Origin of the sequence: Enterobacter sp. 03-F-07-AD-ECC, from assembly GCF_047530935.1 — a bacterium.
In the GTDB taxonomy this organism is placed as follows: Bacteria; Pseudomonadota; Gammaproteobacteria; order Enterobacterales; family Enterobacteriaceae; genus Enterobacter; species Enterobacter cloacae.
In genome coordinates this window covers 1-57,671 of the sequence record NZ_JBLKBZ010000023.1, presented here as the reverse complement: position 1 = coordinate 57,671, position 57,671 = coordinate 1, and the positions used below count along the sequence as shown (strand labels likewise).

Annotated in this window: 56 protein-coding genes and 1 pseudogene (1 of these 57 running past the window's edge); 30 read left to right on the top strand and 27 right to left on the bottom strand. The window is 44.6% G+C overall.

Translation table 11 applies throughout. The features are described 5' to 3' along the window. The 5 genes in view from ACMWKA_RS21950 to mobI are tightly spaced (at most 9 nt apart) and all read right to left on the bottom strand, a layout consistent with a single transcriptional unit that may run on beyond the window. Positions 1-992, bottom strand: partial view of a hypothetical protein gene (locus ACMWKA_RS21950; RefSeq protein WP_000343600.1) — the 5' portion only. It extends 118 nt beyond the left edge of the window; the window shows 992 of its 1,110 coding nt (coding positions 1-992); the start codon lies at positions 990-992; its stop codon lies off the left edge, out of view. Next, the gene (gene traD / locus ACMWKA_RS21945) at positions 992-3,076 is read right to left on the bottom strand and encodes a conjugative transfer system coupling protein TraD (protein ID WP_001284073.1); all 2,085 of its coding nucleotides are present in this window, start codon (positions 3,074-3,076) and stop codon (positions 992-994) included. Before traD ends, ACMWKA_RS21950 begins: the two co-directional genes overlap by 1 nt. Beyond that, a complete protein-coding gene (mobH, locus tag ACMWKA_RS21940; protein WP_001011152.1) occupies positions 3,076-6,222 on the bottom strand; it encodes a MobH family relaxase in 3,147 nt (1,048 codons plus the stop codon). Before mobH ends, traD begins: the two co-directional genes overlap by 1 nt. A gap of 9 nt (positions 6,223-6,231) precedes the next feature. Next, complete coding sequence (locus ACMWKA_RS21935) at positions 6,232-6,969, bottom strand: hypothetical protein (RefSeq protein ID WP_000995978.1); 738 nt, start codon at positions 6,967-6,969, stop codon at positions 6,232-6,234. Then, positions 6,966-7,451 (bottom strand): conjugative transfer protein MobI(A/C), encoded by a 486-nt coding sequence (gene mobI / locus ACMWKA_RS21930; RefSeq protein ID WP_000071885.1) that lies wholly within the window; start codon positions 7,449-7,451, stop codon positions 6,966-6,968. The genes ACMWKA_RS21935 and mobI overlap by 4 nt, the downstream gene beginning before the upstream one ends. Positions 7,452-8,210: 759 nt before the next feature. On the opposite strand from mobI, the gene ACMWKA_RS21925 reads away from it, so the two are divergent. The 5 genes from ACMWKA_RS21925 to ACMWKA_RS21905 all read left to right on the top strand — a co-directional run bounded on the left by ACMWKA_RS21925 (position 8,211) and on the right by ACMWKA_RS21905 (position 16,527). After that, positions 8,211-9,011: a hypothetical protein gene (locus ACMWKA_RS21925; RefSeq protein ID WP_000004208.1), complete on the top strand. Its 801-nt coding sequence runs from the start codon at positions 8,211-8,213 to the stop codon at positions 9,009-9,011. A gap of 1 nt (position 9,012) precedes the next feature. Next, a complete protein-coding gene (locus ACMWKA_RS21920) occupies positions 9,013-9,525 on the top strand; it encodes a hypothetical protein (RefSeq protein ID WP_001140952.1) in 513 nt (170 codons plus the stop codon). Between the two features lie 591 nt (positions 9,526-10,116). Next, a complete protein-coding gene (locus ACMWKA_RS21915) occupies positions 10,117-11,163 on the top strand; it encodes a thioredoxin family protein (protein WP_000196727.1) in 1,047 nt (348 codons plus the stop codon). Further along, positions 11,153-12,568, top strand: coding sequence for an IncHI-type conjugal transfer protein TrhH (gene trhH, locus ACMWKA_RS21910; protein ID WP_001257292.1), 1,416 nt, complete (start codon positions 11,153-11,155; stop codon positions 12,566-12,568). The genes ACMWKA_RS21915 and trhH overlap by 11 nt, the downstream gene beginning before the upstream one ends. 8 nt (positions 12,569-12,576) lie before the next feature. Continuing rightward, entirely contained in the window at positions 12,577-16,527 is a 3,951-nt protein-coding gene (locus ACMWKA_RS21905) for a conjugal transfer protein TraG N-terminal domain-containing protein (RefSeq protein WP_094166804.1), read from the top strand. 122 nt (positions 16,528-16,649) lie between these two features. Here the strand turns inward: ACMWKA_RS21905 and ACMWKA_RS21900 are convergent, their stop codons facing one another. From ACMWKA_RS21900 to ACMWKA_RS21885, 4 genes are all read right to left on the bottom strand, one after another. Beyond that, positions 16,650-17,156, bottom strand: a complete 507-nt coding sequence (locus tag ACMWKA_RS21900) for a YrhA family protein (protein ID WP_000654195.1) — start codon at positions 17,154-17,156, stop codon at positions 16,650-16,652. A gap of 9 nt (positions 17,157-17,165) precedes the next feature. Beyond that, positions 17,166-18,227, bottom strand: coding sequence for an HNH endonuclease signature motif containing protein (locus ACMWKA_RS21895; protein ID WP_000902297.1), 1,062 nt, complete (start codon positions 18,225-18,227; stop codon positions 17,166-17,168). Between the two features lie 123 nt (positions 18,228-18,350). Continuing rightward, a complete protein-coding gene (locus tag ACMWKA_RS21890) occupies positions 18,351-18,908 on the bottom strand; it encodes an HAD domain-containing protein (RefSeq protein WP_001371950.1) in 558 nt (185 codons plus the stop codon). An 82-nt stretch (positions 18,909-18,990) separates the two neighbouring features. Then, positions 18,991-19,530, bottom strand: a complete 540-nt coding sequence (locus ACMWKA_RS21885) for a lytic transglycosylase domain-containing protein (protein WP_000494968.1) — start codon at positions 19,528-19,530, stop codon at positions 18,991-18,993. 147 nt (positions 19,531-19,677) lie between these two features. Here ACMWKA_RS21885 and ACMWKA_RS21880 point away from each other — a divergent pair, with 147 nt between their 5' ends. The 3 genes from ACMWKA_RS21880 (at position 19,678) to ACMWKA_RS21870 (ending at position 21,300) form a co-directional block, all read left to right on the top strand. Next, complete coding sequence (locus ACMWKA_RS21880; protein ID WP_000720274.1) at positions 19,678-20,427, top strand: thioredoxin fold domain-containing protein; 750 nt, start codon at positions 19,678-19,680, stop codon at positions 20,425-20,427. A gap of 24 nt (positions 20,428-20,451) precedes the next feature. Next, a complete protein-coding gene (locus ACMWKA_RS21875; RefSeq protein WP_000843243.1) occupies positions 20,452-20,844 on the top strand; it encodes a hypothetical protein in 393 nt (130 codons plus the stop codon). A 195-nt stretch (positions 20,845-21,039) separates the two neighbouring features. Beyond that, the gene (locus ACMWKA_RS21870) at positions 21,040-21,300 is read left to right on the top strand and encodes a hypothetical protein (RefSeq protein ID WP_001439466.1); all 261 of its coding nucleotides are present in this window, start codon (positions 21,040-21,042) and stop codon (positions 21,298-21,300) included. Positions 21,301-21,359: 59 nt separating this feature from the next. Here ACMWKA_RS21870 and ACMWKA_RS21865 read toward each other — a convergent pair whose 3' ends face one another. Further along, a complete protein-coding gene (locus ACMWKA_RS21865; protein WP_121343843.1) occupies positions 21,360-21,707 on the bottom strand; it encodes a hypothetical protein in 348 nt (115 codons plus the stop codon). A 370-nt stretch (positions 21,708-22,077) separates the two neighbouring features. Between ACMWKA_RS21865 and ACMWKA_RS21860 the strand changes: the two genes are divergently transcribed. Beyond that, on the top strand, positions 22,078-22,887 hold the full coding sequence (locus ACMWKA_RS21860; protein WP_000031378.1) for a DsbA family protein: 810 nt from the start codon (positions 22,078-22,080) through the stop codon (positions 22,885-22,887). Between the two features lie 45 nt (positions 22,888-22,932). Here the strand turns inward: ACMWKA_RS21860 and umuC are convergent, their stop codons facing one another. Both umuC and umuD read right to left on the bottom strand, forming a co-directional pair. Beyond that, positions 22,933-24,186 (bottom strand): translesion error-prone DNA polymerase V subunit UmuC, encoded by a 1,254-nt coding sequence (umuC, locus tag ACMWKA_RS21855; RefSeq protein ID WP_001371894.1) that lies wholly within the window; start codon positions 24,184-24,186, stop codon positions 22,933-22,935. Beyond that, on the bottom strand, positions 24,176-24,610 hold the full coding sequence (gene umuD, locus ACMWKA_RS21850) for a translesion error-prone DNA polymerase V autoproteolytic subunit (protein WP_000111290.1): 435 nt from the start codon (positions 24,608-24,610) through the stop codon (positions 24,176-24,178). Before umuD ends, umuC begins: the two co-directional genes overlap by 11 nt. A 193-nt stretch (positions 24,611-24,803) precedes the next feature. On the opposite strand from umuD, the gene ACMWKA_RS21845 reads away from it, so the two are divergent. The 8 genes from ACMWKA_RS21845 (at position 24,804) to ACMWKA_RS21810 (ending at position 33,027) form a co-directional block, all read left to right on the top strand. Continuing rightward, complete coding sequence (locus ACMWKA_RS21845) at positions 24,804-25,412, top strand: hypothetical protein (RefSeq protein WP_000926374.1); 609 nt, start codon at positions 24,804-24,806, stop codon at positions 25,410-25,412. 153 nt (positions 25,413-25,565) lie between these two features. Then, positions 25,566-25,919, top strand: coding sequence for a hypothetical protein (locus ACMWKA_RS21840; RefSeq protein ID WP_000769182.1), 354 nt, complete (start codon positions 25,566-25,568; stop codon positions 25,917-25,919). A 222-nt stretch (positions 25,920-26,141) separates the two neighbouring features. Beyond that, complete coding sequence (locus ACMWKA_RS21835) at positions 26,142-29,477, top strand: hypothetical protein (RefSeq protein WP_000502666.1); 3,336 nt, start codon at positions 26,142-26,144, stop codon at positions 29,475-29,477. Between the two features lie 564 nt (positions 29,478-30,041). After that, positions 30,042-30,557 carry a hypothetical protein gene (locus ACMWKA_RS21830; RefSeq protein ID WP_000228894.1) on the top strand — a complete coding sequence of 172 codons (516 nt, stop codon included), beginning with the start codon at positions 30,042-30,044 and terminating at the stop codon, positions 30,555-30,557. 84 nt (positions 30,558-30,641) lie between these two features. Continuing rightward, positions 30,642-31,133, top strand: coding sequence for a hypothetical protein (locus ACMWKA_RS21825; RefSeq protein ID WP_000636790.1), 492 nt, complete (start codon positions 30,642-30,644; stop codon positions 31,131-31,133). A gap of 496 nt (positions 31,134-31,629) precedes the next feature. After that, entirely contained in the window at positions 31,630-32,544 is a 915-nt protein-coding gene (locus ACMWKA_RS21820) for an IS5 family transposase (RefSeq protein ID WP_100185530.1), read from the top strand. Next, positions 32,526-32,741, top strand: a complete 216-nt coding sequence (locus ACMWKA_RS21815; RefSeq protein ID WP_122966916.1) for a hypothetical protein — start codon at positions 32,526-32,528, stop codon at positions 32,739-32,741. The genes ACMWKA_RS21820 and ACMWKA_RS21815 overlap by 19 nt, the downstream gene beginning before the upstream one ends. After that, positions 32,638-33,027, top strand: coding sequence for a hypothetical protein (locus tag ACMWKA_RS21810; protein ID WP_236689843.1), 390 nt, complete (start codon positions 32,638-32,640; stop codon positions 33,025-33,027). Before ACMWKA_RS21815 ends, ACMWKA_RS21810 begins: the two co-directional genes overlap by 104 nt. A gap of 50 nt (positions 33,028-33,077) precedes the next feature. On the opposite strand, the gene ACMWKA_RS21805 is transcribed toward ACMWKA_RS21810, so the two are convergent. The 4 genes from ACMWKA_RS21805 to ACMWKA_RS21790 all read right to left on the bottom strand — a co-directional run bounded on the left by ACMWKA_RS21805 (position 33,078) and on the right by ACMWKA_RS21790 (position 35,304). After that, positions 33,078-33,485 (bottom strand): hypothetical protein, encoded by a 408-nt coding sequence (locus ACMWKA_RS21805; RefSeq protein ID WP_001371904.1) that lies wholly within the window; start codon positions 33,483-33,485, stop codon positions 33,078-33,080. 457 nt (positions 33,486-33,942) lie between these two features. Further along, on the bottom strand, positions 33,943-34,614 hold the full coding sequence (locus ACMWKA_RS21800) for a S1 family peptidase (protein ID WP_000285959.1): 672 nt from the start codon (positions 34,612-34,614) through the stop codon (positions 33,943-33,945). A 44-nt stretch (positions 34,615-34,658) separates the two neighbouring features. Continuing rightward, positions 34,659-34,964: a hypothetical protein gene (locus tag ACMWKA_RS21795; RefSeq protein ID WP_001100610.1), complete on the bottom strand. Its 306-nt coding sequence runs from the start codon at positions 34,962-34,964 to the stop codon at positions 34,659-34,661. Between the two features lie 22 nt (positions 34,965-34,986). Further along, complete coding sequence (locus ACMWKA_RS21790; RefSeq protein ID WP_000785965.1) at positions 34,987-35,304, bottom strand: hypothetical protein; 318 nt, start codon at positions 35,302-35,304, stop codon at positions 34,987-34,989. A 221-nt stretch (positions 35,305-35,525) separates the two neighbouring features. On the opposite strand from ACMWKA_RS21790, the gene ACMWKA_RS21785 reads away from it, so the two are divergent. The 6 genes from ACMWKA_RS21785 to ACMWKA_RS21760 all read left to right on the top strand — a co-directional run bounded on the left by ACMWKA_RS21785 (position 35,526) and on the right by ACMWKA_RS21760 (position 42,224). Next, positions 35,526-36,872 carry an ISNCY-like element ISLad2 family transposase gene (locus tag ACMWKA_RS21785; RefSeq protein WP_076611902.1) on the top strand — a complete coding sequence of 449 codons (1,347 nt, stop codon included), beginning with the start codon at positions 35,526-35,528 and terminating at the stop codon, positions 36,870-36,872. 58 nt (positions 36,873-36,930) lie between these two features. After that, complete coding sequence (locus tag ACMWKA_RS21780; RefSeq protein WP_000589340.1) at positions 36,931-37,734, top strand: hypothetical protein; 804 nt, start codon at positions 36,931-36,933, stop codon at positions 37,732-37,734. A gap of 13 nt (positions 37,735-37,747) precedes the next feature. Then, on the top strand, positions 37,748-39,109 hold the full coding sequence (locus ACMWKA_RS21775; RefSeq protein ID WP_000482601.1) for an FRG domain-containing protein: 1,362 nt from the start codon (positions 37,748-37,750) through the stop codon (positions 39,107-39,109). Positions 39,110-39,261: 152 nt separating this feature from the next. After that, positions 39,262-39,702 carry a hypothetical protein gene (locus ACMWKA_RS21770; protein ID WP_016239970.1) on the top strand — a complete coding sequence of 147 codons (441 nt, stop codon included), beginning with the start codon at positions 39,262-39,264 and terminating at the stop codon, positions 39,700-39,702. Positions 39,703-39,719: 17 nt separating this feature from the next. After that, positions 39,720-40,526: a hypothetical protein gene (locus ACMWKA_RS21765; RefSeq protein WP_016239971.1), complete on the top strand. Its 807-nt coding sequence runs from the start codon at positions 39,720-39,722 to the stop codon at positions 40,524-40,526. A gap of 294 nt (positions 40,527-40,820) precedes the next feature. After that, on the top strand, positions 40,821-42,224 hold the full coding sequence (locus tag ACMWKA_RS21760; protein WP_000125668.1) for an ISNCY family transposase: 1,404 nt from the start codon (positions 40,821-40,823) through the stop codon (positions 42,222-42,224). Positions 42,225-42,256: 32 nt separating this feature from the next. Here the strand turns inward: ACMWKA_RS21760 and arsH are convergent, their stop codons facing one another. Beyond that, entirely contained in the window at positions 42,257-42,961 is a 705-nt protein-coding gene (arsH, locus tag ACMWKA_RS21755) for an arsenical resistance protein ArsH (RefSeq protein ID WP_000130816.1), read from the bottom strand. Between the two features lie 86 nt (positions 42,962-43,047). On the opposite strand from arsH, the gene ACMWKA_RS21750 reads away from it, so the two are divergent. Genes ACMWKA_RS21750 through arsC form a run of 3 tightly spaced genes read left to right on the top strand, consistent with a single transcriptional unit; the run spans position 43,048 to position 45,141 of the window. Then, entirely contained in the window at positions 43,048-43,368 is a 321-nt protein-coding gene (locus ACMWKA_RS21750; protein WP_000941305.1) for a transcriptional regulator, read from the top strand. Between the two features lie 45 nt (positions 43,369-43,413). Continuing rightward, entirely contained in the window at positions 43,414-44,703 is a 1,290-nt protein-coding gene (locus ACMWKA_RS21745; RefSeq protein WP_000922628.1) for an arsenic transporter, read from the top strand. 12 nt (positions 44,704-44,715) lie between these two features. Further along, entirely contained in the window at positions 44,716-45,141 is a 426-nt protein-coding gene (gene arsC, locus ACMWKA_RS21740) for a glutaredoxin-dependent arsenate reductase (RefSeq protein ID WP_000065802.1), read from the top strand. 59 nt (positions 45,142-45,200) lie between these two features. Here arsC and ACMWKA_RS21735 read toward each other — a convergent pair whose 3' ends face one another. From ACMWKA_RS21735 to ACMWKA_RS21700, 8 genes are all read right to left on the bottom strand, one after another. Then, positions 45,201-46,028 carry a universal stress protein gene (locus ACMWKA_RS21735; protein ID WP_001066652.1) on the bottom strand — a complete coding sequence of 276 codons (828 nt, stop codon included), beginning with the start codon at positions 46,026-46,028 and terminating at the stop codon, positions 45,201-45,203. 18 nt (positions 46,029-46,046) lie between these two features. Beyond that, positions 46,047-47,525: a SulP family inorganic anion transporter gene (locus tag ACMWKA_RS21730; RefSeq protein WP_000927306.1), complete on the bottom strand. Its 1,479-nt coding sequence runs from the start codon at positions 47,523-47,525 to the stop codon at positions 46,047-46,049. A 491-nt stretch (positions 47,526-48,016) separates the two neighbouring features. Then, positions 48,017-48,292: a hypothetical protein gene (locus tag ACMWKA_RS21725; RefSeq protein WP_000864986.1), complete on the bottom strand. Its 276-nt coding sequence runs from the start codon at positions 48,290-48,292 to the stop codon at positions 48,017-48,019. Between the two features lie 140 nt (positions 48,293-48,432). Further along, complete coding sequence (locus tag ACMWKA_RS21720) at positions 48,433-48,630, bottom strand: hypothetical protein (protein WP_001371914.1); 198 nt, start codon at positions 48,628-48,630, stop codon at positions 48,433-48,435. Between the two features lie 986 nt (positions 48,631-49,616). Continuing rightward, on the bottom strand, positions 49,617-49,874 hold the full coding sequence (locus ACMWKA_RS21715) for a hypothetical protein (RefSeq protein ID WP_000637193.1): 258 nt from the start codon (positions 49,872-49,874) through the stop codon (positions 49,617-49,619). Positions 49,875-49,947: 73 nt separating this feature from the next. Continuing rightward, a complete protein-coding gene (locus ACMWKA_RS21710; RefSeq protein ID WP_001005009.1) occupies positions 49,948-50,262 on the bottom strand; it encodes a hypothetical protein in 315 nt (104 codons plus the stop codon). A 47-nt stretch (positions 50,263-50,309) separates the two neighbouring features. Next, on the bottom strand, positions 50,310-51,206 hold the full coding sequence (locus tag ACMWKA_RS21705; RefSeq protein WP_000975181.1) for a hypothetical protein: 897 nt from the start codon (positions 51,204-51,206) through the stop codon (positions 50,310-50,312). Positions 51,207-51,208: 2 nt separating this feature from the next. After that, positions 51,209-51,724, bottom strand: coding sequence for a thermonuclease family protein (locus ACMWKA_RS21700; RefSeq protein ID WP_031942328.1), 516 nt, complete (start codon positions 51,722-51,724; stop codon positions 51,209-51,211). A 214-nt stretch (positions 51,725-51,938) separates the two neighbouring features. Here ACMWKA_RS21700 and ACMWKA_RS21695 point away from each other — a divergent pair, with 214 nt between their 5' ends. The 3 genes from ACMWKA_RS21695 to ACMWKA_RS21685 are packed head-to-tail and all read left to right on the top strand — an operon-like array spanning position 51,939 to position 54,936. Continuing rightward, a complete protein-coding gene (locus ACMWKA_RS21695; protein WP_000833382.1) occupies positions 51,939-53,366 on the top strand; it encodes a DNA cytosine methyltransferase in 1,428 nt (475 codons plus the stop codon). A 60-nt stretch (positions 53,367-53,426) separates the two neighbouring features. Further along, a complete protein-coding gene (locus ACMWKA_RS21690) occupies positions 53,427-53,594 on the top strand; it encodes a hypothetical protein (RefSeq protein WP_000220758.1) in 168 nt (55 codons plus the stop codon). A 22-nt stretch (positions 53,595-53,616) separates the two neighbouring features. Then, positions 53,617-54,936: a DUF1173 family protein gene (locus tag ACMWKA_RS21685; protein WP_000078514.1), complete on the top strand. Its 1,320-nt coding sequence runs from the start codon at positions 53,617-53,619 to the stop codon at positions 54,934-54,936. Positions 54,937-55,215: 279 nt separating this feature from the next. On the opposite strand, the gene ACMWKA_RS21680 is transcribed toward ACMWKA_RS21685, so the two are convergent. Both ACMWKA_RS21680 and ACMWKA_RS21675 read right to left on the bottom strand, forming a co-directional pair. Beyond that, positions 55,216-56,421 (bottom strand): hypothetical protein, encoded by a 1,206-nt coding sequence (locus tag ACMWKA_RS21680; protein WP_001572381.1) that lies wholly within the window; start codon positions 56,419-56,421, stop codon positions 55,216-55,218. Beyond that, positions 56,418-57,236 (bottom strand): DUF4942 domain-containing protein, encoded by an 819-nt coding sequence (locus ACMWKA_RS21675; protein ID WP_000193209.1) that lies wholly within the window; start codon positions 57,234-57,236, stop codon positions 56,418-56,420. Before ACMWKA_RS21675 ends, ACMWKA_RS21680 begins: the two co-directional genes overlap by 4 nt. A 338-nt stretch (positions 57,237-57,574) precedes the next feature. Between ACMWKA_RS21675 and ACMWKA_RS21670 the strand changes: the two are divergent. Next, positions 57,575-57,671: pseudogene (locus tag ACMWKA_RS21670) on the top strand (IS6 family transposase); the annotation flags it as partial.

The following is a 57,671-nucleotide window of genomic DNA, read 5'->3' as shown; positions in this document are numbered from 1 at the left end:
ATGATTTGGTCGATGAGGCTTAACTCCGCCAGTTCTTTATGCTCTGCGCTTTTCCACTCGATCTGTCCCACATCAGGAACAAATACAGCGGTCCTTGCTTTTGCGGCCTGGCGGGAAAATTCTATAAAGTTGATGCCCCACGGCGTCCAGTATCTGTACTGCTCGTTTAGGCCGATGTTAAACACCGGCAGAGAAAGAGTTGAGTCGGCAAAAGCCGAAATCACATTTTTGCAGACTCTTGGACTATCTATTTTTTCCTGTTCGGTTTTGAGATGAGTCAGCAGTGCACGGTCAATAATGCTGTTAAAGGTGTTTGTATAAAGGCCATTAGGGTCAGGAAGCTGATCTATGGCAGTAATGATTTTAAATTTTAACCGAGAAAGAAAGGGAGAGTCCTCAATAGTAACTATATGACTATGTGTTGTTTCTGGATGAATCTGGGGTTTGATGCGCTGTACTTGTTTAAAAGAGACACTACCTGGCAAATTAATGAATGCGCCCACCGTGCGTGTTAAATCGACGAAATAAGGCAAAAGATAACAACCAAGCATACGGGCATTCTTTTTTACAAGATCACACCGTACGTCATTGTTATCGAAAGAAATACGGAAACTAACGAATTTACGTTCAGGACCTTCGCTGGTGGTCAGTGATTGAATCCATTCATGGCATGATCCTTGTGGTACCGACCAGTAGCTGGTTTCACGGTCCCCAAAGGGATCAGTCGTGATCAACTCTCCCTTTAAAAGGAAAAGCTCAGACAGGGTATTTGCCATGGAGAATAGGGAATCGATATCGTTGCTCTGACAAAATTTTCCCAAATGATGAAACGCGTTTTTTTCTATCATAGTTAGCCGATCTCGAACTTCCTGAGAATCTGCGTACTTTAAACCCAAAGACTGAAAGCGCCTTTTTACGAGCGAGCGACATTTGCTGACTTTTAGTGCAGAGCTTAAAATTTGCTGGCGCGTCAGGACAATTTTTTCATCCATCAATGCAACTTCCTTAGAAATTTATTAAGATTTTTGATATCGAGATTTTGACGCAAAGTAACTTTTCCGGCCTTCTTGAAAAGCATTTCCGACAGAGTTGTGTTTGGCTTCATTTGTTTCTCAGCAACAGCAATAGGGATTTGGCCTACAACCTTCCTGCCATCTTGAAGCCTGGCAACTATGTGAAACATAGGGACCTGACCCAAGAGATCCTTTGGAATACTCTCTTCTAAAGTTGTCTGCTTTCTTTCTGAGATTGAACCTGAGAAGTTATTATGCGGCAAAGATGTTTCTGAACCGGTCGTATAAGTGACCATATTTGTGCTTATCGCACTCTTACCAAAGTTCTCTACAACAAGCGTCTGAGTAGGAGTATCGTTGACTCGCAAGCTTATATAATTGTTGCAGAGCCCCGTAATTCGATTGGCAGTTTCAACACTTGCCGCAGCAATAAAGTCGGAGATGGTTTGGGTGCAAATAAACAGTGCAATTTTCGCTGCACGACCCTGCGCCAGAAGGTTAATCATAGGGTTGTTAATGGCTGAGTGTGCCTCATCAACAAAAATACTTATCCTGGAATTAGCTGACATATCACCATCTTGAGCGTTGTAGCGACTACCGGCACAGGAGGTCAGATCTGACATTATTAATTGAGAAATAGCAGCTGCTGTATCGGGGTTTGAAAGGCCATCAAGCGAAATGTATAGCACCCCGCCAGTGCTGAACATCCCTTCGCTTGTTACAATTTCTCTTGATGATACTGAGTTCGGGTTAGGAGATAAAAGCTCATTTAAAGGTTTTTCAATGAGCATATCGAAAACAGGCATAATACCTGCGGTCATTTTAGCCATATGCTCTGGGTCGGACATTGAGTAATCAATAAGCTGGGAAACAGTATCTAACCAGTCTATTTGTTCGGACCCCTCGTAATTCATGAAATGAGCCGTAAACCATTCAGCGAGACGCTTGAAACGTACCGGCAAGGTATCGTTAGCGACGTACTTAACTTTTTCGGTCCAGACATCGTAACCATAATATCTCGCGTAACATGACTCCATTACCTTGACTGTAAGATTCACAATAGACATGTGGCTTTTCATGTTCTTGTGAATCAGATAAATAGAAGGCTTTTTCTCTATGTAAGAAAGCCCGGAAATCACATTGGAAACGAGAGCCTTGGCATACTGAACGAATGGGTTAACCTCACCGGGAACTGTCACCAAGCTCAAAAGACGAGATGTTAGGTCAGAAACATTAGTATAGGTGTTGCAGACATCAATACAGACCGAAGATGCTGGCTGGCCAGGATGAAATTTATAGAAAGGAAGACCGAGGGTCTTAGCCTCTTCCATTAGAGATTCTCGCCACTCTGCATCGTTCTTTGGATCTATGACAACAACAACATGACCAAGATGAAGCATGCTAATGCTTAGTAAACGCTGTAGCACCGTTTTCCCGGTACCCACGTTTCCGGTTATCAGAGTATGACCAAACCAATTGTCTTCAGTTACAAATATGGGTTCCCTACGTTCCACAGCAAAAATTGCATTGCTGCCGCCCATCTTACGAGCCATTGCGTCAAAATGTCTCTTAATTGGGTTGAAGACGAATGGCAACTCGATCTCACGTTTATCACTGGAGAGGTTAGCTATTTGATATGCCCGATCCGCATGTTCCGGACCCCACTCAAACCCATCACAAAAATAGGACTTTCGCTCGGGTATATCCTTATTTTTATTTTGATAATCCTGAACCAGTTGACGATACTTTCGCTCATTGGAGAAAAAGTTACTTTTGTTAATTACACGCAGTGAATCAAGACTAACGAACATGAAATGTCGCTTGAATACACGCCAATGAGCCATCAAAAATGGCGCTGCTGTTTTGCAACGATAAAGGCACAGCAAAAAAAGCAATATTGAGGTGAACAGAACTATTGGGGCGATGTCCAGTCCGTCTGAAGAAAGTCCCATATAAAGCATAGAAACCGAACAAATCAAAAGTATTGAGGCACTACGATACTCAAGAATAGGCCGATAAAAATTCTCTTGTGCATGGAGGTTAGTCCTCTTCGAATCTGACATTATAGGTTCCCAGCCTCTTTCAGGTTATTGATAATTCGTTCAATGTCCACTTTCGCCCGGTCTGATGCGGCCAGCAAAGTAGGCATGTTAAATGCATGGCATTTTGTATTGATCACAGCACCAGAATTAACGAGGTACTGAGGAAGCTTATTGAAAAGATCTTGAGCCTCTAACTGCGACCCAAATTTTTCCACGCAAGATTGGGTCAGATAGAGAGTATTAGGAGTACTTACCATAAATCTGTTTTTGCGCTTTCTTTTAAACGCCACCTCCATTTTGGACAGAATTTGATGCAGTACTAACGCAATTTCTACAAATTCAAGCTCTGTAACGTCACCTTCGCTTATAAGCGAGAATTCACCATTTTGGTCTGATTCAGTAGATGCAAAGACTTTACTGTTCAGATTGTGACCAGAAACAGGTGATGCTGGTTTTTGTACTTCTGCTTTGTCCGATGATTTATTCCGGTTGCGCTTGGGATTTTGTTTTTCTACCGGTGCTGTTGGGGCGAACAGTCTGGCCAGTGCTGGCGAAAGATGATGCCCCTTAGCGTCTGTGGGCGCATGCTCTCCATTTGATTCTTCAAGTACAGGAGGTAAGGCGGGCTCTTCACTTGCCATCACACTGGTTGCGGCTGCTTCGGTCTGGGAATACACAACTTCAGCTGGTGGTGGGCAGTTACCCTCAGTATCTGGTTCTGAGTTTTCTTGTCCTACAGAAACATCCATAGAGCGTTCATTCGTACCCTGGGGATCAGCGTTCTGTTCTCGGTTAAGTTCTGGTAATTCTGACGGCTCGGAGAGAAGCTTTTCATTATGGACCGAAGAGCTTGTTGCACAACTACCGACTTCTGGCCGAGAAACACTAAGCTGTGAGAAATCGGTATAATCAATGATCTCATGCTCTTCATCTTCTTTCTCAAAAAGATGTTGATAATGTTCATATTCCACAGCCTCAGTTTTCAGCGGACCAGTCGCGGATGCACTATCGGTTCCATGATATTCCACGTCGCCAGAATGTTCTTCGACTGCATTTACACGTGGGGGAGGCAGCTCAAGCGTTTGCTTTGGACGTGGGGCAGAGTTTTCAACAGAAGACTCATCATTAATCACTAATGCCTGATACATAGAAGTATTGAAAAGTGACTTTAAAGTTGTTGGCCTTCTTGGCTCATGATAGGTGAGCTGGAACCCGGCGCAGTTATCGCCGAGCTGGACTAAACGCAGATCGTCAATGTCCCTTACTATCCACATTCCATCGAGAGAGCCTTCTCTGAATGTCAGTTGGAAATAGGGCTCTTCACTGAATGCTTTTTCATCTAATCCCGGCAGCAATGCCATAGTGGTATCTATGTTGAGGTAGGGGACAGCATCAACACACACTATATAGTCATTGGAAAGTGGAGCGCTTAAAAGGAGTTCATGAAGTTGGTTGACCAGGACATGGGATTCCGTGTCCTTTGCCGATTCATCTTCACTTTCTTCTATATCAGGAATGACAGGATCAGCTGCTTCCTCACCCTCAGATTTAACTATCTGCGTGTCATTATCAATTTCATTATCACTTTCGGCTTTCTTCTCAAAATCGTCGGATGAGCCTTCATTTTTCTTAGAATGTATATCAACATCAATAGAGGCAGAGGAGCGGCCTAAATCATTAACCTTAAGAACAGCCGTCTCAACAGTATCAGTAATTTTAGTTATAACGTCCCGACCGGGCACTGGTCTTCTGTATTCAGTAACTGTTTTTTGCTCGTCAATGTAAATAAAGTCTTTATTGGCATTAACGCTAAAAAGACCCGGCACTGAGTCAGGGATTTTATAGGAATCAAAGATTAAACCAATCCACCTTAGCTTAAGAAGGTTATAGAATTCTAGTTTCCCTATCCCATTTCTAAAGATGTTTGATATTTCGTTTTCCGAATAGATACCCGGAATGAAGTAGTGAACGACACGCTCATCATCATAGGGCTCGACGTAACCACGTTGAACTAGGGATTCTACCAATACGGTCTTACCAGCCTCTCCCTGAGGGAAGTTATATTTATGTAATTCGAAATCATTGAGAACAAAATCAAGGAATGCGTTCTCGTTAAGGTATACCTCACCATTTACGATAATGATGTGCATAGGCTTAGCATTGTAATTGTTGATATTGATACTGGTAAAGTTGTGCTTGATGGTACTAATGGCCCTTGCTGCTGCATCATTAGAACGCAGACCCATGATAGGGTCACGTAAAACATTAAGGTCTGTACCAGTAGAATAGAAATCAGCGGTCCTCACGCATTTAGACAAAAAGTCATTCCCATCAGTATAAACGTTTAGGGCGGTGATCATTTTTGAATAAACACGTTCTTTATTTACCCGATCCAAAAATGCAAGACATACCGGGTTTAGGATTCGCTCAAGGAAAACGCTGGACCAGATATTATGTTGATTATGAATACGCTTTCGCCAGTGGATTTCGTATTCAACCACGTCATTTTCACGTGCCCAGTCAAGAAGACTTTGTGAGCTTGGCGTCCAAATGATCGGACTAGCTAAATTCAGGCTTACAATGTCGAGATCGTAAACCTTTCCGGCATCATGGACTAAACCACAGATAAACGCAGCATAGAGATATACTTTTCTACGGACTACTTCTTCATCTTGATATCCGATTGGTCTCAGTTCTGAGTGATGCGCATTTTTTAAAGAGAGTATGGCCACTTCCAGGCTGTGAGAAAGTAACCCACCAATACCATTATGATGATGATTTTCGGAAGCTGGCAAAAGATGTATCCAGCGAACATATTCAACCAAGGGCTTTAAAACTAAATTAGTAAATGTATATGCATCGTCCCTGATGTCGCTATCGCTGATAGCTAACATCATTGAAATTGAGTGCAGCTTTTCCCGATACAGAGACAGGATTGACTGTTCATTAAATGTCTGTATGCCCGTCGGACGAGTTGGATACTCGATGAATTTCAGGACTTCTGGATTTGGATGATCAGGAACAGTGTACTTCTGATCTCCTAGAATCTGCGCAAAAGGAGAGAGGCTTGATATATCCTCAATCATTACAGAGGTTGCATCATTCTCCTGAGATGAGAATATCCCCAAAATCCGTTTAATACATAAATACAGCGCCCTGAAATTCATCATCATACCTTATCGACGTTTGCCTGACAGTTCGGCTGCAATGTATGCCTGCACACTTTTATATTGCATTACTTTGGTGATGAACTCTGCTGGACTGTATGGCCCATCCTTACGGCGAGAAACATTCAGAGTCTTTTTCACATTCTCAACATATAAATTAATACTCTTTATAATGTTGTGAGACATAACCGGATAGTCGCTTACAGCCAGTAAACCCAATGAGTTGTACTCATACATTGTGTTCATGAGCTGGTTCATCTCGAAGATGTACTTGTAAAACCTCATGGTGTTGTGGTTATTGAAGTTGAGTTGTACTGGTTCAAAACTGAAAGGTACAAACTGAGTTGATGACATGAATGAGTCATTCTTGTCGAACTCAATTGACTTAATATAAGCAACAAGATTTTCTTTCATCTTATTGTTTTCTTCATGCAGCTCGTTGAACCAATCCTGAATAGCCTGAACAAGGTCAGGATGTTTAACTGCATCAACCGTTTTAAAGAGAGAGGAAATAGCGATACTCACATCATCAAAACCTCTGATGACTGCTCCATTTCTGGCAGTTAAAAACCGGTTAAAGTCTGGGGTGCCGGGGTTAATAATAACTTTGGCCATACCCTGGTGCTCTGGTCTACGTTGAGTAGAAGTTTGAGCGTTTACGCCTTGCTTTTTATTTGAACCTTTTACCATTACATCTTTTGGTTCAATGTTAATACGCTCATTGTCCGTGATAATTGCGTCGTTCATTGTGCCACCTTAGTTTTTGAGTATTGACGGATTTTTCGTCCAAGTTCGATATATGCTGAATGATAGAGCTCAAGCATTTCTCTGTAAGGCTCCAGCAATGCTTCCGTTTCAGAAATCATTTCGTATTCCCAGCTGGCATGGTTTACAAAACAGTTCTTAGAATATTTTCCACTTTTCATTGGTTGCACCCGTTTTGACATGTGGCTAGGCGCTCTTGTTTTATAAGGGCTGAACTGATGCCAAGTGATCGTTACTTTTCTGGCATTACCAATTAGCTCAACTTTTGGTGCGTAAGAACCCAGGTACTCCCTCTTTGGAACTTTGCTATGTCGGGTAAGGTTAATCTCTTGGTGGTTTCGTTCCTTCCACTTGATCCAGTATTTTGTAATGAGATCTTCAGCCTCAACACGCAAACCTTCAATCTGAGCACGTAAATTTTTACGTGTTAGCTCTATAGAACTTATAAGATTTGAATTACTCATGACGCCTCCTGATGTGAAATTACTATACCGGAGGAAATTTCCGTTTTTTTTCACGAACAGAAGATTTTTGAATGCTCTTTGATGAGGGAATTGAACAGATGTAATGCACTCGCTGTTTCCCCCATTCGGGAGGGGCCTTCAGAAACAGTAACAGCGAGTTTAGCCTCACTTCCATCGCTACCCCCTAAAGTTACTTTTGACAGAATGACCATTGTGGATTATTGCTTTTGATAATGTGCATTGCTCTATTAAAGTTATACATATATCTAGTGCCACTTTTCCAAAAAAAATGACCCTATGGAACTTTGTCCATAGTGACACTTTTATAAAAAGTGACCCTATGACGACATTACATAGGGTCACTTTTCAAACATAAGTGACCCTATGTGAGGCATTCATAGGGTCACTTTTCTTTGTTTAGTGATCCTATGTAAGCATGAGGTTGATGAAAAGTAAAAATGTCAGTTTATGACGGTCAGTGAAAGACGTCGTTATTCTAATCCAACGTTGGGAGGGGCTGGATTTAGGTTTTTTTTTAATCGCTTCACATTTCGTTAGCATGCGCAGGAATTTTTGATAAAATTCTGGTTAGTTTGGTTAAAAAGTGTTACAAGTAAGCGGTGTGGTTGAAGGGATAGATTTAAGGCTTATTCAAGCCTTAAGAAAATACTAAAAGTTACTTTTCACCCTACCGAACACCTAACAAAAAATCCATGTTGAAGATTTGAACAATTGTAATGGCGCAAGGACAATCAGCACATGTCAGAATCTGATAATTTAACTCGTAGCTTACTCGGTAAACTTTTCCGCACTGAGATTTCGCTTATTCGTAGTTACCGTGCATTTTTAATGTTATTGCCTGTGCATGGATCTTCTGCATATCAAACTGGGACTCCTCTTCTCCAGCGTCGCCTATTTGGGAAAGGATTTAGTACAGCCGCTGATTTAGCTTTTGAAGTGGAAACACGTCCAGGTAGTTTTTTGGTTCCGCGTACACTCGGAAAGGAAATTACATGGGAGAGGTTTTTTTCTGCGGTCTTGGACGGTGATTCCAATGTAATTCGTGAATATGATACAAATGATATTGACTATGGTATTTACGATGCCGGTGAAAAAGTGACTTTTCTGAATGGTACAGTGGATATCTATAATCCCAAGAAGATTCATGAGTTGCGTTCTAAATGTGTTGATATACAGAATGACTACTTTATGCAGGTGTTCTTTATCTCAATGCTCGCACCAGAGTTTGTAAGTATTTTCTTTGGTTTAAAACCAACTACAGCTGATGCTATTAAAGACATTGGTTATTCATCGTTAAAAACAATTAACGATGTCGTTCTTTTCCCACGTACAATTGCTTTCTCACAAGGGCATATTGAAGAGAGTGTTTCACTTAAAACGAAAGTTTTTGCCTGGGCTTATGAATTGTCTGCTGACATCCGGTTAGGAAAAGTTAGTGATGATTTGATGGAACTATTACGTTATGACACTATGTTCACCAGTCACCGTCAGGATGTGTTCAACACTTTAACAAATAAAGTTATGTTAAAGGATTATTGATATGGCAAAGGTCGATCAAACAAAAGCTAATGCTCTATTGCGAGCAGCAAGAACTATGTCGCTTGGGGCAAATAAAAATACAATACGAATTTTGTACGGTAATCATGTTGCTGAAAATATCGATTTTGAGCCTGGTGCAAAAACAAAACTCAAAAAAGGTATCCGGGGCTGGAGCAAACGCACAGATAACCGCCGAGCCTTTTCTGCTGTTATTGATGTCGCAGTTAACTATTTTGGTTTTGATCCAATAAATCCGGAAGCGAGTTTTCGGCAAATTGACTTCAACCGAATAATGAGTGTCCTTCATAATCTGGGATACTTTGTATGCGCACCGGAAGTTAATAAAATAATAGAAATCCTTACTTCTATGAAAGAAATTGAAGAACTAGGTGCCTGCGAAAAATGTAAACGCCCATACATTGTGCCAGTGACAAATGATGCTCATTGTCCACGTTGCAGATTATCTTCAACTGCTTCAGCCATAGAGAGGTATTCTCAAGAAGAATTAGATTAAATTTAAAAAAGATATCGCGAAACTTGCCTTGTCTGAATCTAAATATTGACTTAAGTCAAATTCTGTTGTTTGCTTTACAATCAAATATTAGTTACAACTTAAATATCAACTCTTGACAAGTAAAGATATAATTTGATTTTTCTTTATTCAGTTTTTCTTCGTTCCAAAAATGTGCACCTTTTTTTCTGTTGAAAACGTAAAACTACTTAGGTTCTCAAAACCTTCTATGCATGACGACTTCTTAATCGCTTTCAATTAATATATTTTATATTCTTGTCTAAGTTCGCTTCTTTGATCCTTAGCTATTCCTTTTTTGAAATATAGAAACAGCATTACTTGTGATGATTTTTTTCAGCTCTAAATACACCTGTTTTCAAAGCAATATTTGCTTTTAGATATTCGATAAAACCATGTTTTTGTTACACCGGATTTTTGACAACGTGCAAGATGGATGATCTTTCCATCACCGAGACTATCTTCTTAGTCAGCACTCCTTTTCCGTCCTTTTCAACATAAAAACGACCATGCTATACGAGCTCTAACCTTTTTTTTGTATGCCATCATAACCGCATCAGAAAAGGAGAACGGTCTATGACTCGTATTGCATTAGCGCCTTCAAAGATGGTTTTGCTTATGTCTTTGGTAATTACTGGTGCCCACGCCAGCCCTGAGCAACCCCTAATAAAAGATACGCCCTTTGTATCTGGCCAGGCTTATAAGAAGGGTTTCTTCTGGTATGACGATCCTGCTAAAAAAAGCGAAGCTGAAGAAGAAGAGGTTTTGCCACCAACCGGTGCTGCTAGCTCGCCTTCAAAAGAGGAAATGGTAGATTTAAATTCAAAATGGCTAAAAGAGAATATGCCTCGACTGTTAACGCAGGCAATGGATAACCCTACCGCAGAAAATCTATCACGTTATTACACGGCGCAAAGGTTAATGCTGGATATCAGTACGCGTTTTTCTGACAAATCAAAAGATTATTTTCTTAAAAACCCGATGATGTCTGAAAAACGCAGGCAACCAGTGGAAAAGGTGGCACTGGATGCTCACCGCACTGTTGTTGAAAAAAATCAGCAAACGGTAATGAAAGATATCTTTACTAAGTCAGGTTTATTTTTCTTTTTCCAGAGTACTTGCCAGTTTTGCCACGAAGAAAGCCAAATACTTCAATTTATGCAGAACTATTATTCGGTAGATATTCTTCCAATCAGTATGGATGGAAGGCCATTGCATAATGGCCTTTTTCAGGATTTTAACATCCCCAACGCACAAATTATTGATCAATTTAAAATTCGAGAGGTACCTACAATTTTCCTGGTTTCAAAGGATGGGACATCAGCTCAGCGCATTAGTGAAGGCATGATCTCCGCTGATGAATTAAAGAACACTATTATACTTGCCGCGAAGGGCATGAATCTGATCGATGACGCTTCGTTCCAGTCAACTCTAGATATTAAAAGGCAATATACCATCGGCGATGATGGCGTTATTACCGTTAATAAATCCGAAATGGAATCAGACCCATTCCTACTTCAAAAAATAATGGACCAAAAACTCGAAGGCTATGACATGCCTACGGCCGATCCGGTCAATTATCTCAATGCTGGCGGCAGTTTTGGAGGCACTTATGCGCAGTAATGCCGTTTTCAACTTCAAAAAGTTACTTTTGTCTCTTTCTGTTTGTGCTGCAATTTTAGCCCCGACTGCAAATGCAGACAACGCAATGCGTAACATTTTCAATGGCATGATGACGTCTACCAGCCCGGCCACCTTTTCCACAGCAACCCGTACAGGCATAGTTGGCGGGTCAATGTCTTACCGAACAACAAACGTTAATACCAACCTTGTTTCCATGTCGTTTCCAAAAGCTTCTGTCGGTTGTAACGGTATTGACGTTTTTCTTGGGTCCTTCAGCATGATCAACGGGGACCAGCTTGTGCAGGTGGCCCGTGGTATTGCCCAGGGTGCGGCTATCTATGCTTTTAACGTTGCTGTTTCAGCTATTTGTGCTGACTGTGCTGCAACGATTAATGACATCCAAAACAAACTGCAAGCGCTAAATAAATTTGCGAAAGATTCATGCAATGCAACTTACTCTTTCCTTTCTGAAAACGTGGGTACGCCAAGCCAGTTCGCTAACTCAGTTAGCTCTGGACCAGCCTCAATTCTGGGATCGATTAATGGTCTTATTCCTGATTTTGGCTCATCGATGACAAAGTCACCTGAAGCTGTCACTTCTCAGGTTAAAGCAAAGGATCCCGAAGAGTTCGCTGAAAAATTCAGTGGTAACCTCTTCTATATGTCGTTCATGGATATTGATAAGGGAACGATGAACATCGGAGGGGTAACGGAGTTATCCGGTTATAAACTGGCAGAACAACTTATGTCTCTCGTAGGTACTGTCATTATCAACTGGGATAGCAAAGGCGAAAAAGCGGGAATGGAAGTCCGCCCGTCTACCATGACTGTCACGGATTACATCATGGGGCCACCAGCTGGCGGATCAATTAAAATGCTCAAGTGTTCTCCGGCACCAGATCCATCATCCCCACGAAAGGCTCAGTGCCTTGTCATGTCAGAAGTTAATGACGGTGGTTTTAAGGGATTGAAGGATACCATTTCTGATCTTCTTTTAAACGTACAGAAAAAAATCATCAACGACGTTCGTGTTTCAGATGATGAATTACGCATTATCTCCTATATCGGCATCCCGACCATTATCGACTCTTTGCAAACATTCGAAGCACCGGAAGGGTACGCATACATTCAGGACATCAGCACTATTGCTGCGACGAGCCTCGTAATCAACATGTTGCGCCAGGTTGAGGCCAAAATTTCAACCATGAGCATACCGAGTGAGTCGCTGTCGGGTAAAAGGGATGATCTCAACCGATTAACAGACAATCTCTCAAAACAGGTTAAAGCCGCCTATGAGCTATCGCACAGCCAGGTCGGTACCAGCTCGGACGTCATTTCAACCTGGGATAACCGTCGCCTGCAACGGAAGGCTTTCACTGAAAGTATTCGTGGCACACGTAACTGAGGTCTGACATGGATTACAACATATATACCCTGGGTGATATTGATTTTGTCTGGTCGGCTTTTACCGGTATTGCCCTGATCTTTTCTCAATATACTGGTGTAAAAGAGTTCCTGACCACGGCCGCCGTTGTAGCAGGTGTGAGCCTATTCTATAAAACGTGGCTATGGCTTCAGGCTCCGACCAAAAATGAATTACCGTTTTTCTCCTGGTTTTTGGGGTTGATCCTTTTCATGATGGCAATGGTTCGAGTGGATGTAACTATTGAATCTGTAAAGTCGGGAGAGGTCAGAAACGTCGACGGAATTCCAATTTTTATTGCTGCGATGGCAACCGTCACCACTAACTTAAGCCAGGGTTTGCTGAAGGATTATAAAACAGCGTTTGATCCGCTTTCTCCGGTGGACCTGTCTGCAACAACTCTGGACGATGACATCACCCTCGGTCCGATGATCCGATTCGTGAAGTTTTTGCAATGGGGCGGCGATAGCCTGGGCTACTGTTCCGCATTTCCTGAACCGGCCAGCGGGCTAGGGCCAATGAACGTATGTGCTACCGTTCAGTCTCTTGCATACAACTGCCTGAAGGCTACCCAAAACTCAAGCGCAAATATTGCCGGTAAAGAAACTATTTTTAACGATATTTTCTCAGCTAATCTGGCAGATAGCATGGACCGGATTAATCAGGCGATGAAAGGCGCACTGAAGAATGCCTCTGCCAGTATTGTTGGCGCTAACGGTTCAAAATCTGGTACGTGTGATGAGGTCTGGTCAACTGTGAAACAGGTTACCAGTACAGCTGAAGCTCGCCAGACTATTTCCCTTATAGGACAGACAAACGGCATCCTTACTCCAGACGAAGCAAATGGTGCACCTACCGGCGCAAGCTTTACTGATGTTATGGCGTCAGCAAATGGTATGTACGGTAAGGCTATTGGTTCGTATGACGCCACCCTGAACCTGTTCATTATGAATGAGCTCAGAAATGGCGCAAGCAAATATAAGACCCCACTCGGTCTGGCTTCCGATATGCAGTTGTTTGAGGCTTCTCTGAAGCGAACCAACACAATGGCTTCACAGGGCCAGTTGTGGTTACAACTGTCGGGAGCAGCAATCGCATTCCTTGAAATGTTTGCTTATATGGTTGCTCCATTTGCTTTGCTTATGCTGCTGGCGTTAGGTGGTAATGGTGTTGCCGCTGCGGCGAAATATTTGCAACTTATCCTCTTCGTGAATATGTGGCCGCTTACGGCAGTAATGGTCAACGCGTATGTGAAGAAAGTCGCGACGGCCGACTTGGATACCTGGAGCACCCTCAACAGCCAGAATAATGCCGTCACGTGGATGGGACTCCCAGGGCTTGCGGAAACATACAGTTCATACCTGTCTGTTGCTTCCGCCCTCTATGCTCTGATTCCGGTACTCACATTATTCCTGATGACACAGTCGATTCACCCGATGATGAATGCGGTTAAGGGAGTGACCCCCGATGCGCCGGTGGATACTGGTCATGTAACGCCCAAAGTATGGGATGGCCCTAACAGCGGTAAATCTTCATTTGGTGACGTGACACGAACCGCCTTAACCAGTACCGGTCAGGGATACAGCGATGGCGGCGCAGTTGATTCAAGTAATTTCCGTCTTGGAATGTGGAATGCTGGTTCAAGTATCGCTAACAGCCAGGGACAAGGATCAGCTGTAACCTCATCAGTTATGAGTGCGGCAAGTAATTCATTCCAGGCTGGTTACAGTCAGATGAGCGAAATTGGAAGGTCAGGACAGTCGAGCCAGCAGTTCTCAACCAACCTGCAAACAATGAAGCAGATCTCGGATAAGATTGGTGCCTCTGTAGCAGAAGGTATTGCAACGAAACATGGGGTGAGTGCGTCTCAGATGGCCAGCATTGCTTCAAATGTTATTCTCAACGCTGGGCTTAATGGAGGTGTTGGAACTGGCAATGGAGCCGGGCTGAAAGCGGCTGTAGCAGGGCAATTGAGTAGCGGTGCATCTAAGACCAATACAGGCAGTGACTCGCTTTCAAATGACCTTTCAAAAGCAATCACGAATCAGCTTAGCCAGGATTCTGCGTTAACTGACCAGTTCAGTAAAGCGGCGTCTCAGGTAAGCAGCGATCAGATATCCAATACTAATGCGTTTAAAGAAGCATCGTCGAAAATGAACCAGGCGACACAGACGATGGCGCAAAATATTTCTACATCGGTTTCGACTAACGCAAGCTCCAATAGTGGAATGAGCCTTGATTCTAAACAAAGCATTAACCTGGACAGGTTCTCCGATTCTATTCGCAACAAAAACTTCAGTGATGATGATGTAAGGAATTTTGCTCGTAAGAATGGGCTGGATGAGAATGCGTTTATGGAGAAATTCAACTCCTATAACGATACCTTCAAGGCCAGTAATCAGCTTGGATCGCAGCTTCAACGTACTGACGCGCTTGTGGCTGCAACCCGAGATTTCAGTGAGCAAAAAATTGCGATTGATACCGCCCGGGGAGAGACGGCCGAAAGTAATAAACAGGATCTCCGTGAAACCTCCAGCCTGCTTAAAAGTCTGGTTTCCGACTTCGGTGGTAATGCACAGCAGCTGCTACCTATCACCAATCAGCTCGACAGAATTTCAGGTGACGGGTCAGGAATTAATACTATCACTCAGGCACAGGATAGAACTCCTGACAGCGTAAATACGTCTGGCGTGATGAGTGCGTCACGCGTAGGGGAACTGGGTGGAAGTGTAGATTCGCAGGCTAAACTCGGTCTTTCCTCCAACGCTCAGGACGCGACACAGCATGTCCCTGGAAAAAGTGAAGCTGGCTTTACTCCGTATAACCTTGATAACGCGGGCAAAGGCGATATTCAGGGAATACATAACAACAACGTGGGCCGCACTTATTCTGATGAAGAAAGGAATGTGCTTAATTCTCTCGAAAAGAATGGACCTGTACTGAATAATCAGGGTGTAGAGAAAGTCGTCAATTCGGGTCAGGATGTCAGAAATGCAGAAGGCACATTTAACGATCTGGAAAAGGTTGGAGGTCGGGTGGTTGGTGATGGAATGGATCAACGAGCCACTGCTTTGAACAGTATGTATCAGAGCGGGCAAGTTCGTGGCTTATCTAATAACACTGATAACTACTTTAGTCGTGTTGCCAACAACCCGAACTTAAGCCGGGACGATAAGCGAGCTGAATTGGCACAGCAAGCTGTCTTTACCTATGGTGCCAGCACCATGGCTACCGGTGCCGAAAGAGAGCAGCTCAAAGCGGATACCCAGAAGATCCTTAATGAACTGGGTAACTATAACGTTAACTGGAGTATGAATGACGTTAAGAGCATCCATAGCAGTTTCAACACTCATAACAGAGCTGATGGTTCACTTGAGTCAGTCGTACGGGCAAACCTGGGAGAAGGTGGGTCGGGCGGTGGTCTCGTTGGTAACCGCACTCAGACCGTCACAGATCGCTTGGTTGGGGAAAAGATAGAGGCCAACACTGAGCGGGGCGCGATTTCTGGTGCGCTACTCGGGGGCCAGCAATTTGTTTCGGATACGCTAACCAGCGTTGGGGCGAAACCGGTAAATGAGATGCTTACGGGAGCGGGCATCCTTCAAACCCAGACATCGATAGCAAATGATGCCTCTAACCCTGCAAATATGCCTGATTCTCTCCAGGGTAAAGTCCTTAATCACATGCAGATGTCTGATGGCGTCGCAGCTGTAAGTGACCGGTATCAGAGTATTAGCAGCGACGGCGTTTCGACTTATGCGAATGCAGCGCAGAACTCTGAAAGGGCTATCCGGCAGCAATTGACGGATGACCCACGCTTTGGGCCTCAGAAAGCAGATGAATTCATTCAGTACATGAAGTCAGAGCTGAGCAACACAAATGAGCCTTACCAGTCACGTGTCGATAAAGCGGATCAGTGGCTTAATGAAAATAAAAAATAAGGGAGGTTGAATATAACCTCCTGAAATGACTATCAATAGATTGTAAATTACTGCTAAACAATTAAGGCCGCAAAGTATGTGTTTGCGGCCTTTTTTTCAGAAGTACCGCTCTTGCGGAACATTCAACTGACGGTTTGAATCAGTGAAGACAAAAATCTATCAAACTCTGTATGAGATTCAATAACATAATCAGTAGATGCTTTGTCTCTTATCTGAAAGCAGTCGTCTGCAAAACTATAAGCGAAAAGTGACATGCCATCTTCTCCGATTAACACCTTATCAGTGAGATTTGGGTCAACGTAGATTTCATTGTCTCGTGCTTCAAAGTTGCGTATGTAAATATTTGACCACAATAGATTTTCGTTCTCTGCCTGAACAAGGTTATAAAACGTAAGTCCGTTGTACTCAAAACCATCCATAGCATTAAACACTTGGGCATAATCAAGCCTGGTTTTAATGAGTTTCTGTATATCTATATAGGCGCTCTTTTTGTGATCTGCCCACTCCACTGGAGGCGGATTGCAGATTAAGTCTTTCAAGACTTCCGGGGCTACCGGGCTGGCTAAAGGGTAGTGATCTGCAACCATCAACCTCTTTAAGCTGCTGAGTAGTTGAGTTAAATCTTTCATGAGCGCCTCTTACTTTCCTACCGGGTAGATAACACCGTTCGGCGATGGCCATAGAACTTTGGTGCTTGAATTATACGGTAGATCCTTCGTAATGATGGATTGTGCTTTCGACAGTGCTGAATGGTATGGTGAATTCTGAATAAGTACCAGGTTGTCTATAGCGTTTGTGCCACCATCATCAAGAGGGATCTTGTGGTGAACCTGCCACCCAGAGGGGACCTTGCCTGTTGCAAGTTTCATCAAATCGTTAGGTTCAAACGTAGCCAGGGCATCTGGGTGGTCTGAAAGTGATTTAAGGAAGTTAGGGCGTACAGTATTGTTGAATTGTCCACGGAGAGCTAAATATTCAGCTCTGTCTCGGCGCATGTAGTTCAATTCGCTAACATTCATATCATCGAGCAAAACGTGTGCTTTTTTGTACTTGCCGAGATAACTTGTCAATTCATCCGCAGACCTTGGATTTCGGATAACCAGAAGTGAAGCCGCTGCAACCAGCATACCTGAAGTTGTTTCGTTCAATACCTGGTCATAGCCTTCAACAGCTTCGCCGCCAAGTTGTTCAGCCGTATGTCGAAATCCCTCCACATTTCCATTATAAAGCCCGCCAGCTGCGAGAAGACGACCAGCCGCTTTGGAATTAATGGTTTTTGTTGATTGGGCGTGCTGTGCTGGTGTCGTTGATCGAACGTAATACCCCGGGCGTTTCAACTGACGAGAGATGATATCGCGCAGACGGGTAAAGAGGGACAGGGGCAGGTCATTGCGTAGGTTGCCATTTGATATAACCCCCGGCCCGGCATTGCCGGTTATGTCTTTTCTAAGCAGAACGATCTTACCGTATCTGATGTCGTCAAGCGTATCGCGGTAAGCGAGCCAGGGGCGTTGATGGTGGAACTGGTGATACCGGCTGACAAACTGTGTATATCCCTGCGGTAAATTCCATTCCTGAATAATCCGGTTTGGCAGGGCGGTATCTTCGAGGTCATGTACCGCCGTGGCCGGATGTATGATGTGGGGAATATCCTCAAGGTATATGTCATCCAGTGACTTAGCCTGACAGTGATGCAGCATAATGTCCCTTTCTTGTCGAATTCATATGAGACATTATTGCGTATGGTATAAAACAATCAATCCTAAAGTGGATGGGCGTACGAGATCAGCAGTGACAGGGTAAAAGGAAAGTTACTTTGTTCATCAGCGTCCCATGAGCTGATGGTACCTTGCGTTAAGAGCTGCAAGGTCAGATTCGGTGAGGCCCGTGTAATAATCGGTTTTGTGCAAATGCGGATAACCGGCCGGAAATAATGATTCGTCGTCATCAAGGCAGATAAATGCTTTAACTCGATGTGAAAAGACAAAGTCCTCACACTCGGCAGCCCGCACACCAGTCTGTCCGTGTTTTAAATATACCGAACCGGTTGCACCTATGATTTTGTCTCTATAAGGCACCCGGAACAGAGATTTCAGATAACTTGTATTAGCGCACTCACGCCATGAGCTGGAGATAACAATCACCATGGCAGGGCAGTTATCCAGCAATTTCTCTAACAGTGGCATTCGCTCAAAGGTTTCATTTTTACACCTGTGGCAAACCCCATCGAAATCTAAGAAAAGCACGACATGCGAATCAGGGAGAGGGGCCCATAAACCAGCTGTTGTTTCTTCATGAACACATACTTCTTCATGATGAGGGTTTTTCTGGATCAAGAAAGAAGAGAGAATCTTAAATAAATTTCTTGCAGAAGAAGACAATATATTACTCCTGAGTCAGTGTGAAATATTTGTGGTGGTTTACCCAAGCCACTCGATGATCTTCTGTAATATCGGGTTGTATTTATTTAACAACAGGAGTCGGGTTTTGCTCCGGGACATTTTTAGCTATATGGCCATTGTATCGAGGAGGTTGCTGGGTCCATTGATAAAGCTCACCCATCCCGTTACGCTGCTGGATCCGGCGATTGTACTTTACCATGAAGTTAAATATGTACTTTGCACGTACCTTTGGGGTTTTGCTGTTGTAATCTGCAATCCCTTCAAACACATTGCCCTTGCGATCAACAATTTTTCTATAGAGCCACCATGTTCCAACCCAGAAACTTGCGCAAGCATCGTAAGCCAGAACCCGCCACGTTACCGTCGGGAAATGCTTTTTTATTTCAGGTAGATTGGATGAGTTGATCTGCATTGGGCCAATATCATAAGTGCCGTTAGTATTCCTGCTGAAAGTACCAACCTTACCGCCTTCATTGTCAAACAACGTAAAAACCAGTTCAGCATCAATTCCGAAGTAGCGGGCGGCATCCGTAATGCACTGAGTGTAAATCTCATCAGGAACGGGAATAGGTTTCACATCATCTGCTGGTGGTGTAAACACAACGATTTCTCCACTGAATCTACGTTTTATCTATTCTCCCATATATCTATCGACTTTCTTTCGGCTTTACCCGTTGATTTAAGCGTTTAAGCAAAATTCTGGAATTTTGGGGCGTGATAATATTAGTGCTCGATTTAAGGAGCGGAAATGAAAAAAATTATTAAGGCATCGGTATTACTTCTTTCATTAAGTACCGCCTTCACGATGAATGCCGAGCCGGTTAATACAATGGTACTGCCAGATGCAGCCCGGGATAAGCTCAAAGCCATTGGGCTTTCAATCGAGCACGTCGAACCCTCGCCAGTAAAAGATATTTTTACGGTGATTTCCAGGGAGGGGGTAAGTTACGTGAGCAAAGACGGAGATTACATTTTTACCGGAAGCTTATTCCACGTGAAAGGTAAAGATGTGGTAAACACCACTGAGCAGGCCATTTTAATGGGCGTCCGGGAATTCGCATCCAAAACAAAATCCATCGACTACAAATCACCAAACGAAAAATACCGGCTTGCTATCTTTACCGATATAACCTGTGGATACTGCCAAAAACTGCATCATGATCTGAAGTCTTATCTTGATGCCGGTATTTCGATTAAGTTTCTTGCATTCCCACGTGCAGGACTGAACTCGGTAGTAGCCGGGAACATGGCCAAAATCTGGTGTTCAGCAAAGCCAAACGAAGCTCTGGATGCAGCGATGAATCCGGTTTCAACTATCCCGGAAGGACGTCCTGATGAGGCTTGCTTAAACATTATCAAATCGCATTTCCAGGTGGCCTCAACAATCCCGCTGCAAGGTACTCCTACCATGGTGACACTAAGCGGCAAACCGCAGTTATTTACGGGGTGGCTGAGCCCGGAAAACCTGGTGACCCAAATGGGCGCTGCGCAAAAGTAACTTTTCCGACTGTAAGAGGTGTGTATGAAATCTACTTTACTGAGTACGTTAATGCTGGTTGCTGTAGGTGTACAGCCCGTTTTCGCTGCACAATGTCAGTACGGAGCCTGTGGAACGGAAAACGATCCCGGAATCGGATTTCTGATGTCATCGGTACAAATGGATAAAGGTGAACATCTAAAGGAACTCTCTGGTGTTGCGACCACAGGTGACACCATCTCTAAAAAGATGGAAAGCTACCTGGGAAATAAAAAGCTCAAGGTAAACACCGACAGTACCCGCAAGGGGCCGGGTAATACCACCATCAGGCCTACAGATGAGCTCGCCCCAACGAGGCAACTAAAAGTTATCCGGCCCGAACTGGTAAAAAATCCCGATTCGCAGCTCGTGGTAGCTTTCAATGAGCGCCTGGCCTGATTTATTGACTGAGAGCGTCCAGAAGGAAAAAAGATGTCGATACTCAGTAGCTTCGTCATCAGAGCAACGGGGATACCTGACAAAAAGTATCTCCGGGATCCCGTAATAAAACGTTGTTATAAACGTCTGAGTCGTAGGGTGCCTGCTCTAATGACGGGGTGGCTTCTGTGCATTCTGGGTTCAGGGTATGTCAGTATGGCACTGGAACAGCCTGATAGCACTGTATTACTCAGTCTGCTGCTGTTGTATGTTATGTCAGGCATTTTACTGATGCAGTTCCAGTATATGTATTCAGAGCGAAGCATAGGCTACAAGTTCTACCTGGAAGTGCTTATGAATGCAGCTGCCAGTACTCAACATAAAGAACAGTTACAGTATCTGTTCATTAATAAGCCCAATTCCATCACGATGGGCGATCTTTACCGACTTTATGATTTTAATGGGGGAGGGCGATAGCCACGTTAATGTGCGTGTCCAAAAGTCACTTTTGAACATTCTCTTCCCGCCGTCTGCTTTCAGTTCCAGGGGATCACTGCAACATAATTTCCGGAACGCAGCGGCGCATCAAATTTATCAGTAAAGGCGTCGATCATTGCTGAATAAGCAATGCTGTCTGACGGCACAGGTGCATTGCTTTGCATACTCACTTTCAGAACCTGCTTTGCTCCTTTCGCTGACGGGTATACCTCGACATCCAGCTGTCGCATATAGTGCATCTGCGACATCGTCTCAGTGCCTATTACCCCATCGACTGGCTTGTAGTCATAGTCAGTATGCAATTCGCCATGCTTGTCAGTTCTCGTTGTCTTTTTATCTACAACGTAGCCTGTCACCCCAGTAAGAAGCTGCTCGCTATACTGCATGTTCTCCTGTGAGCTGCTGATTCGGAACCTGAGCACATAATCTGGCTGGTGAGTGGAAATAATGACTCCTTTTTTTGCTAATCCATCAGCAAAACGGCCTGAAAACATTCTGGACTGAATACTTTCGTCCGGAGGGACTATCTGAAACCTTTTATTTGTAACAGGACGAGGCATTAGATCGTACGCATCTACCTGGTTTGCGAAATGATATCCGCATCCACTCAAAAGCATTGCGGTTGTGAGTATAAAGCCCTGCCTAATCATCCTTTAATCTCCAAAAAGCATTGTTTCACGAATAATTCCGATTTACCGGGCCAGTATAATCCATCGCAGGTTAATAACTAACAGGCTGAAAAGCATAAAGGTAGCTATGTCTAAAGAATTTTATTTAAAACCGATGGCCACGATTTTAATTTCTGCGGTTATTGCTACCGCTGCCTCGGCGTTAATCACGGCAACTTATTTTAAACCGAAGGTGCTCAGTGAGGAAGAAATTGGCAAAATTGCCGCTACTTACCTGGTAAAAAATCCCCATTATTTAGTGGAAGCAGGTAAGGCGCTGGAAAATCAGAACGTGAGTGCCTCAGTGGAACGAATAATTCCATATGCGCCAGCTCTGCTGGATACCAAGGAGACGCCAAACATCGGCCCTGATGACGCCGACGTCGCGGTAATCGAGTTCTTCGACTATCAGTGTATTTACTGCATGCGGGTTACACCTGTTGTTGAATCGGTAATGAATCAGAGCAAAGATGTAAAATTCTTCTTTAAAGAATTCCCGATTTTTGCCGGTTCAAAACCTGTATCTGCCATGGGGGCCGCTACGGGTCTGCACGTCTATCAGAATTTCGGTGCTGAAGCCTATCGTAAGTACCACAACAACCTGATGGCTGTGGCTCATACCTTCATGACCTCTCAACGCAAATTCGAACTCACTGACTTTAATACTGTGGTGGAAAAGTCAGGGTTTAACAGCACGTTTTCTGACAGGGAAAAAAACCGGTATGAAAACGTGATCTCCGGCAATATGCAGCTGGGCGAAGCGCTCGGGATCACCGGCACACCCGGTTTCATCATTATGAATATGAAAAAGCCGAATGCGGCGACTACCACATTTATCCCCGGGGCTATGGACGCAGCAACTTTGCAGGGCGCAATCGAAAAAGCTCGCGGGGCCTAAAGTTACTTTCACATTTGATGAGTACGGCCATGCCGGTCATGGCCGCTACGCTTTTACAACGAGTAATTCATCCCAGCGGGTCGTATATCTCGGTGATAGCATGGCCTGCTTCATACGAAAATCCTGTTGAATGCCTTCCCCCAGTAAAAACAGAGCTCCGCGCTTTTCTTTATTGAACCGGTCCATAACTTTCATCAGTGCCTGACTGCCAGGCCTGGCCGGGCGAGTATCAAACAGGCTGAGTTGCTCTGTGCCGTCAGTCATAGCGGAGAGCATTACCCCTGCTTTCGCATACGCTATCCCGGGTCTGTAAATGCGGTTCAGGATGGTCATGGCTGCATCAACCAGATCGCGGGTGTCCTGTGTAGCGGTAAGCGGCTCGATACCACAATTGCTGTAGCGGTTTTCACCTTGCGCATAATTGCTACTCTGAATGAAGACTGTGATTTGACGGGTCCACGAGCCATCCTTGCGCAGCTGCTCTGCCGCCCGGGCGGTAAAAAATGAAACTGCCTCATGTAGCTTGCCTATCTCATTAAGGCGCTGACCAAAACTTCTGGAAACGATAATCTGTTGCCTGACAGGAGGAGACTCGTGCAGCCGGAAACATGGTTCGCCATGCAGTTCCCGCCAGGTACGCTCGATTTCAACGCCAAAGCTTTTACGTAAAAAGCGAACGTCGCTATTATAAAAATCACCGGCAGTGATGATCCCGAAAGCCGACAGGCGTTCACTAATCTTTCGACCAATACCCCATATTTCTCTGGTACTGATCAGGCTCAGGAGCTTCCTGATCCTGGCCTGATCAGTCAAAACTACAACCCCGCCTGTAGCTGCCCATCGTTTGCTCGCATAGGTGCATAATTTAGCGAGGGTTTTGGTGCTTGAACAACCCACACCACAGGTAAGGGACAGATTATGAAGAAGTGTACTTCTGATCAACCGGCCGTAATCTTCATAATCTATTATCTTGTTCATGTTTTTCAATAACATGAAATTTTCATCTATGCTATATCGACTCGATTGAGGCGCGAAGCTTTCCAGCGTTTCATGGAAGCGATTTGAGTAGTCTTCATACAAAGTAAAGTTAGAGCTCCTGACTTCGATCCGGTGTTGCTGAATCAAATCCCTGCACTTAAAAATTGGGGTCCCACGCTTAATACCAACGCTTTTAGCCAGTTTATTCATTGCAATGACGGACGAATCGTTATTGCTGGCTATGATGAGCGGCTTTTTTGACAGCTTGGGATCCATCGCACACTCAAATGCCGCATAGGCTCCGTTAATATCAACGTGCATGTACATGGCTGAACTGATTCAGTGCAAAGGTGACGACGCCCCATATCTCAAGGGATTCAGGATTTACACGTATCGGCTTATAGGCTGGATTAGAAGGCATCAAAAGCAGCTCAGGATACGTGTGTAAGATCTTTACCGTAAACTCTCCATCCACCAGCGCAACGACGATAGAGCCGTGTCGTGCTGTTAAAGACCGATCCACAACCAGTATTGCTCCATCATTGATACCGGCATTGATCATACTGAGGCCCGCCGCCCTGACAAAGAAGGTTGAGGGGCGGTTGCGGACTACATATTCATGCAAATTTAATTCATTATCTTCATGCCCGGCGCACGGACTCATCACTCCACAGCTTAGTAAATCACTGAAAAAAGGTGCCATTTCGTAAGGCTTGTTGCTAATGTGCTCAAGGATAACAGACATAGCTACACTCGAATTCTTGTACTGTATGTATAAACAGTATTGCGAGTTGAAGAGAAAAGATCAAATCTCTCCGGTAACGCTATCAAGCCTGACGAAAAATTAAGCTTTATCATAAACATCAAAAACCATCTTTTACCGATAATGGCGAGCTGGCCTACGAAGAAGGTATACAAGCTAGGATGAAAGGATTCTGATGCTCCTCCCACCAAATTTTTTATCTCCTGAAGACCAGGCTGAGTACGATGCTTATATGGCAAGGTTCAGCGAGGTAAATCACTATTATGAGCATTGCACTGTCCCCGTGATTGACTGGTTTTTTAAACAAGCAACCGAGGCGCTGCATCATGGTCTATGGTTACCGGCCTGTACGAGCTTTCTGAATGGGATCGAAACATCACTCAGGGTTACGCTGAAGTTGAAATCAACTGTTAACGTTCAGCAGTCAGTTCCTGTACTGGTGGACTTAGATGGTACGTCAGTAATGAGTAACGCTTTAATGCGAAAGGCTAAGCAGGAAGGGATGCCGATAGAATTACTGTCATTTCCAGCCGAGAAGAATATGTTGGCAAAGATAGACGCTGGTAAAAAACCTGAAGCAGATATCGTCAGGCTTAGAAATAGTCTATGCCATGGCAACATTCTGGAGTTCATTATGAGTGTTAAAGTCGGTTCTCCAGATCCCATACGAATTTTTACTCCTGGTAACTGCTGTGGTTTAGCGCTTTTACTTTCGGCCTTATCGAAGAAATGGACGGTAGGCTTGCATCAATACTGGATCGACAACAATCTGACGTCCTGCTGAAACCTCATAAATCATGCCTACTAAAGTCACGTGCAAAAAAACGTTGTAGCATGATATGTTTAAAGTCAAAACAGTGGGTTCTATGTTTTGACGGCAAACATGATATAACTAATACTTCATAAGTAGATATCAATAGTCATAATGGAGTGAACTATGAAATTAAAAAATATTCTGCTGTGTGCGATGATGTCAGTCGCTTTTGGCTCCTCTGCTAATACTACACATAAAGTTGAAAACGAACCTATCCCAAACATTATTCTTGATGGTAAGGTTGATGATATTTGTAAAGATGCAAGCATCCGAACTGAACTTAATCATGATAAAGCAAAGGAACTGGTAACCACCAACCTGAAGCAGGCATTACCATTAAATACGGTACCGGATAAGTTGGATGAAGTTGCAGAAGCCTTTGTAAACCGCGACAAAGGCGCTTCAGAAACAGCAGACCATTGCCTTGTTAATGTACGTAATAAATACTGGGAAATGTATCCCTCTGAAGATAAGTAGCATTTATTATTAAAGGCTTCACTTAAGAAGCCTTTTTTAACCCTTTGCGAAACCTGCTTTAAAAGCAATGCGCTATTCATATCTAAGAATCTATTTAATTAATGAATAATAGTGGACGGATTCATTTCTAGTGAATGCCGAAGTTGGTGTTTTTTGAGTTATTAGACGGTAAGTGCAATCTGGTATGATTCACCTAACATACGAATCTGGAAGGAAAGGTATATGGGTGACCTGGTCAGCAAAAATAACATTGACCGTTTAGAGCGATTTCATTCTTTGCTGGCGGGTCAGTACTGGACGTCCACTGACAGCATCCCTGAAGAGGGTATTGTGGCAGGGGATACGCTGCTCATTACGTCTTTGCGTTACGTTGAAGATAAGCTGCACACAGTGATTCTACGCGCCCATCCCCGCGTTTACGGTCAGACTGTAGCTATTGTCACTGAAGACAGCAGCGGCAACCGTAGGGAACGTGGCAAAGAAATGCGAGAGCATCGCTTCCTGGTTAAGGATTTTCTGTCCAGTTTTGTATTTGAACCCGACCATAAGGTAATCCGGGATGCTGAACTCAGACAAGCTCAGGAAGAAGTGAATAGCCTACAGGCATCGCTTACAGCCCTCGTGAGCGATGCTCAGGGGCTCCGTGACCTTGCGATTGAGCAATTAGGTACAGATGACCGTGAAAACCCTGTGACGGGCCTTAGCGTTGCGTTAGTGCCCCCACAAGAGCAGCAGGCGGTAACCTCACTGGCGATTGGATCAGTTCAAAATGCTCTGTCCTCTGGTATTTCAGATACCCGCATTGAACAAATCAGAGAAGCGGCCTTAAAAGAAGGGCAGATCAGCACAGCCATCAGCAAAATCATCACACAACGAACGCAGGCAATCGCTAATGCCAGCAAAAGAATGCTGCCCTATTTCGAGGAAGTTGCAGCGGCAAGTCTGGCCACTACAGAAGAAGCCATGGAATATGTGAAGAAAATCCACGATGGCGTTGGCAGTCTGGAACTGTATACCGGCAAAGACGTTGAGGTAGTGAATATCGTGAAGGGTGAATCCGCTCCATCACACCTCCCGCTCCAGGTCGTTCAGGCAAAGCTGATGGTGGATGAAGAGCTGGCCGTATGGTGCGATCTCGATAGCTGGTTCGACTTCTCTGATATGGAAAAATTTCATGAAACTTTACGAACCAGCCCCGGGCTGGTGGAGCAGATTTTTCCGTCCGAACGTTCCATCGTATGTATGGCCACAACACGACGTTATATCGATTACCGCGATCCCTGGGAAAATCATGTCCGCAATGACAGGAACCGGGTTGTATTCCTTCTGGTCCGGGACGGTCAAAATATTCATCAGGTTTACTCTTCGGTAGAAAGCCATCTTGGGGCTTCGCAGCTATTCCCTTCCGCCAGCGAACAGGAAGCACATTTCCAGGGGATTGATGGCAGCACCATAAAGTTTGAGGACGTCAGTTATACCGACCGACTGAAGCAGCATGATCTTATGGCACTTCACTACCGTCGTTTCCTGATCCTTATCTGCGGCCTCGATCACCGGCTCAAACTATTTGGTGATTTCTATGATACCAATACCCCTTACAGTTTTCTGAGCCTTGAGTTCCAGGAACGGTACTTCCAATTTCTGCACGACAAAGACGGTTCTGGCCTTTTGGGTATGGCTGAGACACGGCCGTCTCTGCAAAGTTATCTTGAACAGGCAAACTCATGCCTTCAGTCCGGATCCCGGGTAATGTGCAACTGGGATTCGTTGATGAACCCAGTGACAGCACCAGGAGCAGTTCAGGAAGACAACAGCTACTCTGGCTATAAATGGCTTGGGAGAACCCATAAAAACTATGAGCCGGTTATTGCATTCCGTCAGGGAGACGATATCTGTGTCAACGCAACAGTAAACAGATACTCAACGGATCGAGATTTCAATTGTAAGGTGAATTTGTCTTTATTTAAGGAGTCCAGCAGGAATGATGCTGAACTGGGTTTCCTGTGCATGGATACCATTAAAGCGGAGGAGCTCGAATGGTACATTCACAGACGTAAATTCAGGTCTAATCACCTGTTTTACATTCGCTTCTTCAAGATGGCTTTAAATTATATTCGTGCCGAGCGTGAGGCAGAAGAACCTTACCGGCAGATGCTGAGCCAGGCTCTGGCCGATGGAAATATTGGCCAGCCTAATCTGAGATCAGAGTTGATAGATCGATGCATTGTAGCCTGGCGAGCTGATAACAGGGGGGCGACGCTGGAAGCTGCCATGAGTACAGAGAAGGGCTCCAAAGAGCTCCTGAACCAGCTCTATATGCTCGCTGATGTGGGGCTCAAACATCTTCCCGGGGTTCGTAATTTTATTAGCAGCAAAGGCTATGAGCTGGTCAGGTTATCGGTAAATGCTTCAGGGAAACTTGTTGCATATGCCGCACCAGCAAATTTTGAATGCGACAACCGGATGGAAGGGCATGCCTGGGTTCATCGAATGGTACTTGCTACATCCCGAAATGTCTTAAACGTCACTCATCAACGTTTTGCGAAAATGAAACACTTCTTACCAGCTGAAAACACCCTGTTCGAAGATGAACAGCTGGTGGCCACATGGTCGGGCAAAAAGACTGCTTTCAAAAGCTTCGAAGAGAAGCAGCGTTATTTTGATACATGCTCCCGTGGCGCTCAGGCTCTTAAGCAGTTTTTAAAGCTGAACGATCCGGTGATTTACACCAATCTGCTTGGCCAGTGGATTGAGGCCTATGAAAGTATCAATGAAACCAGTGAGTACGTACAGCAAGTAAGCCTAATGGCTCCTGTTGCGGTCAAGAGCGAAAAAGGTAAAGCCAGCCTCATCTATATTGGCACTAAAGACCTGGCCGACTGGTTTTATCAGAAAGCGCCGACACCCGAGTTGCAGGCGCTGTTCCTTGAGGAATACCTGTCCAAATTTGAAAATAAAGAGGTCAATAAAGAAAAGCTACTTTCACGCAGAAATACCGCTCTGTCTCTCAGTTTTTACACCATGGACAACGGGGAAGTACCAGATGAAATCCTCGTCACCAAATCAGTTGATAATGCCAGACGGTGGTATTCAGGAATGTTCACAAGCATGCCAACGATGTTAAATGACCAGTGGTCCTGCCATGTTGCGCATTTTTCCCGTAACGGAAAACTCTATTTGACGCCTGATCTGGTCACTGATGAAGGGGAACCTGGTTTTGATGAAATACTCGGGTATCCGCGCCCGGAGGGGCTGGTACCGGTAACCGTGTGTGAGTTTGAAATTGACCACTTTAACCGACGTGGCATTGATGCGAATGGTGATAAGGTGAATATTACACAGTGGGTCGATATTTATCAGGGTGAGCGTGAGGTTACGGAACTGCTGGGGCCTATTTCTGAAGAAGGGGTGAACATCAAAACCTACAGGATGGACACTCTTGAGCAGGCGATGAAAAACATCTCCCGGGGCTCGACGCGCCTCAGACCGTCAACGGAGAATAGCGAGTGGCAACAGCCAGCAGAAGGTGTGAGCCGCTATGTACTTCGGTCATGGTAAAACGCGGGGGCAGGTGCCATCAAAACATCAAACAAAAAGCCATTACAGGCTCAAAGACCCCTTATCGCTCAAATTTGAAAGAGATAAGGCTTTATGATGGCAACGAGGATTATCACCCATCTCGCCGGAGTAACTGGCATAAAAATTGTTTAATCTTTATGCCAGCGCTTCGGCATTTGCTGGCAAGGAGACAGTGTTGAAAGACCATATCGTACCCCCACGAAAAACTAGCGCGAGTTTATCTTATCAACTCAAACGTATTGGGCGCATGCTCCTTCTTTTACTGAGCTTGGCTTTTATAGTTTACGGATTCGTACTGGCTTTCCATCCGCCGCTAACAACCTGGCTACTTCAACCCGGTGGACACTTTGCCCCAGATGACCGATTCATACTGGTTAGTGTTAAGGTTCAGTTTACAACCGGAATAATGGGGCTAATTGTTTGGCGCTTATGGTAAAAGTGGCAAGCAATGATGGGAGAAGGATAACGTTGCTCAGCTCAATCCGGTTTACTGATTGCTTAAATAGAAGGCAGTCATGCCTACATCAGAAAGGAGAAGCATAGATGGTAGAAGCACGTTATCAAGGCAAGCCTGTTAGCAGTCTTCCTGAAGAAGCTTTTGCTGAAGGGTTATCGCGATCCGGTTTAAGCCCCGTTCTGCTACTGGCATCCCCGACCACAGTACCCGTTACCACGGATGAGCGCTGGTGGCTCGCAAAGGAAAACGTGTCAGGACATTACGGCAGGATTTTTTATGCTGCGGTGCGGGAGTTGGTCATAAGGTCGGATATCATCTCAGTAGTGAGAAGTATTGCAGATGAGAATTTCACGTCCGAACATATGGGGTACTTCGAGCGACTTACCTCTGATGAAAAAGAAGTCGTGTTTAGTGATTACCTGCGCACTCTCGCTGAAGGCGGTCTTACCTGCACTGAGAAGAATCTCGTCAAACTGACGCAAGATTTATACCCGATTGATGCAACTCCTGACAACATTAGAAAGCTATCCACGGACAGGGATGCACTGAACGAACTACACATCGATGGTATGGTACTTTTTATTACCGGCCCTGCGCTTTGATTATGGAGATAATACATGCGGTGTTATCCCTGTTAAGGGTTAAGGTAACATTCTTCTAGAATTACAGAAAAATAGAGGTCTAACATGATAGTAAATAAAAACAGGTTTATGCATAAAAACGGGAAAAGGTTTAAGTCCATCGGAAGGTATTTAAGATTTTGGCAAGCAGTAGCGTCCTCTGGTTTACCCATGGACATGGTAATACGGGAAAAACCATATCAACTTATGGTCGCTTTGATTGCTTTATATACGGCCATCCCTGTTGTTACAATAGTAATTTTATCTGGTCAGCAATCGCATAAGTTGGAACTAATTGCTGTGCATTTCAGTACAATTATCACGATGGTGTTTGTTTTGCGTCGAAAGATGGGGAAACGTTGGCTGGATTTATTTGAAGAAAAATTAGCCATTTATAAACCTAATGATAAACTCGCGCTTAGCGAATTACACGAAAGCATACGTGAGAAAAATGGGCTAGACTTGCAGGATTTACAAGATTGGTACTGGAAAGAGAAGATGACATATGAGTATCACAAAGAACGTAAAACAACTATAAGCTATCAAAAATTCAAGTAGCGTTTTAAAATGACAGGGGAGGGCTATTGTGATTTATTAAGTCGGCAAGGTTATTAGGTAGGGGTGTTCAATATGATAAATTCTTCGAGTGAGGTTATTTCAAGAGTTGTTCTGGGCCTTTGAGATAGCTAATTATCATTACAGACTTTATCGAAAGGTATGAATTATGAACATTACCGACAAAGAACTTAGCTCAAATACAGTGAGACAGTATGGATGGAACTTAGGAGAGTTCAATCACTCAACGCCTTTTACATCTCATTTTATTTATATCACCGACTATCATAAAGATAATACATGGATGATTTCACTTTCGCAGGAGGATTTTAATACAACCAAAATTTTAACATCGTTAAGTCTAGGGAAGGTGCGAACAAGTTCCTGATATGAGATCATCATATTCATCCGGAGCGCATCCCAGAGGGACATCATGAGCCATTAACTCACCTTCGCCGATAGTGAATTCAGCACTAAGCGCCGTCAGACCCGAAAAGAGATTTTCCTCTCCCGCATGGAGCAGATTCTGCCATGGCAGAATATGACCGCTGTCATCGAGCCGTTTTATCCCAAGGCGGGCAATGGCCGACGGCCCTATCCGCTGGAGACCATGCTGCGTATTCACTGCATGCAGCATTGGTACAACCTGAGCGACGGTGCCATGGAAGATGCCCTGTACGAAATCGCCTCCATGCGCCTGTTTGCCCGATTATCCCTGGATAGCGCCCTGCCGGATCGCACCACCATCATGAATTTCCGCCACCTGCTCGAGCAGCATCAACTGGCCCGTCAATTGTTCAAGACCATCAATCGCTGGCTGGCCGAAGCAGGCGTCATGATGACCCAAGGCACTTTGGTGGATGCCACCATCATTGAGGCACCCAGCTCTAGCAAGAACAAAGAGCAGCAACGCGATCCGGAGATGCATCAGACCAAGAAAGGCAATCAGTGGCACTTTGGCATGAAGGCCCACATTGGTGTCGATGCCAAGAGTGGCCTGACCCACAGCCTAGTCACCACCGCGGCCAACGAGCATGACCTCAATCAGCTGGGTAATCTGCTTCATGGAGAGGAGCAATTTGTCTCAGCCGATGCCGGCTACCAAGGAGCGCCACAGCGCGAGGAGCTGGCCGAGGTGGATGTGGACTGGCTGATCGCCGAGCGTCCCGGCAAGGTAAAAACCTTGAAGCAGCATCCGCGCAAGAACAAAACGGCCATCAACATCGAATACATGAAAGCCAGCATCCGTGCCAAGGTGGAGCACCCGTTTCGCATCATCAAGCGGCAGTTCGGCTTCGTGAAAGCCAGATACAAGGGGCTGCTGAAAAACGATAACCAACTGGCGATGTTATTCACCCTGGCCAACCTGTTTCGGGTGGACCAAATGATACGTCAGTGGGAGAGATCTCAGTAAAAACCGGAAATAACGCCAGAAATGGTGGAAAAAATAGCCTAAATAGGCTGATTCGATGTGTTTGCGGGAAAAAAATCGGCCCAGATCCGCGAAATTTTAATCAGCGAGTCAGCTTGGGAAGAAATGACCTGCTTATTCGCACCTTCCCTAGATGCCTGTGTATCCATGCTCGGAAAGATACTAAAAAAAATGTCTAACAAAAACGGTATCTCACAAACGGAAGAATCTGAATTCGCATTTCTTTTAACAAACTATATTAAACAGACTTTGACTTTTAGAGAATGGCAACGCAATGCTGACGGAAATCAACGACTGCACTTTCTTATTAATATCTACGGTGCAAAAGAAGACGGTGGCGAAGTGGTTTTAAGACCATTTATTGTAAATCCTGATGAATTAATGCTTACTCCAGCGGATGTCGTTGAATTTAATTCGCAGGTTATCAACGTTGATCGGCAGCGTCATCCTGAGTGGTTCCGTTAACTGGTCACAAGGGTTAAGAGCCTGAAAGGCTGCGATAGTGTATACGCAGCCTATTCTGTATAGCCGTCGCGTAATAATTGTTCTAAATGACTATCGACCGTTTCCTGATCACCAGGAATATATCGTGGCCATCCTGTTATATCGTTGACGCGTTTCACTATGTATGGATGAAACCCAAACTGCTCGGAAGTGATGTCAATATAATATTGCACTTCTTCGAAGTTCAATTCACACCAATAATGGCCAAAGCCACCACTCTCTGTAAATATACCGCCATCATCTGCACCGTTACCCCCACGAACAACAGCATCTAGACCTTTAGTTTTTGCTAAATAACATACAAGATAGCTTGCAAAAAGGCATGTGCCTTTCGTCTTCTTTGTGCCGCACTCCGTCAAAACTGAAAGTAGCTTTTCATGCGCCACTCGTGCAATGCCTGATACCAATTCCGGGGACATGTCTGCTCCAATGAAATTATTAGATCGACTTAAACAGGTAATATGTAATTAGGCATTACGATAAGTCGTGCCCTATTGGTTGGTACATCGTAAGAAAAGTAACTTTTCTAATCCCAGCCTGCACTCCGGGAATGCTTCTAACCTGAATAAATCACGGGGGCAGTGCTGGATACTTGTCAACTGTATTTGGATTCACAGGCTAACTATTTTTATACAGTTTAAGTGAATAAAACTTACTTAAAGCAGCGAACCACGCCGAAAGTGTAATGAGGAATACCGCCAATTCATCAGAACCATTTTTGATAGCACTGAGTAGAGCGATTAGTCCAAGGAACACCGAAAGAAAGACTAGTATTGCGGGTAAAAGTTTATACATGATAGACGTTCCTTTTAAAGGTTCAGATAGGTAGACCAACGCAGATAACGTCGGAATTGCCTGTTGTAAGATTACGCTCATTTAATTATTTTTATAACCTATGAATCCGCGTATAATTTCATTTGTAGTAATCTTCGTAATATATATCTGATAGACATTGATCTTTTTAATGTCTTGTTGACTCACAACACCATATAAGCAACTCTTAGATTGGTTTAACACAGCGCTTCCACTAACTCCATTTTGATAAAAAGCAGTCAAACCATCAGAACCAACTATTCCTTTATAATAGTAGGTTGAGTCGGGGGAAGCATACGTATTTGAAAGCGTATTATACATTCCCGATAGAACCCAAACAGACTCACCTGGAGCTAGAACATTATCACATACTGGAAGCTTCCAATTAGGTGGGGCTTTGACAATAGTATTTTTTTCTACTTTTAAAAGAGCGAGGTCCCGGTTCTTAGGATCATCAATATTGATAACTGTTGCTGGTTGGCTCCCATTCCTTGTTATTATACTTAGACTATAATCCTTGCTTGCATCAAGCCATAAATGTGAAGCTGTAAGAATATGTTGTTCATCGATCCAAGTACCTGAGCCGGAGATTGTCTTATTTCCAGACTTGATTTGAATTTTTACAGCTGAGTCCGAAAGCTCAAAATCATTGTGGTGCATACTTTGTTTATGAGGATTATCGGTGGAACAAGCAGAAATCAGTAAGGCTGAAAGAGCTAAAACCTTTCTATACATAGTCAGTTTCCTTCGAATAAGGCGAGTTTGGTTTCTAGAATATTTTATCCAGCGAGGAATTCTTCTAACGTGCTATCTTGGTACTGGGGATATATCTGCTTCATCATGCCAAAAGCAGCAACCGCTACGCTTTCTAAGTCGGAATAGAATTTAGGCTCCGTATTAAGATCATCACCATTCTTCAGAACGCCCTCGAAGCAGCTATAATCATTTCCGAACTCTTGAACAATAATCCAGCGCCCATCACGGAAACCTACGAGCATAACCGCTGAATTAGGATAGTCGCCAGCAGGCGTTAGCCAATCAAAGTGATAGTGCTTTATCGTATCATATTTCAGATGTACATTCATTATTCCTCCGTTGGCGATTACATTATTTGAGTTTTTTCATGGACTCTAAAGAAGCGAGGTAGGAATTATAGCGATCACCAAATTTTTCTTTCGCACGCTTAACGCGCATTTTCTCCGCGAGCTCAGTCTTGTTTTCTGCCTGGTAGGTCCTATTATTTTGCGTCTTTACTTCGGCCCCTGGGCCTGCTGCGTACGTTTTGTTTTTCTCGCTAATACACGCTCGGCATTTACTCTTGAGGCCAAACTTGCCCTTGAGCTCTTTTCCAAACTGTTCAAAGGGTTTAACTTGCTGACATGATTTGCATTTTTTAAAGCCCGGGGGGAGGTAGGTGTCAGCCATGAGCTGCTCCAGTAGGTATTGATTATAGGTGATTTTAACTTAAAGACGACGTCACTTTCAAATAAATCGACTACTTAACGCTGATCTTACATAATCCTGATTATGCGCACTTAAGTTGTTAGAACCATTTAGTAATGTCACTTTTTATCCAGATAGAAACGTCACCTTAGAGTAAGCTAAACTGAATGCAATTCTAAGGGGCTCAACGCATGTTGGTGACCATGTCAGATAAAGAGATCCACCGCCTACCGGTGATACAGGCAGTTTGTGAAAAGCGTCTACGCCGTCGTGATGCAGCATCACAGCTTGGCATTTCAGAACGTCAGGCGCAACGACTTATCAATCGTTACCGAGTTTCTGGTGCTGAAGGACTTGTCAGCCGCAAACGCGGCCAGCCCAGCAACCGCCGGTTGACCGAATCTCTCAAACTACGAGTACTCACGCTGATACGTGAAAACTACAGTGACTTTGGGCCCACACTGGCCGCAGAAAAACTCAGAGAGCGCCATAATATCCGGCTTTCAATCGAGACCGTCCGCAACTGGATGACGTCTGACGGACTCTGGGTCCCGCATGCTCGCCGTAAGTCACGGGTTTATCAACCCCGACATCGGCGTGATTGTCTGGGTGAACTTATCCAGATCGACGGCTCCCACCATGACTGGTTTGAAGGCCGTGCGCCAAAATGCTGCCTGCTGGTCTTTATCGATGATGCCACCGGGCGTCTGATGCATTTGCGGTTCAGCGAGTCAGAAACAGCCTTTGACTACATGCTGGCAACCCGGGAATACATCGAGCAGCATGGGAAGCCGGTATCGCTGTACAGTGACAAACACGCAATATTTCGCGTCAGTGGTCCGGAGAAACGCAATACCACCGTTACCCAGTTCGGACGTGTGCTTTATGACCTGGCAATCGAGCTTATTTGTGCCAACAGCTCTGAAGCTAAAGGCCGCGTGGAACGTGCGAATCAGACACTTCAGGATCGGCTGATCAAAGAAATGCGTCTGGAAGGTATAACCGGCATTGAGGCCGCAAATGCCTGGCTTGCCACTTTCATCGCTGACTTTAACAGCCGGTTTTCACGACCGGCTAAGTTCCCCAAAGATTTGCATCGTCCGGTGCAGGAAAGCCCCGATGAATTAAGAGACATCTTTGCCTGGCATGATGTTCGTACCGTGTCGAAATCACTGACCTTCCAGTACGATAAGATCCTTTATCTCATGGACACCACAGAAGAAAATAGCCGTCTTGCCGGTGAAAAAATTAAAGTACTGGATTATCCCGATGGCACCCTCGCCTTCCTCTATGGGCACCGGAGCCTTAAGTGCCAGGCATTTGATAAGCTGGCCTGTGTCGACCAGGGGCAGATTGTTGATAACAAACGTCTCGGGACTGTACTCCGACTGGCTCAGGTAAAACAGGATGAGCGGGAAAGCGAAGGCAAACGGGAACGAAGCAAAAAATCGCCCAGCCGTAAGGCTCAGGTGCGCATCCAGGAACAGCTCCGGGCTATCAATCCCGTTCTGGCAGACCCGAGCTTGTTTGTGGCAAGTTCAAAGCGATAGAATCGACCATCAGTGCTGCAAAGTACCGGAACAGTGAGTCCCCAAAAGGATACTTGAGATGATTAAATTCCCGACTACAAAGCGCGTTGATTTGTATAAAACTGCTGTCAGCTCTGAGCAATTACATCTAGATCTGGTTGCGGCTCAGGAGTTCATGTTCGATGCCTGGGAAAATGATGACCTGGAAGTTGTGCTGAAACTCATCAGAAAAGCTATCAAGAAATCCCCGCTCTGTGCTGACGCATACTCATTCTACTGCGAGATATCTCAAGAACCTCCTGAGTCAAAAATCGGGAAGCTGGAGACTGCTTTGTACGCAGCCAGCATTGCACTTGGCGAGGATTTTCAGGAGTTCGCAGGACGTTTCTGGGGATTTGTCGAAACACGTCCATATATGAGAGCAAAAGCAGCTTTGGCTGAGGCCTTATGGGAGTCTGGTAATTTTTATCCGGCTATGGCTCATAGCCGCGAAATGCTGAAGCTCAACCCGAACGATAACCAGGGGATTCGTCATTTATTAGCGAACTATTACCTTGAGCTTGAAATGGTGGATGATCTGGCCTTGCTACTGGACGATTATCCTGGGGATATGCGTTCGTTTTTTCAGTATACACGCGCCCTACTCGCCTACCGACAGTCATCCCCGGATGCCGATGATATCGCTAAAGCTGCGATTGATTCTAATAGACACATCCCCGGCTTGTTATCGAAGTGCAGATTACAGATCAAGTCTAACAGTGGATATATCACGTTAGGTGGAATGGATGAAGCCATTTATTATGTGAATCATAATATAAAGCCTTGGATTCGCACCTCTGGCGCAATTGATTGGATTGTAAATAATTCATTAAGTAAAATATAAGGATTTAGTTTTAATGTTTAATCTAATTATGGGCGGAGAACCTGACTATTTTGAACATTGGCCCATGTATGAACGGGTTAGTGGGAGTTGTGATTTTCCTATATCACGTATGTTAGAAGGCACCTCTGATGACATCCGGTTGAAGTTAACGCCTTTGAATGATAAAGCATTATCTTATATTGAGAAATTACCTACGCTTTTTATGTCAGAACTTTATTCCCGAGACAATGTTGAATACATTACTTTGCGACTTGGTGTAATTTCAAATCTACGAACAGTTAACAAAAATGTTGAGTTTGATTTCAGAATCACTCACTCACAAGATGATGTCGTAGTGATAAACAAAGAGTTATATCAAACAGCTTTAGAATTAGGTGCATATGGGCTGAAACGGACTCACTGGGGAATAAAAGCACGTGATTTAAATCAAACATTAGCACTTCTAAATATAACGACAAGAAGTACACCACTTCCTCCTACTGAAGCACTTCCTGATGAAGTTGATAACTACCCAATAATAGATAATGTTCAAAGTTTCATGGCGCGTGTTTTAGAACAAGATCATGAAGAAGATGCAGAAATATTTTATCGTGGACATTCTGATGTATCTTACGAGTTGGCTCCATCAGTTTTCAGGAAAAACAAAAAAGGTAACTTCAAGCATTTGCACAGTGAATCAAATTTAGTCCGTGAAGCCCTAACAGCAAGGCCAACTGAGTTTGTTGATGATAAAACAATGCTAGACAAGTTAGTAAGGATGCAACACTACGGACTACCAACTCGTTTGTTGGATATAACATCAAATCCACTAATCGCTCTGTATTTCGCTTGTTGCGACATTAGTAATAATGAAAATACAAATGAGGTTGATGGACATGTTATTATTTTCAAAACAAAAAGGGATCGTATAAAATTCTTTGACTCTGATACAGTAAGTTGCATATCAAATATATCAATGCTAAGTCAAACACTGAAAGATCAGCTGGATTGTAAAATGGACAAGGAGGCTTTCAATAAAACTGAAGCTTGTCAAAAACTCATACATTACATTAAAGATGAAAAACCTTATTTTAAAGATGTAATTATACCATCAGATTTGGAAAGGTTAATTTTCGTTAAAGGAAGAAATAATAATGAAAGGATGTCATCACAGTCAGGTGCATTCTTATTATTTGGGAATAATGCTGTTTATCCCGATTTAGTTTCAAACCCTGATGATGCTATGCAAGAGTTTAAAGTAGAAAAAATAGTGATCAGAAACAAAGCTAGAATACTTAAGGAACTCGCAAGGTTAAACATTACAGATGCGACAGTTTATCAAGGCATGGAAAGGACAATGAAACTAATTGCGGCCAAATTTTCCGCAGGAGATTGATCTTCATGTGGTTTTTTGACACACTAGCCTGTCGCTACTGGCATTGGTCCCTTGTATGCTAAGCATATGAACTCTGGTGTGTGTTGGACAGGAGCAATTAACCAGTCGTATAGTAAAATTTGAATGTAAAAATATAAAACAAGGAGTTGAGAATGAACCCCATTACTTTGAGTGAAATGAGTGATGAAGATGAAGAGGTAAAAATCATTTCTTCATATGAACCTCAAGATGATGAGATTGCGATCGTTTTTGATAGTTCAAAAATTACTGGAGGTAATGCACTGGATTTTTTCCAGTTCACCAAGCAATCACATTCTAATGTTAAAGTGTACGGAGATTCTAATGGTGTTTCGTACCTGCAATTAAACAGTATAACGTTAGCGTTAGGCACTTTCTTTGCCACATCAGTAATGATACCTTTTTTAGTAAATCTTGTTTCAAATTATATTCAGAAAAAAATTGATAACTTTGGAACTAGAGATATAGACGTTAAAGTCTCTATAATTAAAAAAAATAAATCAGGAAAACATGTGAAATACACTGTTTCTGGAAAAGTAGACGATGTTTTAAAAGTAATTAACAAAATCAAATAAAAATCTATATAGATATTATGAATATTCACGAAAAGTTAAAGCGTTGGATGTGTATTACTCAAGAAGATAGTGCTATTCTTGATTATCTTAATGCTGAGTTAAAAAAAGCTCAATCCTTGAGCTTGAATAATGAATCAAACAGATTGTTTTTATACAAAACAATTTTACTAGCCCATTTAAAATATATTCAAGTCATTAATTTACTTACAAGAGGTGATTTTTATGAAGCATGGGTAGAACTTGAAAGGATAGAAATAGATTTAATACATATTAAAGAAAATAATGAGTTTCTGCCTGAGGTTAATTTCTATGGTGTTAACTTCTTAGCGAGAATGGTATGTAATTGGCAGGCGTTATTCCCATATAAAATCTTCGGTAGTTCTCGTGAAATAATAAAAGAAGTGAAATGTTCAGTATGTAATACAACCCGTAGTTTTATTAATGATTGTGGTCATGTTAAAAATAAACTTTATAATGGAGTTCTTTGCTTTGATGAAGTGATCGATTTTGAATTAATTACTTATGACATAGTTAGTAATCCCGTTAACAAATGTAGTGTTTTTTTCTCCAATGATGGTGATCATTATAACTATTCAACTTTAATTAGTGTTGTCAAATACATACAATCCCCACATCAAATTTTCAATATTACGACCTGGAGATTTAAGGCGAAAGAACATGATGGAGTATTATCGCCAGAAAATATTTGTCCATGTGGAGATTCTTTAAAAAAATATGCAGATTGTTGTTTGCCACGTAATGGTATTTATAAAAAACATATAGATATTTGGTTTCCCTTCCCGTTGAATGTAGAACCTATTTAGAACCAGATATTCAATAACTAAAGATCCCGTTGACACAGATATTTCCATATTAAGATGTTTTCGTTATATTTTTATTCCAGTCTTTCATATTTAACTTTTGCTTTATTAATTGGTTGAGTGGGATAACGCAGCAGTCACATTAATATGATTACATAGGCTGAAAGTGCCCTTTCTATCTTGCACAAAGAGGTGACATTTTAAACTTGCTTTGACATAAGTTGTAGTAGCAAAGTTGTAATGTCCGATAATGGCTAAGTTAAGATGTCCGGCGTGTATAATCAAGTAAGGATTACCATGACGGCTCTCGCAGCGGAGTTTTTCACATTGGATGAAGTTAACCGACTCAAAATCATTCAGGATGTCATCGACCGGCGTCTGACAACACAAATGGCAGCTCAGCGGCTTGGTATCTCCGACCGTCAGTGCCGTCGTCTGCTTGCGCGTTATCGTGAAGATGGTCCGATTGGCATGACCAGCCGCCGTCGTGGTAAATCCAGTAACAACCAGTTGCCTCAGGGACTGGCCGCATACGCGCTGAACATTATTCGCGAACGCTATAACGATTTCGGTCCGACGCTGGCCTGTGAAAAACTGTCTGAGGTGCACGGTGTTCATCTTTCCAAAGAAACCGTCCGTAAGCTGATGACTCAGGCCAGTCTGTGGGTCCCACGTAAGCAACGTGCGCCAAAAATTCAGCAACCTCGTTACCGCCGTGCCTGTGCCGGTGAACTCATACAAATCGACGGCTGCGACCACCACTGGTTTGAAAATCGGGGACCTAAGTGTACGGCACTGGTTTACGTTGATGACGCAACCAGTCGTTTAATGCAGCTTCTTTTCGTGAAATCTGAGTCTACTTTCACCTATTTTGAAGCGACCCGGGGCTATATTGAAAAACATGGCAAACCGCTTGCGCTGTACAGCGACAAAGCCAGCGTATTCAGGATCAACAATAAAAATGCAACCGGCGGCGACGGCGATACCCAGTTTGGCCGTGCGATGCATGAACTGAACATTCAGACCATTTGTGCAGAAACCAGTGCTGCCAAAGGCCGCGTTGAACGGGCGCACCTGACGCTTCAGGACCGACTGGTCAAGGAGCTCAGGCTCCAGGGCATCAGTTCCATGGAAGCTGCGAACGCATTTGCCGAAGAGTTCATGAACGATTACAACCGTCGTTTCGCAAAAGCGCCTCGCCAGGCGTTTGATGTTCATCGGGAACTGGATGTCGATGACGATCTTGATATGGTATTTAACTGGCGTGAAGCTCGTAAAGTGTCGAAATCACTCACAGTGCAATACGACAAAGTCCTTTATCTGATTGAAGACAGCGAATTCAGTCGTCGGGCGATTGGTAAATACATCGATGTCTGGCATTACCCGGATGGACATAAAGAGCTCCGGCTTAATGGCGTATCACTTCCCTACTCCACCTATGACAAGCTTTCTGAAATCGATCAGGGGGCCATTGTGGATAACAAACGTCTGGGGCGGGCCCTGGAAATGGCGCAGCTGGTCCAGGCCGAGCGGGATAATAACCGGTCGCAATCCGTACCATCCGGAGACGGCCCTTCTCGCAGGCGTAAAGCTCCCACGACGAAGAAATCCCAGCGTTCCCTGGATCAGGACGATATGTTCAATGCCCTGGTGAAACTTCAGTCACGCTCTGAAGAGATATTTGGGAAGAAACCGATTTAAAGCCCGGTAATCCATCCGGGCATGCCTGGCTGTCAGATTTTGGCCTGATTGACCCGTGCCGCGAGCTCCTGATGACTCTCTTTCCTTTCGCTGTAGCGGTCGGACAGGTAGGCTGTGTGCCCTTTCAGGAGTAACGTCATTTTGAACAACTCTTCGGTAACGTCGACAATCCTGTCATACCAGGGTGAGGGTTTCATGCGCCCTTCATCATCAAATTCCTGCCATGCCTTTGGCACTGACGACTGATTGGGGATGGTGAACATCCGCATCCAGCGGCCAAGTATCCGCATCTGATTGACCGTGTTAAACGACTGTGAACCACCACAAACCTGCATGACGGCCAGCGTTTTACCCTGGGAAGGACGAACAGCACCTTCACTCAGGGGTATCCAGTCAATCTGGGCCTTCATCACCGAGCTCATGGCGCCATGTCTTTCCGGAGAACTCCAGACCATTCCGTCACACCACCTGACCAGCTCGCGGAGTTCAAGCACTTTGGGGTGACTTTCGGGCGCATCATCGGGTAACGGCAGACCGGATGGGTTAAATATTTTCACCTCAGCCCCCATCTTTGCCAGCAACCGCCCGGCCTCTTCCGCTGCAAAACGACTGTAGGACCGCTCTCGTACTGAACCGTACAGGATGAGAATTCGCGGCATGGTTTCGTTGTTGCCCGTAAGTTTGCTGGCAAGCGCATCATCAAAATAAGCCGGTTCGATTGCTGGTAAGTCGGTCATAAAAAATCTCCATTTCATAAGCTATGCTTTAAAAGTTATCACATATGAAATACCATATGTATTGTTATTTTTTTACGAGGTTAAGCATGCTACAGCCTGTTCAGCTTTTTAAACTGCTCGCCGACGAGACCCGTTCAACTATCGTGATGCTTCTCAGGGAGTCCGGTGAAATGTGCGTCTGTGACATCTGTGCGGCAACCGCAGAGTCTCAGCCAAAAATTTCTCGCCATATGGCCCTTTTACGTGAAGCCGAGCTGGTCATCGACCGTCGCGAAGGAAAATGGGTGCATTACCGACTGTCGCCACACATGCCAGCATGGGCTGCGGGTATTATTGATACAGCCTGGAACTGTGAACGAGAAAACATACGCAACAAGCTCAGTAGCGTGGCATCTGTCTCCTGCTGATGGCGATATATATATCCGAATAAACAAATGTGAATGGAGTTTCTGATGTTACTGGCTGGTGCTATCTTTTTATTCACGCTCGTCCTGGTTATCTGGCAACCCAGAGGGCTGGGGATTGGCTGGAGTGCCTCACTGGGCGCAATTCTGGCATTGCTGACTGGCGTCGTTCATCTGGGGGATATTCCGGTGGTCTGGCAGATAGTGTGGAATGCGACCGCCACCTTTATCGCCGTGATCATCATCAGTCTTCTGCTCGACGAATCCGGCTTCTTTGAATGGGCCGCGCTGCACGTTGCCCGTTGGGGGAATGGCCGGGGGCGGCTGCTCTTCACCTGGATCGTCCTGCTTGGTGCGATGGTTGCGGCACTGTTTGCCAACGACGGTGCGGCACTGATCCTGACACCTATCGTTATCGCGATGCTGCTGGCGCTGGGATTCAGCCGGGGAGCAACCTTAGCGTTTATCATGGCCGCAGGGTTTATCGCTGACACGGCAAGCCTGCCACTGATTGTCTCAAACCTGGTGAATATCGTCTCGGCGGATTTCTTTAAGCTTGGTTTCTCAGAATATGCCGCCGTGATGGTCCCGGTTAACCTGGCCGCGATTGCGGCTACGCTGGTGATGCTGCATCTGTTTTTCCGTAAGGACATTCCCGCCGTTTACGACGTTTCTCTGTTGAAAGAACCGAAAGACGCTATACGTGATGTGAATACCTTTAAAACCGGCTGGCTGGTTCTGGTGTTGCTTCTGGTGGGATTCTTCGGACTGGAGCCGCTGGGCGTACCGGTCAGTTTGGTCGCAGCCGCTGGTGCATTGCTTCTGTTTGCTGTTGCGAAAAAAGGGCATGCCATTAACACCGGTAAGGTGCTGCGTGGTGCGCCCTGGCAAATCGTTATCTTCTCGCTGGGGATGTACCTGGTGGTCTACGGCTTACGAAATGCCGGTCTGACCCACTATCTCTCTTCCTTGCTGAATCAGCTGGCAGAGCAGGGATTGTGGGCGGCAACGCTGGGTACGGGCTTCCTGACGGCCTTCCTGTCATCAGTGATGAACAATATGCCGACCGTGCTGGTCGGGGCGCTGTCGATTGATGGCAGCACAGCGACCGGTGTTATCAAAGAAGCGATGATTTACGCCAACGTCATCGGCAGCGACCTGGGGCCAAAAATTACCCCTATCGGCAGTCTGGCAACGTTACTGTGGCTGCACGTTCTGTCGCAGAAAAATATCAAAATTACCTGGGGATATTACTTCCGGGTGGGCATTGTCATGACAATCCCCGTGCTGTTTGTCACGCTTGCAGCACTGGCGCTTCGTCTGTCTTTCACTTTGTAATGAGATACTGATATGAGCAACATTACCATTTATCACAACCCGGCCTGCGGCACGTCACGCAATACCCTTGAAATGATCCGCAACAGCGGTACAGAGCCGACCGTTATTCATTATCTTGAAACCCCACCATCACGAGCTGAGCTGGTAAAACTCATTGCGGATATGGGGATCACGGTACGAGCGCTGCTGCGTAAGAATGTCGAACCTTTTGAAGCGTTAGGGCTGGCGGAAGACCGCTTTACTGACGAGCAGTTAATCGATTTTATGTTGCAGCACCCTGTTCTGATCAATCGCCCTATCGTGGTAACGCCGCTGGGTACCCGGCTATGCCGCCCTTCTGAAGTCGTGCTGGATATTCTTCCCGATGCGCAGAAAAGCGCGTTCACGAAAGAGGACGGTGAGAAGGTAGTTGATGAAAAAGGTAACCGGCTGAACTAAACGTGTTCTTGTGACGAAGGGCGAGAGAACTCGCCCTTTTTTATTTAAGATAATCAGTGCTAACGGAGGATAAGAAGCGGTTGTTGCGTCTTTTGCAGCATTTCGGAGGTATGACTACCGATAAAGAACTGCCGCAACCTGGAATGACCGTAGGCCCCCATCACTATCAGATCGACAGCATTTTCCTCGGCGTAACGAATAAGCGCGTCCCCGACTGATTGCCCGGTAAGATGTGTTGTGCTGTTTTCTATATCCGCGTCACGTAAAATTTGCTGTGCGGTCAGCAGCTCTTCCTTCTTACCGTTTACCATGACAAGGTGGCACTCCAGCCCCCTGAGTAAGGGACTCATCGTCAGACGTTCCAGGTTACTCCTGCTTTCTTCACTGCCATCATAAGCCAGCATGACTCTGGAAGGCACTGAGTAGTTCTCCGGAACAACCAGTAGGGGTTTCTTTTGCAGACGAATAACGCTTTCCAGATGAGAGCCTACCGGATGCTGGCTACCCCGACGCCCCAGCACCATGAGACGAAGGTCGCTCAGCTCTGCCAGAACTTCATCCGGTGTACCGTGTTTTTGCATCAAAAGCACATCCGGGCTTCCCTGTTTTTGAAGCAGTTCAGCACAACTTTCCAGTATTGCTTTCCCCTGGGCCATCAGCAGGCGATTACGTTGCCCTTCAATTTCTACCAGCTCATCGGTCAGCAATTGCTGACTGTCTATGCCGAGAGTGCCGGTCAGGTCTGACACTACCGGGGTGCTGTCTTTTTCGATAACGTGCAACAGTGCTAGCTGTGATTGCAAAGTGCGGGCTGCCCACGCCGCATATTCACACACTGACCGCGTTGAAAGTGAACCGTCCACACAGGCTGTAACAGTATTATTCATAGTTTTCCCTCCAGTCTGTTAATGACCGCCCATCAGTTTTTCGACTTCTTCAGGTTTATCGTGAACACCAAACCGGTCAACGATGGTGCGGGTGGCTTCATTCATCCCACGTATTTCAACCCCGGCGCCCTCTCTACGGAACTTAATGACCACCTTATCCAGGGCGCTGACGGACGTGATGTCCCAGAAATGGGCATGTGAAACGTCTATCACCACATTCTCAATCGCTTCACGGAAATCAAAGTGGCTCGTAAAGCGGTCTGCTGATGCAAAGAATACCTGGCCGGTGACGGTATACGTCCGGCTCGTCCCCTCCAGAACTGAGGTTACACGCATGAACCGGGATACTTTAGTGGCAAAATTGAGCGAAGCAATCAGTACACCGGTCAGCACACCGAAGGCCAGATTATGTGTTGCCACCACAACCGCGACGGTGGCAAGCATGACCACGCTGGTTGAAAGGGGGTGTGTCCGCAGGTTGGCAATGGAGCGCCAGGAGAATGTCCCGATGGAAACCATAATCATCACCGCGACCAGCGCTGCCATCGGAATTTGGGAGACCCAGTTGCGCAGGAACACAATCAGGCAAAGCAGCACCACGCCCGCCGTGAGGGTTGAAAGTCGTCCGCGTCCACCGGATTTTACGTTGATAACAGATTGCCCAATCATCGCGCAGCCTGCCATTCCTCCGATAAAGGATGTGCAGATGTTCGCGATGCCCTGAGCTTTGCACTCCCTGTTTTTGTCGCTTGGCGTGTCGGTCATGTCATCCACGATAGTGGCGGTCATCATCGACTCAAGCAGGCCAACCACCGCAAGCCCCGCAGAATATGGCAGGATGATGAGCAGCGTCTGAAGATTTAAAGGCACGTCCGGGAGCAGGAAGACCGGCAGACTGTCGGGAAGTTTCCCCATATCCCCGACGGTTCGCACATCCAGATGCAGCCACATGGCAATCCCAGTCAGCACCACGATGCACACAAGCGGTGAAGGAATGGTTTTGTTGATATAAGGGAAGAGATAGATGATCCCCAGCCCTGCCGCAGTCATGGCATAAACATGCCATGTCACATTGGTCAGCTCAGGCAACTGGGCCATAAAAATCAGTATTGCCAGTGCATTAACAAACCCCGTGACCACTGAGCGTGAAACAAAACGCATCAGCCCGCCAAGCTTCAGATATCCGGCTATCAGCTGGAATACCCCGGTCAGTATGGAGGCAGCCAGTAAATACTGTAAGCCATGATCTTTCACCAGCGTCACCATCAGGAGAGCCATTGCACCGGTGGAGGACGAAATCATCGCCGGACGTCCGCCAAAGAAGGCCATAACGAGAGGAATACAGAACGCCGAGTAGAGGCCCACCTGGGGATCAACACCGGCGATAATGGAAAAGGCGATCGCTTCTGGAATGAGTGCGAGCGCGACAACAATACCGGCCAGAACGTCACCACGGACGTTACCCAGCCAGTCCTTACGCGTCGAGGACAGCAACATAGTAATTTCTCAGTTTTTAGATACAGTCAGCCCTGGAGGGCTACATTTTTACGTACGGTAAAGCACATCCGCAGACGGGATGTTATTGAGTGCGTGCTGAGGCTTGCTCAGTACGACAGAGGAAGGAAAAACTCAGGGTGGCGTAATACGCATAGCGGTTGTCAGATTCTCCATAGCGGATGTGTATATATTGTCGGCTCTGTTGTCAGGAAGAACTTACAGAACACGTCGCGTTTGAACATGAAACACTTCAAAGCAGCCCAATACTACAAATAAAGCGAATACGGGGTCAACCCAACAAGGTACTCAAACGAAGAGGTTAAGATGCGATTTTTATCCAGGAATTCAATATTATCAAAGGACATTTGAACTTTGCCCCACCCCGGACATCTCTACTTAGCTTTGACATAAGTTATTGATTCATATGTGGTTATTTTTTAACATTTACGTTTCACGTACTGATAGATTGCCTTTGAAGCCAACGCTGACCGTCATTCATCTTGATCAGGAATTTGGGCATCTTCTAAAAACACCTTTGTACGGTAATCATCTTTCCAGCCTAACCAAACTGAATCTTCACCACCGGAAGAAACAACTTTACGGTTTCCTGTGAGATTATCAGCCTGTTCTAAGCATATTGACTGCATATCAATGAGCAAATCAGCTTCTGCGACTTCCGTGCCGCCGATCGTTTCATAGCCGGAAATCAGAACAATTGCCTCAGGGTCTCTTTCGTTCAGCATGGCGATCAACTCTTTCACTTTCATTTTAAGATACCAGTAGTTTATTTGTGTGCATTGCTGATGGATTTTATAGTGCTGCCGACCTTTTTCAAGGTGCTTCCGTTGCTTCCAACGATCATGCTAACGACCTTGTTGTCTGACCTGGTATTGCCGTGGTCATCCTTTTAGAGAAATGCTCCAAAGATCAACATGGCGGCATAGGTTTTCCAGCTTGACCAATCAATCGTGGAACCAAGCAACAGATAGAATGCCAGGGCTACCAGCCCCAGCTTTACTACTAGCGCGATTATTATGGTGAAGATAGACTCATCGCGTTCGCCTTTAAGTATTTTATACCGCGTAATTAAACTGTCGTTTTTCATGTAGCATCCGTTATAGTTATTAAAGTCCTGCATTAGAAGTTGTTATTTGCCGAAGTTACCTTGTATGAGTTAACTGTGGATCCAAAAATACAAAATATAAGCTGTGCCAATTGAAAGGATTAGAAAAGCACAGTTACTAATAAAATCTACTAATGCTTGTAGCTTCTTTATTCTCACAATTGCTGGACCGTGTTCAGTAGAGGTACTACTCAGCCCTTTTGTTCTGGCACTCTCTGCTTTTCTGAAAAAATTGTAATGCAATCCTGACCGCAAGCAAAACCATGCCAAACCAGTCGTTATTACGATATTTATGTAGAAAGCATATTGAATCATTTGTTCAGTTTCGAAGCTTTCCATTGAAAACCCTTTGTTGAAATGTTGAATAAAATTATTTTTAGTAAATGTAAGCAATAAATAGAACGAATATTAATAGTGAAAGATGCAATGCCAACATCTGCTTATGATGCCTTATGAGGATTTCTTCCTTCGCATTCATTAAATCGTACATCTCATCAATATTTTTATTGCTGGTATATTCGAGACGTTCATCACGAAGTAATTTGAACTTTACCAATACGACAAGTGATTTAATAATAAAGCTCGTAAGCATAACAGTTATAGACAAAAATAAAAAATAGGCCAAATTCATATATCACTCCATGGAGATTAATAGAAAAATTTATAATAAGTAATCTCATAGAGCATTACTTGAATCTTCTTCCCATACTAAGGACTCACCGAGAAACTTAGTTAAAGATGATTTGGCATACTGTGGTTCGGAAAAAAAACGTGGGAACCAGCCGTCAAAGCTTTGGGTACCATTGTGACGATTTTCAGGCGAGACTGATAAGCGGTACCCGTCTTCGTAAGGTGAAATGCTAAATGTGTATCCATCATCTGTCTTTGAGATCAGCGTTTTGCATGTCATATGACTGTTTGCTCACAAAGTTACTTTTCTAAGATATCGAAAAGTGTGGATTAGATCATCATTCAGATAGTCTTTTCATCACAAACTTTCCTGCCCACATTATCACAATTATAAAGGTAATAAAACCGATCTGCTCCCAACGTAAATTGGTTTGCTGTTCGGAATCATCCAAATGAATTGCATAAATGTAACATCCGAAGGTAAGCGTGAGTGGAACAACAAGCATCCCTACCTTTTTAGTAATATTTCCAATAAACCACCAATAAAGAACCCAGGAAATAATAGAAGAATAAAAAATTGCTTCTGAAACTATCATATGTAACCTCTTGAATTAGTCGATGCTGTGGGTAAATAAACCCGGACCGTCAAATGATGCAATTGCAAAATATTTAGTAACCATGAATCCTTCGGTTATCTATTTCAGCCATGTATGCAGTAGGCTTTTTTAAGAGATAGATTGGTGAAACGACATTCGTTTTGACTTTATAAGCCAGAATGAAAACACCTGCGGAGCTTGCCATAAGTACCGCAAGAAGAATAGATACCGTTAACTCCTTTGGTGTTTGTATCACCGAAAGAAGAAACAATGCGCTTATGGCTGCAAAAATCCAGCAATATAATGATGCATCCATAAAACCAGCTACAACACTCGATCCAAAAAAAAACCAAAATAAACTTATTAAGATTACTGAGTTTTCATTCATGTCTGTTCCTTGTTATTACTAATTATATTATGCTTTATAGTTGACCGTCAGACTACCCACGGGTTTTGACGAACAAAGTCACGCACTCCATTTATACATGCTTTTGAGATGACTTCAAAATAAGGATGGTTTGATGGAATCATATTCCCGGTATTATCAAGAAGCATAATAGTCCCTAAAGACCGAACCAGTTGATATTCATTGAGCTTACGCTTTAGCAAAGTTTGCAATCTATAAATTGTCTCACCGGAACTGTTACCTTCGATACCTACAACAGAGACCGTACAGTTCACTTCCTGATTATCAGATTGATAATCGAACCAGTAATTTTCGTTGCAATTTCCTTTTTGCGCATGCTCAATTTTGCCAGGCCATTTTACCCATAAAGAAGAGTTGTTTTTAGATCGTAAGATCTGCTTCAGCGTTTCCAATGGATTTTTTTCATCAACCTCAGACCAGGCCGAAATAAATTCTTTCTGCATTGCCTTAGGGTCTATAACGGCAATGAAATCAAATTCCTCTTTATTGATAGAGTTGGCTCGATCTTTGAGATAAAACAGACCGAGTTTATATCCCTTTTCACTTTTCCAGTTTGCTCCCACAGGCTGATAGTCTGTATTTATAAACGGTTTGAAAGTGTGAGTGTCGGGAGAAAAAATTACTGAGGGTGCCAGCACCCGGCCTCGGTATCGTATTGGATTTACAAATATTTTTTCCCCGTCACATAACATTTCAATAATTGCTTTTGTCACAACTACTGAAATAGAAGGTCTACATGTATTTTGATTTATTTCCCCGAGGTGCGCCAAACTTCCATCCTCACTCTTCAACACCTTTGTAAGGCAAGTCGGGCAATACTGTTGATCTCTATAATAAACAGGCATGGTTAGACGACCGGAATCGTTTAGTACCAACTGAAGTAACGGATGAGGCTCTTTCATCATGGTTATTTCTTCCCTTTCACCTTTCTGGGCTTTTCGTTTGCCTGTCTCCACTGCCATGGTGGGACAGGGTTGGTGTCTGCCCATAACCCTTTTGCCTCCTTTTGTGCTGCGGATTCATATTTGATATAGCCAGGGACAATGGCGTTATCTTCGAACCGATAAACCCACGCATATCCACTGTCCACCATAGAGGCATTGATATCATATCCATCTAACCAGATGGTACCTAACATACGGCCATAGATATCCGTACCATGGTCTATCACGGTAACGATTTTAGTTGCTATAGCTGTGGTTAAGGCCTGTTTTGCTTTTTGGCCAAAAGCCTGTTTAGATTCAGGAGCGTCTATACCATACATCCGTATTTTGATGGTTGTGTTTTGAGCATCCAACGCAGTTATGGTGTCACCGTCAACAATCTTAACCACCTTTGCCTCAAAAGTTGTTGAGTTCCCCCAGGACGCCACTGGGAATACAACAATCATGATGGGCAAAAGTAACTTTGTTAAAAAAAACATCATTTCACCTTGATTTGTTGAGTACAGACATGTATCCACAAGCCTATTTACAGGCAGTATTTTAACAAGTCATTATTTCATGGGCGGGCTTAAAACCAATCTTTTTGCAACTTAAAGGCAGAATAATCACAATAAATTTAGAACCTGAACCAAAAAATAATCCAAATTAAGCGTGTTAATCTATCTCAAAGATATTATTCCTGAGAGAGTTTGGATGAAACGTTACACTCATGATCTTGAGACAGACCTGAATGATGTGGATAAAACACCATCTCTGATCCACAAAACTTTGTTAACAGCTTCGACCATTTATGACCTGAAATATCTGGCTCAGGTATTAAATGATGAAAATGGCAGTAATTGGTCCCGTGCATCCCTTAAACGTCAGGTTACATGCATACCTGAGCATTGTGAGCTGAGTATCGCAGATGGACGCTATCTACAGACTTTAATACCTTCACGACCTGCTGATTATGAGGACAGGCACTTTAGCTTTATCGATCTGTTTGCAGGGATAGGTGGACTGCGAAGCGGATTTGATGCCATCGGTGGTAAATGTCTTTTCACGAGCGAATGGAATACTTATTCCAGCCGTACTTACCGGGCGAACTGGTATTGCGATGAGAACGAGCACCGCTTCAATTCAGACATCCGTGACATCACTCTTAGCAACCGGCCCGAGGTTACTGATGACGAGGCATACAAATTTATCGATGCCTCTATCCCGGATCATGATGTTCTTCTTGCGGGATTTCCATGCCAGCCATTCAGCATCGCCGGTGTCAGTAAAAAGAACTCTATGGGTCGCAAACACGGTTTCGAGTGCGACACTCAGGGTACGCTCTTCTTTGATGTGGCCAGGATCATCCGGGCAAAACAACCTGCAATTTTTGTTCTGGAAAACGTAAAAAATCTGAAGAGTCACGATAAGGGTAATACCTTTAACATCATCATGAAAACGCTCGATGAGCTTGGCTACGACGTCGCAAACAGCGAAAGCACGGGCGCGGATGATCCTAAAGTCATCGATGGCCGTCATTTCCGACCCCAGCACCGTGAACGTATCGTCCTTATTGGTTTTCGCCGCGACCTACGTCTGAAAGACGGTTTTACTCTGAGAGACATTAAAGACTTTTATCCGGACAAGCGCCCTTCTCTCTCAGATTTACTGGATCCGAGCGTAGATAGTAAATACATCCTCTCCCCTAAACTCTGGGAGTACTTATACAACTATGCAAAGAAACATGCGGCAAAAGGCAATGGTTTTGGTTTTGGACTAGTAGATCCTTCCAATGTTAATAGTGTCACCAGAACCCTCTCAAGCCGCTATATGAAAGACGGATCTGAAATTCTTATTGATCGGGGCTGGTCTCATGAACTGGGAGAAACTGATTTCCATAACACATACAACATGGACCGTCGGCCACGCATGCTAACGCCACGTGAATGCAGCAGGCTAATGGGCTTCGATAAACCCGGGGAAAGTGTTTTCCGTATCCCTGTGTCCAATACACAGGCTTACAGACAGTTTGGGAACTCCGTGGTCGTTGATGTCTTTGCGGCCGTCGCCAAACTGCTGAAGTCACGAATTGAATTTGCAGCCTCCCAGCGCTTGCGGCAGTTTTACGACGAAGTCAGCTGACCTGAGCTCCTTCATCAATTTAAATGCTTAAGATTGTTGTAATAATGTCAGAGGTCAACCATGACGTATTTCGAATCAGCTGAAGGTGAGACGGTATCTAAAGAACGAGCATTACAAGAACTGTCCAGGCATTGCGTTCCCGAAACAGATTTCGAAGAATTCTTTAGCGACATGGGCGTAAAGGAACAGTATGACGCTCAGGAAGTGTTGCTCTGGTTGGGATATTAAACTTCCTGTTTAGGAGACTACTATGAGCCAAAAATTCGCAGTGATGATTGCTTACGACGACGATCCAAACGTCAAAAGGTATTCACCTGACTTTCAAACGCAGGATGAGTTTGCTAAAGGGTGGCAGTCGGCTCTTAAAAAGGCACACCACACCTCAGGTCAAAAATCAGTCATCACCTGCGGATGTCGTGGAAAAGGAGAAAAGCGACTTTATGTTCGTGCTTTACCGAACGGTGATGCCTTTATTCTCGTCAAAGCCGCTAACACGGGCATTGAGCATGATCCTTCCTGTGTATTCTTCTCCCTTGATGCCCGGCATACCGGCCTGAAAGGATATGCGAGTGGTGTGGTCCGGATTACAACCGAAGGTGATATGGCTGTAAGGCTCGGTATCGGTATGACAGAGAAAGATCCTCCTGAAAAATCAGAAGTGCCTCCCCTGCCCCATGTTCAGCGACCAGAAGGAGGTCAGGCCTCAATGACCCTCCTGGGCTTGCTTAGTCTTTTGTGGACAGAGTCTGGTCTGAATGTCTGGTACCCGAAAATGGCAGGGAAACGTAACGATTCACTGGTACGGTATCGTCTGCTTGAAACCGCTAAACAAATTCGTACCGGCAGAGCCTGCATAGGTGACCATTTATTCATTGGTGTACCTGACCCGAAACAACCTGTCGCTCAGTCGCAAATTCAGCGTCTTTCATCACAGGCGATGAGTGATAAACGTCTCATGCTCCTGTCAGTTTTACCTCGCTACGATGCTGAAAAGCATGAGAAGCCACTTAAATTTTTACCCCTGCGGAATTTTGGGGGGCTACCGCTGATTTTTTTCAATTCAGAAGTCCATTGGGATAGCGTAAAGAAACGATTTTCATCGGAGTACGCAGCATGGAAATCCGGGGCGAAAATAGTTGTCTTTGCGTTGACGTCACCAGCTGCGGTAACCGGCAGAGGCCCTTCTGTAAGAGCTCATCAAATTGTGCTGATGCACGTTAGCGAGAACTGGATACCTCTGGACTCCTCCTATGAGGCGGTTGTTGCAGAAAAGCTGGATGCAGAGCACCGGCAGTACGTTAAGCCCATGCGTTATGATGCGAGTATTAGTGAGGTGTTCCCTGACTTCTACCTGCTCGACACAAAAAGCGATAAGCCGTTCCCGATGGAAGTATTTGGTATGGCCACTCCTGCTTATCTGGCCCGAAAGCAACTCAAAAAAGATTATTACAACCGTGAATATGGGCCTTATGGATGGTGGCACTGGGATGCGACCACAGCATCTGAAACTATGGTGCTGCCTCATTTTCCAGAATCACGCAAACCTCTTTCAACTGACACACCTGCTTAAAATGGAGAAAAAATGTCCTACATGCTTTCGCTAAGCGAACAGACAAAACTGAACGCTTTCCTGTCAGGGATCCTAGATGATTACAAGACTGGGGTTATCACTCAGATACAAGCTGTTGGTAGAATCGGTAACGTGTTTTCTGCTCTGGAAAGTGGAGACTCAAAAAAGGTAGTGCATTTGTTGACTGAAGGACGAAAACTCCTGCGGACGGGCTGAATGTCCGCAGAAGTTCTTATGTGCCAGGGGATGCAGAGAAGTGTATCAACCTGGCTTCATTTATCATGATGTTTTTCTGCTACGCGGCTGTTTTGACTTTCCAGTACCTCCCCCTGCCATTGCACCAGTTAATGTATCAATGGTGCCTTTCAGGGATTCTGAGATTGTTTTCTCCGCCTCCAGGGTAGCTTCCAGCTTCATTACTTTGGCCTGGAGCGTTTTGAGTTCATTGCTTTGTTCAGCCACTTCCGCTTCATAGCCCTGGCTGACCAAAGTTACTTTATTCAGGTCGGCGCTCAGCGACTCGTTTAGTTTATGGAGTTCAGTAAGTTCGGCATTCACCGCCACCAGGTCACCCTCTTTCCCGGACAGTGCACTTTTCAGCTCAGTACAAAGGTTCTGTGCAGCAATCAATTCCTGTTCAAACCTGTCCCTCTCTGCCTTTGTATCTGACACAGTCTGACTTAACTGGTCGCATTGTCTGGAAAGACCGGCGTTATCAGAACGCTGCGTGTTGATCTCTTCGTTCAGCTTTTTTTGATATTCAAGGTGACCAGCGATCTCTGTTTTACGTTCAGCCAGTTGCTGGGAGAGTGAGTCATTTGACTGCTGTGCGAGGCTCAATTCATGCCGTGTGCTATCTAACTGGTGATGGCAGGTTTCGAGTTCTGCTTCGGCAACATTCAGCCTTGTTTCTAACTCCTTGACGGTACTGTCCCGGATCTCTAATCGACCCTGTAGTGCCTGATTCTCAAGTTTCAGCTCATCCATATCGGTAGCGCTTTGCTCAAGCCGCTGTAACAGCTGCGTTACCTCCTCCTCCAGCTGCATGCTACGTGCTTCAGCTTTTTTAACACTATCATTCTGTATTGCGGTATAGCTTCTACGGTAGTGCCAGGTGATGTACGAGATAATATCGCCGAGTGCAACCTTTACCTCATCGGGTATATCCAGGTAACGGGCCTCTTCAGGAACCTCTTTAACATACTTCTGGTACTCCGCGAACATCTCCTGTGACCTTGCAAACGAGCCGCCAACAGCGTTTCTGAGCCAGTGAACTTTGAAGCTCAGATCGATATTTTCCGGGTTAATTTCTTTCTCTTTGCACAGACGTTCGATTGCATTGAAGTAATCGATCATCGCGATAGATGAGTACCTTGAACGACCCATTTCCTTTGATTTTTCAGTGGATTCGCTGCGGATGTCATTCTGCACCTCTGGCGGGGTAGCATCGTTCAGGCTTTTTTCTTTATCATTTTCAATCATCATTTTTTTCCTGCGGCCGGAAGCTGGTTTGCAAAATATATGCTGATAAGATCGTTCAGAGCATTCAGAAGCGAGATACTGTCGATGCAAATATGAACGTTTCCATTCTCAAACAGGCGACACCGCCAGCCATTCTCATCACTGACCTCGCCTGTGAATTCTGTATTTCTCATGGCCGTCAGCCTGTCGACCATACTCAGCCCACCGCCGGTTGCAGGTGTTGGAGTATCAGAACAGATGCATACAATATTCTCAAAGTCGCGTAAACAAAAGTGATTGTCCTGCGAGAAACCGTTGTACCTCAGCACGTTCACACCAGGAAAAATCCCCCGAAGAACAAGCTTTTTTGGCATTGTATATTGCCTGGCATTGCTTTTGAAACTTCGGTCAAGCTTGTTGAGAACATCAACGAAACCTTCTGCAAGGGTGTCTCGTCTGTTAGCCAGTGCATGCTGTAATGTTCCCTTAACAATCTCCAGGGAAGCGACGGGCGGATCCGTACGAAGGGATTCGTTAAAGGCTTCTTTTTGCTTATGGTTCCAGTACCGGTCCATACCTGTTTCTTCAAAGAGCCTTTTCCACGTTTTACGGTCAATTTCCTTACGCCCCTCCTCGATGGTGCGATCCAGTGACGACGGAAGACCAAATGCGTTGGGCTGCATAATTCTGCTGGTGAAGAGAGAGAGACCGCACAGTTCCGACGCTTCCGAGATTAACCGCATCCCTTCTTCGAATTTCTGCATGGCCATATCCCGGGCGCTGATGAGCTGCCCTGTCCGGCTCGCCGGTACTGGCTCAGAACCCTGGTTTTGAGTCATTTTACACTCCATTTTGGTATGTCAGAACATTTTGATTTGAGCAAAGGTAGGTGTACACAGACATTAAAGTTGTCTCCTTTAACATGAAAAAGACTTTAAAGTTGTCTACTTCTTCAGATAGACCTACTTAACAGGATACTAAGTAGGTCATCTCCTTTCTCGCGTAGCATCTCTCGACGTTCACAGCAGAGGACACGTTTCAAAATGTCATCCAAAATTTTTTTCCATTATCTGACGTTGGGTGATTTTGATGGTCAGCGAGTAGAGGCTTTAACGGCACTGTTGCAAATAGTCGGTGGTGATAAACTTATCATCCCCTTTTGCTGATGGAGCTGCACATGAACCCATTCAAAGGCCGGCATTTTCAGCGTGACATCATTCTGTGGGCCGTACGCTGGTACTGCAAATACGGCATCAGTTACCGTGAGCTGCAGG

Excerpts from the sequence above, each read along its gene's own strand:
- ACMWKA_RS21745 (WP_000922628.1), top strand. The coding sequence starts at position 43,414 with ATGTTACTGGCTGGTGCTATCTTTTTATTCACGCTCGTCCTGGTTATC.
- ACMWKA_RS21860 (WP_000031378.1), top strand. The coding sequence starts at position 22,078 with ATGTCTAAAGAATTTTATTTAAAACCGATGGCCACGATTTTAATTTCT.
- ACMWKA_RS21685 (WP_000078514.1), top strand. The coding sequence starts at position 53,617 with ATGAGCCAAAAATTCGCAGTGATGATTGCTTACGACGACGATCCAAAC.
- ACMWKA_RS21865 (WP_121343843.1), bottom strand. The coding sequence starts at position 21,707 with ATGCAGTATAGCGAGCAGCTTCTTACTGGGGTGACAGGCTACGTTGTA.
- ACMWKA_RS21825 (WP_000636790.1), top strand. The coding sequence starts at position 30,642 with ATGATAGTAAATAAAAACAGGTTTATGCATAAAAACGGGAAAAGGTTT.
- ACMWKA_RS21900 (WP_000654195.1), bottom strand. The coding sequence starts at position 17,156 with ATGAAAGATTTAACTCAACTACTCAGCAGCTTAAAGAGGTTGATGGTT.
- ACMWKA_RS21770 (WP_016239970.1), top strand. The coding sequence starts at position 39,262 with ATGAACCCCATTACTTTGAGTGAAATGAGTGATGAAGATGAAGAGGTA.
- ACMWKA_RS21835 (WP_000502666.1), top strand. The coding sequence starts at position 26,142 with ATGGGTGACCTGGTCAGCAAAAATAACATTGACCGTTTAGAGCGATTT.
- ACMWKA_RS21720 (WP_001371914.1), bottom strand. The coding sequence starts at position 48,630 with ATGAAAAACGACAGTTTAATTACGCGGTATAAAATACTTAAAGGCGAA.
- ACMWKA_RS21870 (WP_001439466.1), top strand. The coding sequence starts at position 21,040 with ATGGCACTGGAACAGCCTGATAGCACTGTATTACTCAGTCTGCTGCTG.
- ACMWKA_RS21915 (WP_000196727.1), top strand. The coding sequence starts at position 10,117 with ATGACTCGTATTGCATTAGCGCCTTCAAAGATGGTTTTGCTTATGTCT.
- trhH (WP_001257292.1), top strand. The coding sequence starts at position 11,153 with ATGCGCAGTAATGCCGTTTTCAACTTCAAAAAGTTACTTTTGTCTCTT.
- ACMWKA_RS21905 (WP_094166804.1), top strand. The coding sequence starts at position 12,577 with ATGGATTACAACATATATACCCTGGGTGATATTGATTTTGTCTGGTCG.
- ACMWKA_RS21675 (WP_000193209.1), bottom strand. The coding sequence starts at position 57,236 with ATGACTCAAAACCAGGGTTCTGAGCCAGTACCGGCGAGCCGGACAGGG.
- ACMWKA_RS21730 (WP_000927306.1), bottom strand. The coding sequence starts at position 47,525 with ATGTTGCTGTCCTCGACGCGTAAGGACTGGCTGGGTAACGTCCGTGGT.
- ACMWKA_RS21710 (WP_001005009.1), bottom strand. The coding sequence starts at position 50,262 with ATGAATGAAAACTCAGTAATCTTAATAAGTTTATTTTGGTTTTTTTTT.
- ACMWKA_RS21895 (WP_000902297.1), bottom strand. The coding sequence starts at position 18,227 with ATGCTGCATCACTGTCAGGCTAAGTCACTGGATGACATATACCTTGAG.
- ACMWKA_RS21925 (WP_000004208.1), top strand. The coding sequence starts at position 8,211 with ATGTCAGAATCTGATAATTTAACTCGTAGCTTACTCGGTAAACTTTTC.
- ACMWKA_RS21830 (WP_000228894.1), top strand. The coding sequence starts at position 30,042 with ATGGTAGAAGCACGTTATCAAGGCAAGCCTGTTAGCAGTCTTCCTGAA.
- ACMWKA_RS21935 (WP_000995978.1), bottom strand. The coding sequence starts at position 6,969 with ATGAACGACGCAATTATCACGGACAATGAGCGTATTAACATTGAACCA.
- ACMWKA_RS21845 (WP_000926374.1), top strand. The coding sequence starts at position 24,804 with ATGCTCCTCCCACCAAATTTTTTATCTCCTGAAGACCAGGCTGAGTAC.
- ACMWKA_RS21785 (WP_076611902.1), top strand. The coding sequence starts at position 35,526 with ATGTCAGATAAAGAGATCCACCGCCTACCGGTGATACAGGCAGTTTGT.
- ACMWKA_RS21760 (WP_000125668.1), top strand. The coding sequence starts at position 40,821 with ATGACGGCTCTCGCAGCGGAGTTTTTCACATTGGATGAAGTTAACCGA.
- ACMWKA_RS21715 (WP_000637193.1), bottom strand. The coding sequence starts at position 49,874 with ATGATAGTTTCAGAAGCAATTTTTTATTCTTCTATTATTTCCTGGGTT.
- ACMWKA_RS21875 (WP_000843243.1), top strand. The coding sequence starts at position 20,452 with ATGAAATCTACTTTACTGAGTACGTTAATGCTGGTTGCTGTAGGTGTA.
- mobI (WP_000071885.1), bottom strand. The coding sequence starts at position 7,451 with ATGAGTAATTCAAATCTTATAAGTTCTATAGAGCTAACACGTAAAAAT.
- ACMWKA_RS21690 (WP_000220758.1), top strand. The coding sequence starts at position 53,427 with ATGACGTATTTCGAATCAGCTGAAGGTGAGACGGTATCTAAAGAACGA.
- arsC (WP_000065802.1), top strand. The coding sequence starts at position 44,716 with ATGAGCAACATTACCATTTATCACAACCCGGCCTGCGGCACGTCACGC.
- ACMWKA_RS21780 (WP_000589340.1), top strand. The coding sequence starts at position 36,931 with ATGATTAAATTCCCGACTACAAAGCGCGTTGATTTGTATAAAACTGCT.
- ACMWKA_RS21805 (WP_001371904.1), bottom strand. The coding sequence starts at position 33,485 with ATGTCCCCGGAATTGGTATCAGGCATTGCACGAGTGGCGCATGAAAAG.
- ACMWKA_RS21800 (WP_000285959.1), bottom strand. The coding sequence starts at position 34,614 with ATGTATAGAAAGGTTTTAGCTCTTTCAGCCTTACTGATTTCTGCTTGT.
- ACMWKA_RS21735 (WP_001066652.1), bottom strand. The coding sequence starts at position 46,028 with ATGAATAATACTGTTACAGCCTGTGTGGACGGTTCACTTTCAACGCGG.
- arsH (WP_000130816.1), bottom strand. The coding sequence starts at position 42,961 with ATGACCGACTTACCAGCAATCGAACCGGCTTATTTTGATGATGCGCTT.
- ACMWKA_RS21680 (WP_001572381.1), bottom strand. The coding sequence starts at position 56,421 with ATGATGATTGAAAATGATAAAGAAAAAAGCCTGAACGATGCTACCCCG.
- ACMWKA_RS21790 (WP_000785965.1), bottom strand. The coding sequence starts at position 35,304 with ATGGCTGACACCTACCTCCCCCCGGGCTTTAAAAAATGCAAATCATGT.
- ACMWKA_RS21700 (WP_031942328.1), bottom strand. The coding sequence starts at position 51,724 with ATGTTTTTTTTAACAAAGTTACTTTTGCCCATCATGATTGTTGTATTC.
- ACMWKA_RS21775 (WP_000482601.1), top strand. The coding sequence starts at position 37,748 with ATGTTTAATCTAATTATGGGCGGAGAACCTGACTATTTTGAACATTGG.
- traD (WP_001284073.1), bottom strand. The coding sequence starts at position 3,076 with ATGTCAGATTCGAAGAGGACTAACCTCCATGCACAAGAGAATTTTTAT.
- umuD (WP_000111290.1), bottom strand. The coding sequence starts at position 24,610 with ATGTCTGTTATCCTTGAGCACATTAGCAACAAGCCTTACGAAATGGCA.
- ACMWKA_RS21920 (WP_001140952.1), top strand. The coding sequence starts at position 9,013 with ATGGCAAAGGTCGATCAAACAAAAGCTAATGCTCTATTGCGAGCAGCA.
- ACMWKA_RS21795 (WP_001100610.1), bottom strand. The coding sequence starts at position 34,964 with ATGAATGTACATCTGAAATATGATACGATAAAGCACTATCACTTTGAT.
- ACMWKA_RS21705 (WP_000975181.1), bottom strand. The coding sequence starts at position 51,206 with ATGATGAAAGAGCCTCATCCGTTACTTCAGTTGGTACTAAACGATTCC.
- umuC (WP_001371894.1), bottom strand. The coding sequence starts at position 24,186 with ATGCACGTTGATATTAACGGAGCCTATGCGGCATTTGAGTGTGCGATG.
- ACMWKA_RS21765 (WP_016239971.1), top strand. The coding sequence starts at position 39,720 with ATGAATATTCACGAAAAGTTAAAGCGTTGGATGTGTATTACTCAAGAA.
- ACMWKA_RS21840 (WP_000769182.1), top strand. The coding sequence starts at position 25,566 with ATGAAATTAAAAAATATTCTGCTGTGTGCGATGATGTCAGTCGCTTTT.
- ACMWKA_RS21695 (WP_000833382.1), top strand. The coding sequence starts at position 51,939 with ATGAAACGTTACACTCATGATCTTGAGACAGACCTGAATGATGTGGAT.
- mobH (WP_001011152.1), bottom strand. The coding sequence starts at position 6,222 with ATGAATTTCAGGGCGCTGTATTTATGTATTAAACGGATTTTGGGGATA.
- ACMWKA_RS21725 (WP_000864986.1), bottom strand. The coding sequence starts at position 48,292 with ATGAAAGTGAAAGAGTTGATCGCCATGCTGAACGAAAGAGACCCTGAG.
- ACMWKA_RS21750 (WP_000941305.1), top strand. The coding sequence starts at position 43,048 with ATGCTACAGCCTGTTCAGCTTTTTAAACTGCTCGCCGACGAGACCCGT.
- ACMWKA_RS21880 (WP_000720274.1), top strand. The coding sequence starts at position 19,678 with ATGAAAAAAATTATTAAGGCATCGGTATTACTTCTTTCATTAAGTACC.